Annotated in this window: 54 protein-coding genes (2 of these 54 cut by a window edge); 26 read left to right on the forward strand and 28 right to left on the reverse strand. The window is 71.8% G+C overall.

What is annotated here, in order from left to right; all coding sequences use genetic code 11:
- The 3 genes from HJC40_RS01135 to lipA form a co-directional block, all read right to left on the reverse strand.
- On the reverse strand, positions 1–63 hold the 5' end (the start) of the coding sequence (locus HJC40_RS01135) for a class I SAM-dependent methyltransferase (RefSeq protein ID WP_249997708.1). It extends 597 nt beyond the left edge of the window; 63 of the gene's 660 nt are visible here — the first part of the coding sequence; it begins with the start codon at positions 61–63; the stop codon falls past the left edge of the window.
- A gap of 304 nt (positions 64–367) precedes the next feature.
- The gene (locus HJC40_RS01140; protein ID WP_249997709.1) at positions 368–1,372 is read right to left on the reverse strand and encodes a hypothetical protein; all 1,005 of its coding nucleotides are present in this window, start codon (positions 1,370–1,372) and stop codon (positions 368–370) included.
- A 138-nt stretch (positions 1,373–1,510) separates the two neighbouring features.
- Positions 1,511–2,407, reverse strand: a complete 897-nt coding sequence (gene lipA, locus HJC40_RS01145) for a lipoyl synthase (protein ID WP_249997710.1) — start codon at positions 2,405–2,407, stop codon at positions 1,511–1,513.
- 393 nt (positions 2,408–2,800) lie between these two features.
- Between lipA and aspS the strand changes: the two genes are divergently transcribed.
- From aspS to HJC40_RS01160, 3 genes are read left to right on the forward strand one after another with little or no spacing between them, the layout of a single operon-like run.
- Entirely contained in the window at positions 2,801–4,066 is a 1,266-nt protein-coding gene (gene aspS, locus HJC40_RS01150; RefSeq protein ID WP_249997711.1) for an aspartate--tRNA(Asn) ligase, read from the forward strand.
- Between the two features lie 2 nt (positions 4,067–4,068).
- Positions 4,069–5,274, forward strand: a complete 1,206-nt coding sequence (locus HJC40_RS01155) for a PQQ-binding-like beta-propeller repeat protein (protein WP_249997712.1) — start codon at positions 4,069–4,071, stop codon at positions 5,272–5,274.
- Between the two features lie 41 nt (positions 5,275–5,315).
- Entirely contained in the window at positions 5,316–6,440 is a 1,125-nt protein-coding gene (locus HJC40_RS01160; RefSeq protein WP_249997713.1) for a PQQ-binding-like beta-propeller repeat protein, read from the forward strand.
- A gap of 10 nt (positions 6,441–6,450) precedes the next feature.
- Here HJC40_RS01160 and HJC40_RS01165 read toward each other — a convergent pair whose 3' ends face one another.
- From HJC40_RS01165 to lpdA, 6 genes are all read right to left on the reverse strand, one after another.
- Positions 6,451–6,615 (reverse strand): DUF5808 domain-containing protein, encoded by a 165-nt coding sequence (locus HJC40_RS01165; protein ID WP_249997714.1) that lies wholly within the window; start codon positions 6,613–6,615, stop codon positions 6,451–6,453.
- Positions 6,615–7,250: a lipoyl(octanoyl) transferase LipB gene (gene lipB, locus HJC40_RS01170; RefSeq protein ID WP_249997715.1), complete on the reverse strand. Its 636-nt coding sequence runs from the start codon at positions 7,248–7,250 to the stop codon at positions 6,615–6,617. Before lipB ends, HJC40_RS01165 begins: the two co-directional genes overlap by 1 nt.
- A 22-nt stretch (positions 7,251–7,272) precedes the next feature.
- The gene (locus HJC40_RS01175; RefSeq protein WP_249997716.1) at positions 7,273–9,123 is read right to left on the reverse strand and encodes a DUF2079 domain-containing protein; all 1,851 of its coding nucleotides are present in this window, start codon (positions 9,121–9,123) and stop codon (positions 7,273–7,275) included.
- 30 nt (positions 9,124–9,153) lie between these two features.
- On the reverse strand, positions 9,154–10,062 hold the full coding sequence (locus HJC40_RS01180) for a TIGR01777 family oxidoreductase (RefSeq protein ID WP_249997717.1): 909 nt from the start codon (positions 10,060–10,062) through the stop codon (positions 9,154–9,156).
- A 98-nt stretch (positions 10,063–10,160) separates the two neighbouring features.
- On the reverse strand, positions 10,161–12,077 hold the full coding sequence (gene sucB / locus HJC40_RS01185; protein WP_249997718.1) for a 2-oxoglutarate dehydrogenase, E2 component, dihydrolipoamide succinyltransferase: 1,917 nt from the start codon (positions 12,075–12,077) through the stop codon (positions 10,161–10,163).
- A 56-nt stretch (positions 12,078–12,133) separates the two neighbouring features.
- Entirely contained in the window at positions 12,134–13,522 is a 1,389-nt protein-coding gene (gene lpdA / locus HJC40_RS01190) for a dihydrolipoyl dehydrogenase (RefSeq protein WP_249997719.1), read from the reverse strand.
- 165 nt (positions 13,523–13,687) lie between these two features.
- Here lpdA and HJC40_RS01195 point away from each other — a divergent pair, with 165 nt between their 5' ends.
- A complete protein-coding gene (locus HJC40_RS01195; RefSeq protein WP_249997720.1) occupies positions 13,688–14,017 on the forward strand; it encodes a hypothetical protein in 330 nt (109 codons plus the stop codon).
- A gap of 38 nt (positions 14,018–14,055) precedes the next feature.
- Here HJC40_RS01195 and HJC40_RS01200 read toward each other — a convergent pair whose 3' ends face one another.
- On the reverse strand, positions 14,056–15,591 hold the full coding sequence (locus HJC40_RS01200; RefSeq protein ID WP_249997721.1) for a leucyl aminopeptidase: 1,536 nt from the start codon (positions 15,589–15,591) through the stop codon (positions 14,056–14,058).
- A gap of 139 nt (positions 15,592–15,730) precedes the next feature.
- Between HJC40_RS01200 and gcvT the strand changes: the two genes are divergently transcribed.
- The gene (gcvT, locus tag HJC40_RS01205) at positions 15,731–16,891 is read left to right on the forward strand and encodes a glycine cleavage system aminomethyltransferase GcvT (RefSeq protein WP_249997722.1); all 1,161 of its coding nucleotides are present in this window, start codon (positions 15,731–15,733) and stop codon (positions 16,889–16,891) included.
- A 178-nt stretch (positions 16,892–17,069) separates the two neighbouring features.
- Here gcvT and HJC40_RS01210 read toward each other — a convergent pair whose 3' ends face one another.
- Together HJC40_RS01210 and HJC40_RS01215 are read right to left on the reverse strand one after the other, a co-directional pair.
- Positions 17,070–17,810, reverse strand: coding sequence for an adenosylcobinamide-GDP ribazoletransferase (locus HJC40_RS01210; RefSeq protein WP_249997723.1), 741 nt, complete (start codon positions 17,808–17,810; stop codon positions 17,070–17,072).
- Positions 17,807–19,756 carry a bifunctional adenosylcobinamide kinase/adenosylcobinamide-phosphate guanylyltransferase gene (locus HJC40_RS01215; RefSeq protein ID WP_249997724.1) on the reverse strand — a complete coding sequence of 650 codons (1,950 nt, stop codon included), beginning with the start codon at positions 19,754–19,756 and terminating at the stop codon, positions 17,807–17,809. The genes HJC40_RS01210 and HJC40_RS01215 overlap by 4 nt, the downstream gene beginning before the upstream one ends.
- Positions 19,757–19,836: 80 nt before the next feature.
- On the opposite strand from HJC40_RS01215, the gene HJC40_RS01220 reads away from it, so the two are divergent.
- Together HJC40_RS01220 and HJC40_RS01225 are read left to right on the forward strand one after the other, a co-directional pair.
- The gene (locus HJC40_RS01220) at positions 19,837–20,034 is read left to right on the forward strand and encodes a hypothetical protein (RefSeq protein ID WP_221376221.1); all 198 of its coding nucleotides are present in this window, start codon (positions 19,837–19,839) and stop codon (positions 20,032–20,034) included.
- A gap of 1 nt (position 20,035) precedes the next feature.
- Entirely contained in the window at positions 20,036–20,860 is an 825-nt protein-coding gene (locus HJC40_RS01225; protein ID WP_249997725.1) for a site-2 protease family protein, read from the forward strand.
- Positions 20,861–20,903: 43 nt separating this feature from the next.
- Here the strand turns inward: HJC40_RS01225 and HJC40_RS01230 are convergent, their stop codons facing one another.
- A complete protein-coding gene (locus HJC40_RS01230) occupies positions 20,904–21,902 on the reverse strand; it encodes an aldo/keto reductase family protein (RefSeq protein ID WP_249997726.1) in 999 nt (332 codons plus the stop codon).
- A 32-nt stretch (positions 21,903–21,934) separates the two neighbouring features.
- Positions 21,935–26,368, reverse strand: coding sequence for a WG repeat-containing protein (locus HJC40_RS45985; RefSeq protein WP_249997727.1), 4,434 nt, complete (start codon positions 26,366–26,368; stop codon positions 21,935–21,937).
- A 745-nt stretch (positions 26,369–27,113) separates the two neighbouring features.
- On the opposite strand from HJC40_RS45985, the gene HJC40_RS01240 reads away from it, so the two are divergent.
- The 4 genes from HJC40_RS01240 (at position 27,114) to HJC40_RS01255 (ending at position 31,170) form a co-directional block, all read left to right on the forward strand.
- Positions 27,114–27,341: a hypothetical protein gene (locus tag HJC40_RS01240; protein ID WP_249997728.1), complete on the forward strand. Its 228-nt coding sequence runs from the start codon at positions 27,114–27,116 to the stop codon at positions 27,339–27,341.
- A gap of 1,279 nt (positions 27,342–28,620) precedes the next feature.
- The gene (locus HJC40_RS01245; RefSeq protein ID WP_249997729.1) at positions 28,621–29,400 is read left to right on the forward strand and encodes an ABC-2 family transporter protein; all 780 of its coding nucleotides are present in this window, start codon (positions 28,621–28,623) and stop codon (positions 29,398–29,400) included.
- On the forward strand, positions 29,393–30,193 hold the full coding sequence (locus HJC40_RS01250) for an ABC transporter permease (protein ID WP_249997730.1): 801 nt from the start codon (positions 29,393–29,395) through the stop codon (positions 30,191–30,193). The genes HJC40_RS01245 and HJC40_RS01250 overlap by 8 nt, the downstream gene beginning before the upstream one ends.
- Positions 30,190–31,170 carry an ATP-binding cassette domain-containing protein gene (locus tag HJC40_RS01255; RefSeq protein WP_249997731.1) on the forward strand — a complete coding sequence of 327 codons (981 nt, stop codon included), beginning with the start codon at positions 30,190–30,192 and terminating at the stop codon, positions 31,168–31,170. The genes HJC40_RS01250 and HJC40_RS01255 overlap by 4 nt, the downstream gene beginning before the upstream one ends.
- 61 nt (positions 31,171–31,231) lie before the next feature.
- Here the strand turns inward: HJC40_RS01255 and HJC40_RS01260 are convergent, their stop codons facing one another.
- The gene (locus HJC40_RS01260) at positions 31,232–31,786 is read right to left on the reverse strand and encodes a helix-turn-helix domain-containing protein (RefSeq protein WP_249997732.1); all 555 of its coding nucleotides are present in this window, start codon (positions 31,784–31,786) and stop codon (positions 31,232–31,234) included.
- Between the two features lie 66 nt (positions 31,787–31,852).
- Here HJC40_RS01260 and HJC40_RS01265 point away from each other — a divergent pair, with 66 nt between their 5' ends.
- Positions 31,853–32,539 carry an AzlC family ABC transporter permease gene (locus HJC40_RS01265; RefSeq protein ID WP_249997733.1) on the forward strand — a complete coding sequence of 229 codons (687 nt, stop codon included), beginning with the start codon at positions 31,853–31,855 and terminating at the stop codon, positions 32,537–32,539.
- Positions 32,539–32,847 (forward strand): AzlD domain-containing protein, encoded by a 309-nt coding sequence (locus HJC40_RS01270; protein WP_249997734.1) that lies wholly within the window; start codon positions 32,539–32,541, stop codon positions 32,845–32,847. Before HJC40_RS01265 ends, HJC40_RS01270 begins: the two co-directional genes overlap by 1 nt.
- Before the next feature lie 404 nt (positions 32,848–33,251).
- Here the strand turns inward: HJC40_RS01270 and HJC40_RS01275 are convergent, their stop codons facing one another.
- Together HJC40_RS01275 and HJC40_RS01280 are read right to left on the reverse strand one after the other, a co-directional pair.
- Positions 33,252–34,004 (reverse strand): hypothetical protein, encoded by a 753-nt coding sequence (locus HJC40_RS01275; protein WP_249997735.1) that lies wholly within the window; start codon positions 34,002–34,004, stop codon positions 33,252–33,254.
- Positions 34,005–34,241: 237 nt separating this feature from the next.
- Complete coding sequence (locus HJC40_RS01280) at positions 34,242–35,024, reverse strand: trans-aconitate 2-methyltransferase (protein ID WP_249997736.1); 783 nt, start codon at positions 35,022–35,024, stop codon at positions 34,242–34,244.
- A gap of 47 nt (positions 35,025–35,071) precedes the next feature.
- Here HJC40_RS01280 and HJC40_RS01285 point away from each other — a divergent pair, with 47 nt between their 5' ends.
- Entirely contained in the window at positions 35,072–35,635 is a 564-nt protein-coding gene (locus HJC40_RS01285) for a helix-turn-helix domain-containing protein (protein ID WP_249997737.1), read from the forward strand.
- A gap of 22 nt (positions 35,636–35,657) precedes the next feature.
- On the opposite strand, the gene HJC40_RS01290 is transcribed toward HJC40_RS01285, so the two are convergent.
- The 3 genes from HJC40_RS01290 to nadA form a co-directional block, all read right to left on the reverse strand.
- Positions 35,658–36,278, reverse strand: a complete 621-nt coding sequence (locus HJC40_RS01290; RefSeq protein ID WP_249997738.1) for a DUF3043 domain-containing protein — start codon at positions 36,276–36,278, stop codon at positions 35,658–35,660.
- A gap of 78 nt (positions 36,279–36,356) precedes the next feature.
- Positions 36,357–37,712, reverse strand: coding sequence for a UDP-N-acetylglucosamine 1-carboxyvinyltransferase (gene murA / locus HJC40_RS01295; RefSeq protein WP_308200816.1), 1,356 nt, complete (start codon positions 37,710–37,712; stop codon positions 36,357–36,359).
- 204 nt (positions 37,713–37,916) lie between these two features.
- Positions 37,917–39,095, reverse strand: a complete 1,179-nt coding sequence (gene nadA, locus HJC40_RS01300) for a quinolinate synthase NadA (protein ID WP_249997739.1) — start codon at positions 39,093–39,095, stop codon at positions 37,917–37,919.
- Between the two features lie 102 nt (positions 39,096–39,197).
- Between nadA and HJC40_RS01305 the strand changes: the two genes are divergently transcribed.
- The 4 genes from HJC40_RS01305 to HJC40_RS01320 all read left to right on the forward strand — a co-directional run bounded on the left by HJC40_RS01305 (position 39,198) and on the right by HJC40_RS01320 (position 42,459).
- Entirely contained in the window at positions 39,198–40,304 is a 1,107-nt protein-coding gene (locus tag HJC40_RS01305; protein ID WP_249997740.1) for a glycerate kinase, read from the forward strand.
- Positions 40,305–40,436: 132 nt separating this feature from the next.
- Positions 40,437–40,805: an iron-sulfur cluster assembly accessory protein gene (locus HJC40_RS01310; protein ID WP_249997741.1), complete on the forward strand. Its 369-nt coding sequence runs from the start codon at positions 40,437–40,439 to the stop codon at positions 40,803–40,805.
- Positions 40,806–40,942: 137 nt separating this feature from the next.
- On the forward strand, positions 40,943–41,920 hold the full coding sequence (locus HJC40_RS01315; RefSeq protein WP_249997742.1) for a carbohydrate kinase family protein: 978 nt from the start codon (positions 40,943–40,945) through the stop codon (positions 41,918–41,920).
- Positions 41,921–41,955: 35 nt separating this feature from the next.
- Positions 41,956–42,459 carry an AAA family ATPase gene (locus tag HJC40_RS01320; RefSeq protein WP_249997743.1) on the forward strand — a complete coding sequence of 168 codons (504 nt, stop codon included), beginning with the start codon at positions 41,956–41,958 and terminating at the stop codon, positions 42,457–42,459.
- Between the two features lies 1 nt (position 42,460).
- On the opposite strand, the gene HJC40_RS01325 is transcribed toward HJC40_RS01320, so the two are convergent.
- Together HJC40_RS01325 and HJC40_RS01330 are read right to left on the reverse strand one after the other, a co-directional pair.
- Positions 42,461–42,673 (reverse strand): sulfurtransferase TusA family protein, encoded by a 213-nt coding sequence (locus HJC40_RS01325; protein ID WP_249997744.1) that lies wholly within the window; start codon positions 42,671–42,673, stop codon positions 42,461–42,463.
- On the reverse strand, positions 42,670–43,812 hold the full coding sequence (locus tag HJC40_RS01330; protein ID WP_249997745.1) for an aminotransferase class V-fold PLP-dependent enzyme: 1,143 nt from the start codon (positions 43,810–43,812) through the stop codon (positions 42,670–42,672). Before HJC40_RS01330 ends, HJC40_RS01325 begins: the two co-directional genes overlap by 4 nt.
- Before the next feature lie 169 nt (positions 43,813–43,981).
- On the opposite strand from HJC40_RS01330, the gene coxB reads away from it, so the two are divergent.
- Positions 43,982–44,941: a cytochrome c oxidase subunit II gene (gene coxB / locus HJC40_RS01335; RefSeq protein ID WP_249997746.1), complete on the forward strand. Its 960-nt coding sequence runs from the start codon at positions 43,982–43,984 to the stop codon at positions 44,939–44,941.
- Between the two features lie 7 nt (positions 44,942–44,948).
- Positions 44,949–45,374, forward strand: coding sequence for a cytochrome c oxidase subunit 4 (locus tag HJC40_RS01340; protein ID WP_249997747.1), 426 nt, complete (start codon positions 44,949–44,951; stop codon positions 45,372–45,374).
- Between the two features lie 1,059 nt (positions 45,375–46,433).
- Here HJC40_RS01340 and HJC40_RS01345 read toward each other — a convergent pair.
- The 4 genes from HJC40_RS01345 to HJC40_RS01360 all read right to left on the reverse strand — a co-directional run bounded on the left by HJC40_RS01345 (position 46,434) and on the right by HJC40_RS01360 (position 49,333).
- Positions 46,434–46,637, reverse strand: coding sequence for a hypothetical protein (locus tag HJC40_RS01345; protein WP_249997748.1), 204 nt, complete (start codon positions 46,635–46,637; stop codon positions 46,434–46,436).
- A 112-nt stretch (positions 46,638–46,749) separates the two neighbouring features.
- Entirely contained in the window at positions 46,750–47,808 is a 1,059-nt protein-coding gene (gene trpD, locus HJC40_RS01350; RefSeq protein ID WP_249997749.1) for an anthranilate phosphoribosyltransferase, read from the reverse strand.
- A gap of 58 nt (positions 47,809–47,866) precedes the next feature.
- Positions 47,867–48,304 carry a hypothetical protein gene (locus tag HJC40_RS01355; RefSeq protein WP_249997750.1) on the reverse strand — a complete coding sequence of 146 codons (438 nt, stop codon included), beginning with the start codon at positions 48,302–48,304 and terminating at the stop codon, positions 47,867–47,869.
- A 51-nt stretch (positions 48,305–48,355) separates the two neighbouring features.
- On the reverse strand, positions 48,356–49,333 hold the full coding sequence (locus HJC40_RS01360) for a cytochrome c oxidase assembly protein (protein ID WP_249998202.1): 978 nt from the start codon (positions 49,331–49,333) through the stop codon (positions 48,356–48,358).
- A gap of 126 nt (positions 49,334–49,459) precedes the next feature.
- On the opposite strand from HJC40_RS01360, the gene HJC40_RS01365 reads away from it, so the two are divergent.
- The 5 genes from HJC40_RS01365 (at position 49,460) to HJC40_RS01385 (ending at position 54,081) form a co-directional block, all read left to right on the forward strand.
- Positions 49,460–50,059: a heme-copper oxidase subunit III gene (locus HJC40_RS01365; protein WP_249997751.1), complete on the forward strand. Its 600-nt coding sequence runs from the start codon at positions 49,460–49,462 to the stop codon at positions 50,057–50,059.
- Between the two features lie 51 nt (positions 50,060–50,110).
- A complete protein-coding gene (locus HJC40_RS01370; protein ID WP_249997752.1) occupies positions 50,111–50,956 on the forward strand; it encodes a cytochrome c in 846 nt (281 codons plus the stop codon).
- Entirely contained in the window at positions 50,953–52,059 is a 1,107-nt protein-coding gene (locus tag HJC40_RS01375; protein ID WP_249997753.1) for a ubiquinol-cytochrome c reductase iron-sulfur subunit, read from the forward strand. The genes HJC40_RS01370 and HJC40_RS01375 overlap by 4 nt, the downstream gene beginning before the upstream one ends.
- Entirely contained in the window at positions 52,056–53,666 is a 1,611-nt protein-coding gene (locus HJC40_RS01380; protein WP_249997754.1) for a cytochrome bc complex cytochrome b subunit, read from the forward strand. Before HJC40_RS01375 ends, HJC40_RS01380 begins: the two co-directional genes overlap by 4 nt.
- A 127-nt stretch (positions 53,667–53,793) precedes the next feature.
- The gene (locus HJC40_RS01385) at positions 53,794–54,081 is read left to right on the forward strand and encodes an Lrp/AsnC family transcriptional regulator (RefSeq protein WP_203731288.1); all 288 of its coding nucleotides are present in this window, start codon (positions 53,794–53,796) and stop codon (positions 54,079–54,081) included.
- Between the two features lie 15 nt (positions 54,082–54,096).
- Here HJC40_RS01385 and HJC40_RS01390 read toward each other — a convergent pair whose 3' ends face one another.
- On the reverse strand, positions 54,097–54,594 hold the full coding sequence (locus HJC40_RS01390; RefSeq protein WP_249997755.1) for a helix-turn-helix domain-containing protein: 498 nt from the start codon (positions 54,592–54,594) through the stop codon (positions 54,097–54,099).
- Positions 54,595–54,669: 75 nt separating this feature from the next.
- Here HJC40_RS01390 and HJC40_RS01395 point away from each other — a divergent pair, with 75 nt between their 5' ends.
- Positions 54,670–55,506, forward strand: coding sequence for an MBL fold metallo-hydrolase (locus tag HJC40_RS01395; protein ID WP_249997756.1), 837 nt, complete (start codon positions 54,670–54,672; stop codon positions 55,504–55,506).
- 112 nt (positions 55,507–55,618) lie between these two features.
- Here HJC40_RS01395 and HJC40_RS01400 read toward each other — a convergent pair whose 3' ends face one another.
- Positions 55,619–56,203: the 3' portion of a sugar phosphate nucleotidyltransferase gene (locus tag HJC40_RS01400; protein WP_249997757.1), read on the reverse strand. 249 nt of this gene lie beyond the right edge of the window; 585 of the gene's 834 nt are visible here — the last part of the coding sequence; its start codon lies off the right edge, out of view; it ends in the stop codon at positions 55,619–55,621.

The raw sequence follows: 56,203 nt of genomic DNA on the forward strand, positions 1-56,203 counted from the left end.
CCACTCGTCGTATTCGGCGGCTCGGGCCTGGTAGTAGGCGCGCTGTTCCTCGAGGAGGTCCATGGGTCGGACCGTAAGGCGGCTGCGGCCCGACGCGAAACCAATTTTCGTCCGGCCGCGGCGGCGGCCGGCTAGGCCGGGTCGCGCGGGGGACGGTACAGGGGGTAGTCGTGGCCACGGATGAGTTGCAGGCCGAAGGCTGCGGCGGGCTAGGACGGGTCGCGCGGCACGGGAGGTCGTCGCGGCCACGGATGTGCGGCAGGTCGAAGGCTGCGGCGGGTTAGGCCGGGTCGTGCAGGGTGCGCGGGGCGCGGTACGGGAGGTAGTCGCGACCACGGATGTGCGGCAGGCCGAAGGCTGCGGCGGGCTAGGACGGGTCGCGCAGGGTGCGTAGGACGCGGTACAGGAAGTAGCCGCCGCCGCCGATGAGTAGCAGGCCGAAGGCTACGGCGAGCATGCTGCCGGTGCTCATGCCTGCGGGGGCGGCCTGGGGCTCCGCCGTGGCTGTGGCGGGCGGGGTGAAGTAAAAGGCGGGGGCGTTGGCGGCGTCGGTGGTGGGGGTGGTCGTCGCGGTGGGGGCGGGCGTTGCTCCGGGGGAGGGGGCCTTGTCCGTGGACGGCCGGGTGGTGGGCGCGGCCGGGGCGGAGGGCGGCGGGGCGGGGGCGGCGGTGCAGCCTGAGGCGGGTGGGCGCCAGCTTCCTACGTACGTGGTGAAGGTGTTGTCCCTGATCGTCAGCGAACCGCCGGTGGGGCCGGGGACGGTGGTGGAGCGGCCGGGGGCGAGGCGGGTCAGGCGGCCGTTGATGAGGAAGGCGGCGCTGACGGTGGCCTCGGGGGCGTTGGTGAGGGTGGCGCGGTACGAGCCGTCGCAGGCGCTGGCGAAGGTGACCTGCGGGGCGGTCGTGCACTCGGCCGAGCCGCCGCGGTAGTGGGCCCGGGGGCCGGTGGAGCGACTGCCGGGGGCGCCGAGCGTCTTCGCGCCGTACGGGTTGTCGCCGTTGGAGACCTCGTCTTGCAGGGCGGTGCCGGTGATCGCGGTGACCTGGGTGTAACAGGGCGGGACGACGGCGTCTAGGTCGACGCTGCGGGACGTCGACGTGATCGTCGCGCGGTCGGTGGCGTACCGGAACTGGCCGGCGTTGCCGGTGGCTGCGCCGGCCGTGTAGGAGACGAGGCCGAACGACTGGGTCTGGCCGGGGCAGAGCCGGCGTACGGCGGTGATCGTCGCCTTGCCGGAGGCGCCGTCGAACGTGTGGCGGTAGGTGGCCGACGAGGCGGCGACGCAGGACTCGGCGGCCGAGGCGGTCGCGGGCGCCGCGAAGGTGGCGGCCAGCGTTGCCGCGGCGGCGAGCAGGAACATGGACCGGCGCACTGTCTGACCTCCCCGTCGCTGTGATCGGCTCTCGTCTCACAGCATCGGCCGACAGGCCGGGGTAGCTGAGCCGGAGCCGTCCGGGGGGAGAAACACCGATGCCCCGGCCTCAGGGCCGGGGCATCGGGAACGACAGTGTCAGCCGCGGGCCTCGAGGGCCTGCTTGTAGAGGCGGCCGGCCCGGTAGGAGGACCGGACCAGCGGGCCGCTCATCACGCCGGCGAAGCCGATCTGCTCGGCCTCCTGGCTCAGCTCGACGAACTCCTCGGGCTTGACCCAGCGCTCGACGGGGTGGTGCCGCGGGGTGGGGCGCAGGTACTGCGTGATGGTGATCAGCTCGCAACCGGCGTCGTGCAGGTCGCGCAGCGCCTGGGAGATCTCGGCGCGCTCCTCGCCCATGCCCAGGATCAGGTTGCTCTTGGTCACCAGGCCGGCCGCGCGGGCCTGGGTGATGACGTCGAGCGAGCGCTCGTAGCGGAAGCCGGGGCGGATGCGCTTGAAGATGCGCGGCACGGTCTCGACGTTGTGCGCCAGCACCTCGGGCTCGGCGCCGAAGACCTCGGCGAGCTGGTCGGGCTCGGCGTTGAAGTCGGGGATCAGCAGCTCGACGCCGCAGCCGGGCTGCAGCTTGTGGATCTGGCGGACGGTCTCGGCGTAGAGCCACGCGCCGCCGTCGGGCAGGTCGTCGCGGGCCACGCCGGTGACGGTGGCGTACTTCAGGCCCATCGTCGCGACGGACTCGCCGACGCGGCGGGGCTCGTCGGCGTCGAACTCGGCCGGCTTGCCGGTGTCGATCTGGCAGAAGTCACAGCGCCGGGTGCACTGGTCGCCGCCGATGAGGAAGGTGGCCTCGCGGTCTTCCCAGCACTCGTAGATGTTGGGACACCCGGCCTCCTGGCAGACCGTGTGCAGGCCCTCTTTCTGCACCAGGCCGCGCATCTGGGTGTACTCCGGGCCCATCTTGGCCTTGACCTTGATCCACGGAGGCTTTCGCTCGATGGGAGTTTCGGCGTTGCGCGCTTCGATCCGAAGCATGCGCCGGCCTTCGGGAGCAATAGTCACAACCCCGAGATTACGCCTGCGGGGCCTCCTGCCTAGAGAGGGGCGACGAGGCTCACGTGACAGCAGGTGTGACCGCGGTCATATGAACCGGTTAAATTGCCTTTCGCGGTCCGGACGCCTGCTGTTAACGTCCGGGCACGGCTGTGAAGGAACCGAGTAACGCCCCGTCACGCCGGCCGAGAGAGCCACCGATCGCTGGGAAGGTGGCCCGTTCGCCGGGGCGTGAAGACACTCCCGAGCCGCAGCACGACAAGAGGCGCCCGAGGCGACAGTCCGAGGGCGTGAAGGTGTGGTGGCACCGCGAGGATCCCGCTCGCCCACACCTCCCTGGGGCCGCGTTGCAGCTTTCCGAGGAGGTCACCCGCCATGCAACGCATCCTCTCCACCCAGCTTCGGGCGCACGTCGACGAGACCGTGACGATCGCCGGCTGGGTTCACCGCCGCCGCCTGCTCAAGTCGGTGGCCTTCCTGATCGTCCGCGACGCCGAGGGGCTCGCCCAGGTGGTCGTGGCCGAGCCGGCGACCCGGGCCGAGCTCGAGGAGCTCTCCGAGGAGAGCGTCGTCGAGGTGACCGCCACGGTCACCCCCAACGAGCAGGCGCCCGGCGGCGTGGAGCTCACCGGGCCGAAGATCCGGGTGCTCTCGGCCGTCACCGGGCCGCTGCCCTTCGAACTGCATCGCCCGGCGATCGGCGCGAGCCTGCCGACCCAGCTCGACCACGCGGCCCTGGCGCTGCGGCACCCGGCACGCCGGTCGGCCCTGCGGGTCGCGGCGGCGGCGACCGCCGGGTTCCGGGCGGCGCTGAGCGAGCAGCGGTTCGTCGAGATCCAGACGCCCAAGATCGTCGCGTCGGCCACCGAGTCCGGGGCGAACGTGTTCGCGCTGGACTACTTCGGCCGACCGGCCTACCTCGCGCAGTCGCCGCAGTTCTACAAGCAGCTCATGGTCGGCGTCCTCGAGCGCGTCTACGAGGTCGGCCCGGTCTTCCGCGCCGAGCCCAGCGACACCGTGCGGCACCTGGCCCAGTACACGTCGCTCGACGCCGAGATGGGCTTCATCGCCGACCATCGCGACGTGATGGCCGCCCTCACCCGGACGCTGACCGTGATGATGGCGACCGTCTCGGCCCGGGCCCGGTTCACCACCCCGCGGGTGCCGTCCGAGATCCCCGCCGTGCCCTTCGGCGAGGCGCTGCGGATCGCCGGGGCGCCGGACGACGAGCCCGACCTGGCGCCGGCCCACGAGCGGGCCCTGGGGGAGTGGGCGCTGCGCGAGCACGGCTCGGAGTTCCTCTATGTGACCGGCTATCCGATGCGGAAACGGCCGTTCTACACCCACCCCGACCCGGCCGACCCCGCCTACTCGAACGGCTTCGACCTGCTCTTCCGCGGCCTCGAGATCGTCACCGGCGGGCAGCGCCTGCACCGGTACGAGGACTATGTGGACGCGCTCGGGCGCGCCGGTGAGCCGCTGGAGCCGTACGCTGGTTATCTCGACGGCTTCCGGTACGGCATGCCACCGCACGGCGGCTGGGCGATCGGCCTGGAACGCTTCGTGGCCCGGCTGACCGGCACGGCCAACGTGCGCGAGGTGACCGCCTTTCCCCGCGACCTCAACCGGGTGAGCCCCTGACGATGACGATCGACCTCGACGTCGCTCCCGCCATCCCGACCCGGGACGGCCGGCGGCGTACGCGGTGGGACGTCCTCGCCGTCGCGGTGCTGGTGCTCGTGCTGGCCACGGCATCAGCACCGCCCCCGCCCAGGAGCGACCTGTCCGCCGTCCTCGAGGGCGACGGCCGCGGCATCACCGCCAGCCTGCTGACCCGGACGGCTCTCTTCACCCAGCACGAGCCCGCGGCCGGCAGCACGTCGGACATCTGGGCCCGCCCGGTGCGGCCGGGCGGACCGGAATGGATCACCCAGGTGCCCGCGGCCGGAAGCGGCCTGTGGCTCGACGAGACCGGAACGGTGCTGGTCAACGAGACCGGGGACGCGGGCCAGGCCACCTTCCTGGACGTCCGCACCGGCCGGATCCGCTGGCGCACGACCGACTACGCGACCGTCCGCAGTCTCGGCGCCCGGGTCACCGACTGGCGGCCCGCACCGCCCAGCCCGGTCGGGACGTTGCGGATCCGCGACGTCGCCACCGGACGGCTGGTCTGGTCGCGTCCGGCGGCGGGCTTCGTCGTCGACGACGCGCACCGCTACGTGGTGACGCTCGACGGCCGGCGGCGCGCGACGGTCCTCGCCGCCGCCGACGGCCGGGTGCTGGCCGGCCCCCGCGACCTGGACGTCGCCTGGGGCGTCGAGTTCGCGCCGCCGTCGGTGGCGGCCCAGGTGATCGCCGATCGGCTCGTCGTGTTCGGCACGGCGTTCGTGGCCGCGTTCCGGATCGCCGACCTGGCGCCGCTGTGGCGGACGACGACCGCGCAGCCGTTCGCCGTCGCGGGGTGCGGCGAGCAGATCTGCGCGCTGTCCTCCGGTGGCCTGGCCGTTCTCGACCCCGGTACGGGAACCGTGCGCTGGACCAGCTCGCGGTGGCGCGGCCTGGCCGACGACGGGACGACGCTGCTCGACCAGACCGGCCGGTCCGCGCGGGTCGACCTGGCCACCGGGCGGATCGAGGACGACCTGGGCGGCGGCAGCGTGGTCGCCGGCCTGCAGGTGGTCGACGACGGGGACGCCCGCACCCTGATCCGCCGGATCGCCGACGGGCGCGTGCTCGGCGTGATCCCGCGGGTGCCGCCGGGGTCCTGCACCGCGGCGGCGGACCTCCTCGCCTGCCGTACGCTCGACGCCCGGTTCCGGGTGTGGCGCCTGCCGCCCGGCGCGGACTGAGATCGACACTCGTCGGCATCGGCCGGGCATAGAGTCCAGCTGTGCTGATCGATCTCGACGTCACACCGGTGACCGAGCCTTCTTCGCGGAGCCGGCGGCCGCTTCCGTACGTCGTCGCCACCGTGGCGGTGCTGCTGCTGGCGCTGCTCGGCGGGTCGGTCGCGCCGCCTCGGCCGGGCGGGTTGGCCGAAGTGATCACCGTGCCGGGGCAGGGCGCCCTGGCCACGCTGCTGACCGCGCAGGCGCTCTACATCGTCAAGTTCGACGGCACCGTGGAGGCGCACCCCCTGTGTCCCGGCTGCCCCCGGTGGACCTCGCGGGCACCGGCCGGGCAGCGGCTCACCGAGGCCGGCGACACGCTCGTCATCGACGGCGCCGACGCGGCTGTGGTGACCGTCCTCGACGCGCGCACGGGCGCCCTGCGATGGCGGCTGCCCGGCGTGCTGTCCGTCGACGTCATCGGCGGCCGGGTGGCGGCGTGGAACCCCGAGGACCGGCGCTTGCGGGTGCACGAGCTGAGTACCGGCCGGGTTCTCTGGTCGCGGCCCGCCTCGGCCTACACGGGCGACGAGGCGTACGTCGCGATCGTCGACGAACGGGGCGGCGCCACGCTTGTGAGCGCGGCTGACGGGCGCGAGGTCACTCCCCGCCGCGCCCTCGGCCTGCCCGGAGCCGCCGCCCGCCTCGCCGGCGATCAGCTGATCGTCTTCGGTGGCGACTACCTGGCCGGCTATCGGCGGGACGGGCTGACCCGTCAATGGCTCACCCGGGGCGTCGCGCCCTACCAGGTGAGCGCGTGCGACGACCGCCTGCTGTGCGCCTTCGGGCCCGGCGGGCTCACCGTGCTCGACCGGGCCGACGGCTCGGTGCGCTGGGGCGGGGCCAACTGGCAGTACGTCCAGCCGGGCGGAGTGCTCAGCGAGGAGAGGGGCCGATCGGCGGTGGTCGACCTGCAGACGGGCCGGGTCGTGCGCGAGCTGGGGCCGTCGGCGCCGGTCGGGGGCCTCCGGCTGTACCCGGCGGCCGGCGGCACGACGGTGCTCGGTCTCGACGGCCGCGCCCGTGGAACGCTGCCCCTGGTGTTGCCGGGCGCGTGCGCCGCCGCCGGGCCGTACCTGTCCTGCGAGACGCCGAACGTCACGTACACGGTGTGGCGGGTGCGCTGAGCCGGGCTGCCTAGGCGAGCACGGCGATCGTCATGCCGATCACGATCGCCAGCGGGATGATCGTCGTGCAGACGAGGATCACCCAGGCGATGGGGTGGCCGAAGTTCAGGGCCACCCCGCCACCACGCTTGGGGACGAAGACACGCTTGTCGTTCGGGTCCCGATACAGAGCCATCAGAGCAGGGTAGTGAGGTGCTTCTCGACCACCGGCAGCACCTCGGCCACCGTCACGTCGCGGCCCAGCTCGGCCGACAGCGACGTCACGCCGGCGTCGCGGATGCCGCACGGGGTGAAGCGGTCGAAGTTGGTCAGGTCGCAGTCGCAGTTGATGGCGAAGCCGTGCTGCGTGACGCCACGCGCGACCCGGATGCCGATGGCGGCGATCTTGCGGTCGGGGCCGCGTTCGTCGGCCAGGACCCAGGCGCCGCTGCGGCCCTTGATGTCGCTGCGGGCCGCCGTGACGCCGAACTCGGCGCAGACGTCGATCAGCAGCTGCTCGGTGCGGCGGACGTAGGCGACCACGTCGATCGGGTCGGCCAGGCGCAGGATCGGGTAGCCGACGAGCTGACCGGGGCCGTGCCAGGTGATCTTGCCACCGCGGTCGACCTCGACCACGGGGGTGCCGTCGATCGGCAGGTCGGCCGGCTCGGTGCGCTTGCCGGCCGTGAGGACGCTGGGGTGCTCGAGCAGCAGCACGGTGTCGGGCCGGGTGCCGTCGGCCACGGCGTCGTGCAGGCGCCGCTGCTCGTCCCAGGCCTCGCGGTAGTCGACCAGACCGGGCCGCAGAACGGTGAGCGTGGAGGTTGTCACGCGCTCCACGGTAGTCCTCCGGTCAGCGGTCGACCGGATCCACTCCGGGACGGATGCGCCACACCAGCACGTCGTCGACCCGCTCGGGCGGCCCGAGCAGATCGGTCGCGGTGGCCTCGACCGCCGAGTGGTACAGCGGCCCCTGCGGACCGGTGATCTCGTCGGGCAGGAACAGCGTCTCGACACCCCAGTGCTGGAAGTCGGCGCGGGCCGTGGCCCGGTCGGCGTTGTCGATCCTGGCCAGATAGCCGTAGAGCGCCGCGCGCAGGAACATCCAGTCGGTGGCCCGGGGCCGTACGCCGATGCGGCCCCGGCCCTCGCTGTCGTCGACGTCGGGGCCGAGGAAGTAGCCGTCGGGGATGCGGAACTCCCGGCCGGCCCGGGCCATGGTGTACGCCTGCCAGCGCTGCCCGTCGGCGGCCACGTTGATCGCGAACGGCAGCGCGCTGATCACCCCACCGTTGGGCACGTACTTCTCCCAGGTGCCGTCCGCGATGAAGCGTGGCTCGGGCGCGCGCTGCCGATACTCCAGGGGCAGCGGGAAGATCGGCACGAGCGCGACGACGAGGCCCATGGCGAACAGCGGCCGAGCAGCGCCGCTGCCCAGCGCGCGGTCGGTGGCCATCGCCAGGATCACCCCGAAGACGCCCACCAGCACGAGCGCGTACCGGGCGGGCAGCGCCGAGTCGAACAGCGGCACGTGCTGCAGCAAGGCGTACAGCAGGGGAATGTCGGTCTCGTTGTCGGCCACCCGCAGCCGGGGGCCGAGCGAGATCAGGAAGAACAGGCCACCGACGATCAGCAGAGCTCGCAGGGTCGCCCGTTGCCGTTCGCCGGCGCGGCGCCACAGCATGATCAGCGACGCGGCCAGGAGCACCAGCAGGGGCAGGCCGAAGAAGCTCGTCTCCTCGGTCTTGTTGGCCGCGAAGTCGTTGTCGAGCCCCGCCCAGCTGGCCAGCGTACGGTCGCTGAACGAGAAGAAGGAGAACAGGTCCTCGGAGTAGTGCCGCTGGTTGAACCCGGTGCCCTTGAAGGTCTGCGGCCCGGCGAAGTGCATGTAGAGCGGGTACGCCAGCAGCGCGCCGGCCACCACGGCGGTGACTCCCAGACCGGCGGCGAACCGGGGCAGCGCCGCCCGCGCCTCGGCCCGGTTGACGCGCGCCAGGGCCCACACGATGACGAAGACCCCGCCGGCCAGCGCTGTGAAGAACAGCCCCTCGGCCGCGATCGAGAAGCCGACGGCGAGCGTCACGCCCAGGATCAGCCCGTTGCGCAACCAGTGGTCGGTGTCGCGCATCTTGAGCAGCCGCCACAGCACCAGCGGCGCGATCCACCCTGAGGTCCAGTTGAGGTGGCCGTTGGCGTGGGCGACGAAACCCGGCGCGAAACCGCAGAACAGCCCGGCCAGCGCGGCCGCCGCCCGGTTGCGGGTGACGAAGTGGCCGAGGAACAGATACCAGCCGAAGGCCGAGCCCGCGAGGTTGAGCGTGAGGATCGTCAGGAACGTGACCTGCGGGCCGGCCAGCATGGTGAGCGGGGCGAACAGGATCGCGTACACCGTGATCGAGGTGTTGGCGGCCAGGTTCACGCCGTTCGGCACGTTGAGCAGGTCGGTGAAGAACGGGTCGCCGCCGTGGTGCAGCAGATGGACGCCGTACGCCAGCACCCATTCGAAGAACGCCTGGTCGCCCACGTTCTCGGCGACGGCGTGCTGGAACGGGTCACGCCACAGCCGACTGACGACGTAGCCGCCCAGCGCGAGGGCCATGGCGGCGACGAACAGATGCGACCGCCACCGCCGAGTCGCTCTCGGGGCGTCGGGGGGTTCCGGCTTGTCCGGCGAGGACGTGGGAGTGTTCACGGCGAGGGACATCGACCGCAGGTTAGCAAGCCGCCCCGCAGGTCAGCGGGACGCCGCCGGTTCGTGACCCACGGTGGCCCGCATCGCGCCGTCGATCGTCGGGTAGGCCCACCGGAAACCGGTCCGTTCCAGCACCGCCGGCACGACCCGCGCACTGCGCAGCGACTCGCCGGCGAGCTCGCCCATCACCAGGTGCAGAGCCGGGCTCGGCACGCTCAGCAGGGCCGGCCGATGGACGGCGGCGGCCAGCGCCTTGGTGAACTGGGCGTTGGTGATCTGCTCGCGGCCGACGATGTTGACCGGCCCGGAGATGTCCTCGCGCTCGAGCAGGAAGTCGGCCGCGCCGAGCCAGTCGGGCAGGCTGATCCACGGCATCCACTGCCGGCCCCCGCCCAGCTTGGCCCCGCCGCCCAGCTTGAACAGCGGCAGCAGCGGCTTGAGCAGGCTGTCGAGGGTCAGGCCGGTGCGCAGCAGCACCACCCGGGTGCCGGCGTCCTCGGCGGGCCGGGCGGCGGCCTCCCACACCCGGCACAAATCGGCCAGGAACGTGGTGCCGGCCGGCGCCTCCTCGGTGGCGGGGGTGTCGCCGGTCTCGCCGTACCAGCCCACCGCGGAGGACTGCAGCAGGGTCCGCGGACGGTCGGCCGCGGGCAGTTTGTGGATGGCCCGGGCGATCGTGCCGGTGGTGTCGACACGGCTCGACCGCAGCTCGCTCTTGTAGCGGGCCGTCCAGCGCTTGTCGCCGACGTTGGCGCCGGAAAGGTTGATCACCGTGTCGGCGGCGGCGATCACGTGCGGGTCGAGCTGACCCTGCGCGGGCTGCCAGGTGGCCTCGTCGGCGCCCCGGGCGGGCCGGCGCACCAGCTTGGTCACCTCGTGGCCGTTGCCGCGCAGCCGCTCGACGAGATGTGCGCCGAGGAAACCGGACGCGCCGGAGATCAGGATCCGCATGACTTCATCATGCCCTGAATCGAACCTGTTCAAAACGAAGGGAGCACACCGGCGAACCGGTGTGCTCCCTTTCCTGCTTACCGCTTGTCGCGGAACTGTCAGGCCAGGCCGAGGTCACCCTCGAAGTGCCCGCCCTCGAGACGGTCCTTGAGCGAGACCAGGAAGCGGGCGGCGTCGGCGCCGTCGACGATCCGGTGGTCGTAGCTCAGGGCCAGGTAGACCATCGAGCGGGGCACGATGATCTCGCCCAGCTCGGGGTCGTCGATCACGACGGCCCGCTTGACCACCGAGCCGGTGCCGAGGATGCCGACCTGCGGCTGGTTGATGATCGGCGTGTCGAAGAGCGCGCCCCGGCTGCCCGTGTTGGTCAGCGTGAACGTGCCGCCCGAGATCTCGTCCGGGCCGATCCGGTTGTTCCGGGTGCGGTCGGCGACGTCGGCGATCCGCTTGGCCAGGCCGGCCAGGTTGAGGTCGCCGGCGTCCTTGATCACCGGAACGATCAGGCCCTTGGGGGTGTCGACCGCGATGCCCAGGTGCTCGGAGTCGTGGTAGGTCACCGTGCCGGCCTCGACGTCGACCGACGAGTTGACCACCGGGTGCTGCTGCAGCGCCTCGACCGTCGCCAGCGCGAAGAACGGCAGGAAGCTGAGCTTGACGCCGTGCTTGGCCTGGAAGTCGGCCTTGGCCCGGTTGCGCAGCTGGGCGACGCGGGTGACGTCGACCTCGACGACCGTGGTGAGCTGCGCCGAGACCTGCAGCGACTCGACCATGCGGCGGGCGATCGTCGCCCGGGTGCGGGTCAGCTTCTCGGTGCGGCCCCGCAGCGGGCTCGGGGCCGGCTTGGCCGCCGCGGCCGGCTTGGCCGCCGCCGGAGCGGCCGGCTGCTGCTGCGGCGCGGGCGCGGCCTTGGCCGCCGCGGCCTTCTCGGCGGCGTCGATGACGTCCTGCTTGCGGATGCGGCCACCGACGCCGGTGCCGCTCAGCGCGGACAGGTCGACGCCCTTCTCGGTGGCCAGCTTGCGCACCAGCGGGGTGACGTAGCCGGCGTCGCCGGCACCGTTCGGGCTGGCCGTCTCGACCCGTGGCTTCGACGGGGCGGGCGGCTCGGCGGCCCGCTCGGCGGCCACCGGGTCCTTGGCCACCTCGGCCTCGGGAGCCGGGCTGGCGTAGGACTCGCCGGCCGGCGCGAAGTCGGGCGCGGGAGCCGACTCGATCTTCGGCGCCGGGGCCGGCTCGGGCGCCGGGGTGGGCTCGGGGGCCGGGGCGGGCTCGGGGGCCGGCGCCTGCTCCTGCTTGGGGGCGGGTGCCTGCTGCGGCGCGGGAGCGGCGGCCGGGGCCGCGCCCTCGGCGCCGATGATGGCCAGGTCGGCGCCGACGTCGGCCGTCTCGTCCTCCTGCACCTTGATCTCGAGCACGGTGCCCGCGACCGGCGAGGGGATCTCGGTGTCGACCTTGTCGGTGGAGACCTCGAGCAGCGGCTCGTCGACCTCGACGGACTCGCCGACCTGCTTGAGCCAGCGGGTGACGGTGCCCTCGGTGACGCTCTCGCCGAGGGCCGGCATCTTCACCGCGGTGCCCTGGCCCTGGCTCGCCGGGGCGGCGGCCTGCGGGGCCGGAGCCTCCTCCTCGACCGGCTTCTCGGTCGACGGGGTGGTGGGCGCGGGCGGCTCGGGCTCAGCCTGGGCCTCCTGCTGCGGGGCCTCCTGCTGCGGGGCCTCCTGCTGCGGGGCCTCCTGCTGCTGGGCGGGCGCCGGGGACGCGGAGCCCGCGTCCTCGCCGTCGCCCGCGATGATCGCGAGCTCGCTGCCCACGTCGGCCGTCTCGTCCTCGCCGACCACGATCCGGGTGAGCACGCCCGCGGCCGGCGACGGGATCTCCGTGTCGACCTTGTCGGTGGAGACCTCGAGCAGCGGCTCGTCGGCCTCCACCCGCTCGCCCTCCTGCTTCAGCCAGCGAGTGACGGTGCCCTCGGTGACACTCTCACCCAGCCGCGGCATGGTGACCGATGTCGGCATGTCTCAGAACTCCTTAACCACGGATTTAGATCAAGCTCGGGGGCGAACGACGGGGATCAGCTGTGCGCGTGCAGGGGCTTGCCGGACAGGGCCAGGAACGCCTCGCCGAGCGCCTCGTTCTGCGTCGGGTGAGCGTGGACCAGCTGGGCGACCTCCTCGGGGAACGCCTCCCAGTTGTAGATCAACTGCGCCTCGCCGACCAGTTCGCCCATGCGCGCGCCCACCATGTGAACGCCCAGGACCGGGCCGTCGTTGAGCCGGACGAGCTTGACGAAACCGGCGGTCTTGAGGATCTGGCTCTTGCCGTTGCCACCGAGGTTGTAGTTGTACGTCGTGACCTTGTCGCCGCCGTACTGCTCCTTGGCCTTGGCCTCGGTCAGGCCGACCGACGCGATCTCGGGGTCGGAGTAGGTGACGCGGGGGATGCCCGCCTCGTCGATCGGGGCCGGCTTGAGGCCCGCGATCTCCTCGGCCACGAAGATGCCCTGCTGGAAGCCGCGGTGGGCCAGCTGGAGGCCGGGAACGATGTCGCCGACGGCGTAGATGTTGCCCACGCCGGTGTGCAGCCGCTCGTTGGTGATCACGAAGCCGCGGTCGAGCGTGACGCCCTGCTCCTCGTACCCGAGGTCGGCCGTGGTCGGGCCGCGGCCGACCGCGACCAGCAGGACCTCGGCCTCGACGGTGTCGCCGCCGGCGATGGTCGCGCGGACGCCGTTGTCGGTGTGCTCGACCTTCTCGAACGGCTTGCCGACCTTGAAGTTGATCTTGCGCTTGCGGAAGGCGCGCTCGACCGTCTTCGAGATCTCCTCGTCCTCGGCGGCGACCAGCCGGGGCAGGGCCTCGATGATGGTGACGTCGGCGCCGAACGACTTCCAGACGCTGGCGAACTCGACGCCGATGACGCCGCCGCCCAGCACGATCGCGGAGGAGGGCACGCGATCGAGCTTCAGAGCGTGCTCGCTGGTGATGACCCGCGTGCCGTCGACCTCGAGGCCCGGGATGGTCCGCGAGTAGGAGCCGGTGGCCAGGATGACGTTGCGACCGGTGTAACGCTGACCGTCGACCTCGACGGTGTCCTTGGCGACGAGCCTGCCGGCGCCGTTGACGACCGTGATCTTGTCCTGCTTGAGCAGGCCCTGCAGGCCCTTGTAGAGGCGTGCGACCACGCCGTCCTTGTACGCGTTGACGCCGGCCATGTCGATGCCGACGAGGTCGGCCTTGACGCCGAACTGCTCGCTCTCGCGGGTCTGGTCGGCGACCTCGGCCGCGTGCAGCAGCGCCTTGGTCGGGATGCAACCGCGGTGCAGGCAGGTGCCGCCCAGCTCGGCCTTGTCGATCAGCGCGACGGAGAGGTTGAGCTCGGCCGCACGCAGGGCGGCCGCGTAGCCGCCGCTGCCGGCGCCGAGGATGACGATGTCGAAGGTTCCGCCGTTCGGCTGGCTCACGTTGACTCCAGTGTTCGCGTCGTTGCCATGCGGGTCACACAATGGAAACGGTCACAGTATGTCCCGGCCATCTTGTCACTTGTGGAACCCATCGATGTAGTCAGGTTCCCCACGTGCTGGCCCGCTCGACGTACTCTTGCCGCAATTGAGCGTGAGGAGCGGGTAGTGGCCTGGTTTCGTCGCCGCCGAGAGCCGCAGCGGGCGGCCGGACGACCGCTGGACCGTGCCGATCTTGAGTATCTCGCGGAGTTCGTCCGCACGCGGCGCGGGGTCGAGGCGTTCATCGAGCCCCGTACGTCGGTGACCGAGACCACCGTGCTGCTCGTGGCCCACGACGGCGAGTGGACGCGGCGGCGCACCGAGACGCCCGAGATCGCCCGGCGGTGGGCTCATCAGCTCAGTGTTCCCATCTATGACGTGCGGTTGCTCGGCTATCCGCAACGGATGCGCGACTACAACGAGCGCCAGAAGCGCCGTCCCGCCCAGGAAAACTGACACGGTTCCGGGCGTCGTGCGCCCGGAACCGGAAACAATCAGCCCAACTGGTCAATAACCGACAACAGGGTACGAATCGGGACGCCCGTGCCGCCCTTGCTCCAGTAACCGCTCGGCTCACCCGTGTGGTAGCTCGGGCCGGCGATGTCGATGTGCGCCCACTCGACGCCGTCGGCCACGAACTCGCGCAGGAAGATGCCGCCCTGCAGCATGTGCCCGGCGCGGTCGAGGTTGGAGTTGGTCTGCGAGATGTCGGCGATGTCGGACTCCATGCCCTTGCGCACCTCGTCCGGCAGCGGCATCGGCCAGGCCGGCTCGCCGACCTCGGCGCCCGCCGCGCGTACCCGCTCGACGGCGTCGTCCGAGCCCATCAGGCCGGCGATGCGCTTGCCCAGCGCGATGACCTGGCCGCCGGTCAGCGTGGAGGTCTCGAAGACGTAGTCGGTGCCGTCGGCGCAGGCGCGGGCGATCGCGTCGGCCAGCACCATGCGGCCCTCGGCGTCGGTGTTGTAGACCTCGGCCCGCTTGCCGTTGAACATCGTGATGACGTCGCCCGGCCGGTACGCCGTACCGGACGGCATGTTCTCGGCCATCGCCAGATAGGCGCTCACGGCGACGCCGGGCTTGAGGGCGGCGACGGCCAGCATGGTGGCGCCGACCGCGGCCGCGCCGGCCATGTCGGACTTCATCTCCCACATGCCGGCGGCCGGCTTGATGCTGATGCCGCCGGTGTCGAACGTGATGCCCTTGCCGACCAGCGCGACCCGCTTGGGCGACTCGACGCCCTCGGGCACGTAGCTCAGCTTGACCAGCCGCGGCGGCGCCTCGGAGCCCTGGCCCACGGCCACGATGCCGCCGTAGCCACCGGCCTTGAGCTGGTCGAAGTCGAGCACCTCGACGGTGAGGCCGGTGCCCTCGGCCGCGGCCACCACAGCGTCGGCGAACTGCGGCGGGCGCAGCAGGTTGGGCGGGGTGTTGACCCAGTCGCGGGTCAGGCGGACCGCGCGGGCGACGACCTCGGCCCGGGTCACCTCGGCCGCGGCCGCCGCGTCGCCGGCGTCGGGCACGTGCACCTGCAGGGCCGCGACCGGGTCGCGGCGGTTGGGCTGCGGCTTGGTCTTGTAACCGGCGAACTTGTACGACCCCAGGAGCGCGCCCTCGAGGATGGCGCGCAGCACCGCCGGCGCGTCCTCGTCGTCGGGCAGCGGCAGGGCCAGCGCGACCGTCCCGCTGCCGGCCAGCGCGCGGACCGCCGCGCCGGTGCCCCGGCGCAGCGTCTCGGGGTCGGGCGCCGACCCGGACGGCTCGTCGCCGAGGCCGACCGCGATCACCAGCGGCGCCGCGATCGTGCCGAGGGTGGCCAGCTTGGTCACCTCGCCCGGCGCGCCGCTCGCGCCGAGCAGCGCCAGCGTCGAGGTCAGCTTGCCATCGAACGCGGCGGTGATGCTCTCGGCGCCGGCCGCCGGCAGCAGGGCGCCGCCCTCGTCGGGCTGGCTGTGCAGGCCGATGACGATGGCGTCGACGGCCAATTCGGCCGGGTCGGTGTCGACCAGGCTGAGGCTGGGCTGGGTCACTCGGGCACTCCGCGGACGTGAAGAGCCAGCCGCCTCATGGGCCGCGCCGGCTGGTCTGTGGTCCCCGGCGCGGTGACGCCGGGGGTGGGGGTTCCCCGCGACTCTAACCAAGGCCGAGGTCACGGGTAAGTTGACTGCCATGTCTGCCGAGCACCACGATGCCCTCTTCCGATCGCCGTTGCACGAACGCCACGTCGCGCTGGGGGCGAAGTTCGCCGCCTTCAGCGGGTGGGAGATGCCCCTGGAGTACGCCCGGGGCGGCGTCGTGAAGGAGCACACGGCAGTCCGTGAGGCGTCGGGCGTGTTCGACGTGTCGCATCTGGGCAAGGCCCGCGTACGGGGGACCGGCGCAGCCGCGTTCGTGAACGCCTGCCTGACCAACGACCTCGGACGCATCGGCCCCGGCCAGGCCCAGTACACGCTCTGCTGCGACGACAGCGGCGGCGTGGTCGACGACCTGATCGCCTACCTGATCTCCGACGACGAGGTCTTCCTCATCCCCAACGCCGCGAACACGGCTGAGGTCGTCCGCCGGCTGGCCGCCGCCGCCCCCGAGGGCGTCACCGTCACCGGCGAGCACCGCGACTGGGCCGTGCTGGCGGTGCAGGGCCCGCAGTCGGCCGAGGCGCTGGCCAAGCTCGGCTTGGCGCCCGCGCACGACTACATGTCGTTCGAGCCGGCCCGCCTCGGCGACGCCGAGCTGATCGTCTGCCGCACCGGCTACACCGGGGAGCACGGGTACGAGCTGGTCGTGCCCTGGGACGCGGCCGGCGAGGTGTGGGACAAGCTGATCGACGCTAGGGTGCGGCCCTGCGGGCTGGGCGCGCGCGACACGCTGCGTACCGAGATGGGGTATCCGCTGCACGGCCAGGAGCTGACGCTGGAGATCTCGCCGGTGCAGGCGCGCTCGGGGTGGGCAGTGGGGTGGGGCAAGCCGGCCTTCTGGGGCCGGGACGCGTTGCTCGCCGAGAAGGCCGCGGGGCCGCGGCGGACCTTGCGCGGGCTCGAACTGACGGGGCGCGGGATTCCGCGGGGTCACATGCGGGTGTACGCCGGTGCCCCCGGTGGGGAGGCCGCGGGCGTGTCCGGTGGGGAGGCCGCGGGCGTGTCCGGTGGGGAGGCCATCGGCGAGACGACGAGCGGCACGTTCTCGCCTACCCGCAAGGTCGGCATCGCCCTGGCCCTGATCGACACCGCGGCCGGCATCAGCGACGGCGACCTGGTCGAGATCGACATCCGGGGTCGGCGCGCGGAGGCTCGCGTCGTGAAGCCGCCGTTCGTCCGGACGTCCGTGCGCTGAAGCGCGTCTGAGGTCTGTCGCCAGCATCGATCTGTCGCCGGCATCACGAAACCGGCCCTGTGGACAACCCATTTGGGCGTCGCGAGCGGCGTAGTTTGGGCCCGCCCCCTGGTCGGGCGGGGTAGGCCGGTTGGTCGGGTGGGCTCGTTGGGCCGTCGGGCGGTGGTGGGCCGGCTGGTCAGCGGAAAGACAGGCCGACCAGCGTGATCGTGGTGGCTACCTCCACGGCTGCGCCCAGCACGTCGCCGGTGATGCCGCCGAAACGCCGTACGGCGTGCCGCACCAGCCCCAGGACCGCCAGGAGCGACACCACGACGGCGACCGGCCCCTGCCACGGGCGGTCCGGTGTCGCGGCCGCCGCCGCACCCACGACGAGCGCCGCGGCTGCAACGGCCACCGGCATCGGCACGGTCCCGGCGACGAGCGCCCCCAGGCCCTCGGGTCGCGCCGCGGGAACGCCCCGGCGGCAGGCCAGTGGGATCGCCACCCGGCTGGCCGCGAACGCGACGACGACCGCGGCCAGCGGCAGGGTGGTCAGCGTGGCCGCCTGCAGCAGCAGCGTGAGCGCGATCGCCGCGACGCCGAAGGGCCCGATGTCGGACTTCTTCATGATCTGCAGGGCGGCGTCGCCCCGGCGGTAGGAGCCCAGCGCGTCGATCGTGTCGGCCAGTCCGTCCAGGTGCATGCCCCGGGTCAGCAGGGCGGCCGCGGTCACCGTCACCGCGGCCGCGACCAGCTCCGGGGCGTGCGCCTCGCGCAGCAGCCCCAGGAGCGCGGCCAGGATCAGGCCGAGCACGGCCCCCACGGCCGGCGCCACGCTCATCGCCACCGCGGCCGCCGGGCGGTCGACCCGCCCGGCCCGGACCGGCAGGACCGTCAGCGTCGTGATCGAGAGCCGGACGCCCGCCCCGAGGCTCACTCCGGCGTGGTGGTCGCCGGCCCAGGACCGTCCGGCTCCGGCTCGATGAAGGCGTCGTCGTCGTCCTCCGGCCGCAGCCCCGGGTGCGGGCCCACCGAGGACGCCAGCCCGATCGCCGTGCGCAGCAACGGCAGCGCGGCCAAAGCGTTCGCTCCCTCGCCGAGACCCAGGCCCAGATCGAGTACGGGACTCAGGCCGAGCACGTCGCCGCCCTGGCGCACCAGCTCGAGGTCGCCCGCGTCGGCCAGCAGCGTCCAGTGCCGGATCTGGCCGCCCAGATCACGGGCGATCAGACCGGCCGCGATGCCCACCGGCCCGTCGAGCACGACCGGCAGGCGCCGGGCCGCCGCGCCGAGCAGCGCGCCGGTGGCCACGGCCAGGTCCTGACCGCCGAGCTCGCGCAGGATGTCCTTGGCGCCCCGCGGCTCCCGGCGGATCCGGTGCAGCGCGTCCCGTACGGCGGCGGCCCGTTCCATCCAGGACTCGTCGTCGTAGACGCCGCCCGGCAGCAGGACGCGGGGCAGCACGGCGACTGCCTCGGCGCCGGTCGTGGCGGCCGAGACGGCGGCCGCGACCGCGTCGGTGCCGACGCCGATCGACGCGATGACGAGCAGGTCCTTGCCGGCCTCGGCGGCCGCGTCGGCCAGCAGCCAGCCCTGCTGAAGGGCCCGGTCGACGTCGTCGCCGCTCGCCGCGGCCATGTCCTCCATCGGGGTGGCCTCGCCGGTGCGCAGCACAGCGATGTCGGCCCCGGCCGTGCCGGCGAGGCGGCTCAGCACGCCCTCCCCGGCTTCGACCTGGGCGATCCGGCGCTCGACGTCCGCGATGTCGTCGCCGGCGGCGGCGCCGCCGGAGTGGCGGCCCGAGATCAGCAGCACCCGTGGGGCCGACCACGGCTTGGGGGTGACGGTGCCCTGGGTGGCGGCGGCGAACACCACCGCCTCGGCCAGACGGCCGAGGCCGGCGCCGGGGAAGTCCACGGTGACGAGGCGGTCGCGGGCGTCCGGGCCGGCGTCGCCGTCGGGCATGGGCAGGTCCATGCCGGGCTCGAAGACGACCGTCGACGCCACCAGCGGCAGGATCATCGTCGGCTCGTCGATCACGCCGGGGGCGCGGGGTGCGGGCCGCTCCTCGTCGGGGGTGACCGGGCTGACCAGCGGCGCGGACTGTTCCGCGGGCGGGCCCGACGGTTCCCCGGGCTGGATCAGCTCCGCGCCGGCGTCGGCGCCGGCTGCGCCGGCACTGGTCGCCGCGGTCGCCCCGGCACTGCTCGCCGCGGTCGCCCCGGCGGCCCCCGCCGCGGTGTCGCCGACCGTCGAGGCCTCGACCGGCGTCTCCGCGGTCAGCGGGCCGGTCGCGGTCCGGACGTTTGCCGGGACGCTTGCCGGTACGTCGCTAGCAGTGGGCGTCTTGAGCCAGACCGGGCGGCCGGCGACCACGAGCACCACCCGGTCGCACGCGTCGGCAAGCGCCTGGTTGGTCGTGCCCAGCGCGTCGGCGAACGCCCGCCCCACCGGCGTGACCGGCACCAGCGACAACCCGACCTCGGGGCTCACCAGCACCAGCCGCGCCGTGCACGAGCGCACCGCGGCGGCCAGGGCGGCCACGTCGGCCTCGTCGTTGTTGGGCTGGCGGGCCGGGTCGAGCAGCCCGGCCACCCACCCGCCCAGGTCGTCGACGATGAGCGTGTCGTCGGGCTTGGCCTCGGTCAGCAGCTCGGTCAACCGGGCCGGGTCGGCGCCGGTCTCCTCGGTCGACCACGACTGCGGGCGGCGCCGTTGATGCTCCTCGATACGCGCCAGCCACTCCGGGTCGTCCTCGCCGCCGGCCGCGGTCGCCACATAGCGCACCGCCGGGGCGTCGGCCACCAGCGACTCGGCGAACGCGGACTTGCCGGACCGGATCCCGCCGAGCACCAGGACCGTGTGCCACCGATCATCGGACATGCCCCGTACCTTAAGGCCGGGCCGCACAGAGCGACGCCGTAGGGTGGAGGACACCGACCGAGAACGTGAGGGGGCGGCGCATGCCGTGGAGTTGGCGGTACGAGAACGTCGACGGTCAGCCGGTGGCCGGGCCGGCGGAGACGTTCAGCAGCCAGGCTGACGCCGAGTCGTGGATCGGCCAGGAGTGGCGCGGGCTGGCCGAGGCCGGCGTGGCCAAGGTCGTGCTGGTCGAGGACGACCGGGTCGAATACCCGATGAGCCTGCTGCCGGCGGAGTGACGTGACCTACGACGAGCCCGTCCATACCACCACGCCGCGCCATGCGTTCGTGCCCAGTCCCGTCTTCGTGGGCATCGTCGCGGTCTTCGTGGTCAGCGGCTGGATGGCGTGGACGGGCTTCGGCAACGTACGGGTCGACGTCTTCCTGTTCATCGTCGCGGGCTGGCTGGTCTCGCTGTGCCTGCACGAGTACGCGCACGCGCTGATCGGCTACTTCTCCGGCGACCGCTCCGTGGCCGAGCGGGGCTATCTGAAACTCAACCCGCTCAAGTACACGAGCCCGCTGCTGTCGATCGTGCTGCCGGTGGTGGTCGTCATCCTGGGCGGCATCGGCCTGCCCGGCGGCGCCGTCTGGATCGACCACCGCTACATCCGCAGCCGGGTCAAGGACTCGCTGATCAGCGCGGCGGGCCCGCTCACCAACGTGATCCTGGCGCTGGTGCTGGCGATCCCGTTCCTGATCGGGGTCGGGCCGACGCTCGACGTGGTCGGCGGCCAGCTCGTCGCCGGCGGATCGAGCGACCATCTGGAGTTCTGGGCCGCGCTCGGGGCGCTGGCCTTCCTGCAGGTGACGGCGACGATCTTGAACCTGCTGCCGATCCCGGGCCTGGACGGCGGCAGCATTCTGGCGCCGTGGATGAGCCCGGCCTATCAGCGCGCGTGGAACCTGTTCGCCCCGTACGGCTTCATCCTGCTCTTCCTGCTGCTGTGGCAGACCCGGGTCGGCGATTACTTCTACGACCTCGTCTTCTGGATCACCGACAAGCTGGGGCTCTCCCAGGTCCTGATCCAGGTCGGTCTCGAACTGATGCGCTTCTGGAACTGACCGTCCGTACCCGGTGCTGGCCGGGTACGGACGCTCAGCGTGACTACGGGCGGTTGGCCGGCGACTGGGTCTTGGCCGGGTCGCGCTCGGTGACCGCGTCCAGGGCCGCGTCGATCGCCTTCATCAGGTCGGCGTCGAGCTTCTTGCCCGAGGCCGCGGCGTTGTCACGCACCTGCTCGGGACGCGACGCGCCGACGATGGCGGCCGAGACGTTCTGGTTCTGCAGCACCCAGGCCACCGCCAGCTGGGCCAGGGACAGCCCGGCCTGCTCGGCGAGCGGCTTGAGCTGGGCCACCGCCTCCAGCACCTCGTCGCGCATGAGCCGCGAGATGAAGGTGGCGCCCGACTTCTCGTCCGTGGCCCGCGAGCCGGCCGGCGGCTGCTTGCCCACCTCGTACTTGCCGGTCAGCACGCCCTGCGCGATCGGTGAGAAGACCACCTGGCCGATGCCCAGCTCGATCGAGGTGGGCACCACCTCGGCCTCGATGACCCGCCACAGGGCCGAGTACTGCGGCTGGTTGGAGACGAACGGGATCTTGAGGTCCTGGGCCATCTCCCAACCGGCCCGGATCTCGGTGGCGGTCCACTCCGAGACGCCGATGTAGAGGGCCTTGCCCGAGCGCACCACGTCGGCGAACGCCTGCATGGTCTCCTCGAGCGGGGTCGAGTAGTCGTAGCGGTGGGCCTGGTAGAGGTCGACGTAGTCGGTCTGCAACCGGCTCAGCGAGCCGTCGATCGACTCCATGATGTGCTTGCGGGACAGGCTGCGGTCGTTCGGACCGGGCCCGGTCGCCCAGAACACCTTGGTGAAGATTTCGAGGCCGGCGCGGCGCTCGCCCTTCAGGGCGCGGCCCAGCACCTCTTCGGCCCGGCCGCCGGCGTACACATCGGCGGTGTCGAAGGTGGTGATGCCCACGTCGAGGGCGGCCCGCACGCACGCGACGGCGGCCTCCTCCTCGACCTGGGAGCCGTGGGTGATCCAGTTGCCGTAGGCGATCTCGCTGATGAGCAGGCCGGAACGGCCTAGGTGACGGAACTCCATGCCCCCGACACTATGCCCGCCCCGCGCAGCTTTCAGAGGACGGGTCGGGTCGCCTCGATCAACTTGTCGATCTCGTCGAGCACGTCCGCCCGTTCCCGGTACTTCAGCTCGACCAGCGGCGCGCCCTGGCGGTCCAGCGCCCCCCACAGCCCGAACCGGTCGGCCACCAGGAAAGCGGCCGGGTGGATCAACAGGGCGGCGTGGACCGGCTGCACCAGCAGCTGACCGGTGCGGTCGACCACCCCGTACACCTCGCCCGCGTCCACGACGGCGAGGCCCTCCTCGGTGAAACCGTCCACCGGCTCGCCCGAGGCCAGCATCGTCGCGAACGCCTGGTAGTGCGGCTGCACGACGATCCGGGTGTGCTGGTCGACCGCGCCCCAGCCGCCCCGCCGCACCAGCGCCAGCCCGTTGTGGAACGGCCGCGCGTCCTCGAACGCGCCCGGCACGATCACCCGGTTCTGCTTGTCGATCGCGTGCCAGCCACCCGCGTCGTCGCGCGAGACCCAGGCCAGCCCGTCGGCGAACCGCCCGGCCGCCCGATACCCGGAGGACGCGTCGATCAGCAGCGCGCCGGACTCGTCGATCAGCTCCCAGGCGGGCGCTTCGGGCCGGCGCACCCAGGCCACACCGTCCGCGAACGGCTGCGCCTGGGCGAACCGTGCGGGCAGCAGGCCGGGATAGCCGAACAGCCCGGACTCCTCGTCCCGCACCGGCCGCGCCGGCGTCGTCTCACCGAGGATCTCGGCCCGGGTGCGCGGATAGGGCCCCCACCCGTCCACCGCCCGCCCGGTGATCGTGTCCAGCGCCAGCTCGATCCGCTGCACCAGATCCGGGTCGGCGCCGTTGCGCAGGTCCAGGGCGCCCTCGAGGTGGTTGACGGCCTCCAGGTAGCGCCCCTGCTCGAACGCCGACCGCCCGGCCAGCTCGTGCATCTCGGCGCGCAACCGGGCGGGCAGCTCGGCGGTGTTGGTCTTCGCGTAGATCCGGTCGGCCTCGGCGTAGTCGCCCCGCCACTGCAGGACGTGCGCGAGCCGGGCCCGGACGGTCGCCGTACGCACCAGCTCGCCGGCCGCCTCGGCATGCGCCAGAGCCGCCCGGGCGTCGTCCAGCGCCGGGTCGAGATCCTCGAGCAGCCGGGACGCCACCGCCCGGAGGCTGAGCAGACGGGCCCGGTCGGCGTCCCGCTCGGCGTACTCCAGCTTGTCGGTGAGCCGGTCGATGACGACCCACATCGGCTCGTCGTCCTCGATCTGCTCGCGCAGCGTCTGCGGATCGTAGGTGACCGGGTAGGCGGCCAGGATCTGCTCCGGGTCGGTGCGCCGGTTGCGCGGGTCGGCCCGCTGCTCCCGGCGCTGCCGGATCGGTTCCACGTCCTTCCCGTACGCCGGGGAGCCGACGGCCGGGGAGCCGGTGCTCGCCGCATCGGCGTGGTCCTCGTCGTCGGCGACCGTGCTTTCGGGCCGGGTCTCCGCGGAGGGCGTGACGGTGTGGGCTTCCGCGGTGTCGGTGTCCGTTCGGGGCTCGCTCGAACCGTCCGGGTCGTCGACCGGCTCGGCCACGGATGCGGCTGCGCCGGCGTGGTTGCCCGTCTCGGCGGCGTGCGGTTCCGGATCGGACGGGGCAGTCGGCTCGGCGGAAGCGGGTTTCTCCCGGTCGCCCGGCTCGGTCCGCTCGTGAGCCGTCTCGGTGTCGTCGGCCCGGGGTGTCTCGGCGTTGTCAGAGCGGACGGTGGCGGTGTCGTCGGGCCGGGCTGCTGTCTCGGCGTTGGCTTCTCGGAGCGTGTCGGGCTCGGCCTCGGGGGAAGTGGCGTGGGGCTTGGCCGTGAGCGCGGGTGGCGCGGTCGGGGCTTCGAGTTCGGCGGCTCCGTGCTCGGGGTCCTCGATGAGCTCCGCGTCGACGATGTCGTCGTCGTCGGCCGCACCGGCGGCGTGCACGACTACGGGCTTCCGGGCGTCCCGGTCGAATTCGATGAGCTCGACCTCGATCGGCTCGTCCTCGTCGTAGACGTCGGTCGCCTCGGTCGAGAACCGTGCGGCCGGCTCGTCCTCGTCAGCTCGGTGGCCGGCGTGGTGCTCCGAGATCTCGACGAAGTCAGGGTCTGCCGGGGGCGAGGTTGCCGCCAGGGGCTCGTTCGGGTTCCGAGGGGAATGGGCCGAATTGTCATCCGAGGCTGTGCGGTCTTGAGCGTTCGCGGCAGTCGCCGAGTGGGCACCGAAGAGGGGTGTCGGCTGTGCCGTCTCGAACTCTGCCGGGCCGGGCTGCGCCGAGACGGGCTGCGCTGACGTGGGCTGGGCCGAGACGGGCTGCGCTGACATGGGCTGCGCCGAGACGGGCTGCGCTGACGTGGGCTGGGCCGAGACGGGCTGCGCTGACATGGGCTGGGCCGAGATGGGCTGCGCTGACATGGGCTGCGCTGAGGTGGGCTCTGGGGGAACCGGACGGGGGCCGACGGGCTCCGGCGCGAGGGGCTCGGGGGCGAATGGCGTTGGTGGGGACCGGTGCGCTGACGTGTGCTGGGCCTGGGCGGGCTGCGCCGCGGCCGGCTCGTCGAATGCAGGCTGCACAGGGTGGGAGCCGGCGGGGGGCGCGGGGGCTGCGACGCGCTGGGTGACGATCGCCTGGACGGCGATCGGCTCGTCGTAGTCGGCGTAGGGCAGGTCGGCGTAGGGCGTCTCTGCTCCGGTGCCGGTCGCTTCCGGGGTCCTAGATGCCGCTGGGCGGTCGATGTCGCCGGTCGGATCGTCCAGGTCGGACGGGGGAGTGCCGGGACGGCGCGGGACGATGATGGGCAGCGCGCCGGACGGGACAAACCAGTCCTGCTTCTCGGGCACGGCGCTGGTCGGGCGGACCTCGTCGATGAGAGGTGCGGCTGACGTCTGCGCTGCGGTGGGCTGGTCCGAGGTGAGCTGGGCTGCAAGCGGAGGCCCAGCGGACGTGGACGCGCTGTCTGTGCCGGCCGCAACGTGGTCGGCCGACACCGGCTGCGAGACGACTGGCTCGGAGGCCGGCGGCTGGATGCTGCCGGCATCCGCGGGCGTCGGCTGGAAGTCGACGGGCTGCGCGGATGTCGGTTGAGGGCCGGCGGTCTCCGCGGACGTCGGCTGGGAGCTGGCGGTCTGTGCGGCGACCGGCTGTGCGCTGACGGGCTGCGCGGATGTCGGCTGGGAGCTGACGGGCTCGATAGCGGCCGGCCAGGCGCTGACCGGCTGCGCGGAGATCGGCTGCGCGGAGATCGGCTGCGCGGACACCGGCTGCGCGGACACCGGCTGCGCGGACACTGGCTGCGCCGAGATCGGGTGCGCAGAGACTGGCTGCGCGGACACTGGCTGCGCCGAGATCGGGTGCGCAGAGACTGGGTGCGTAGGGACGGGCTCGTTGGCGCTCGGCCGGGGGTCGACCGATTCAATGGCGGCGGGCCAGCCGCTCACGGGCTGCGCGGCGGATGGTTGGGCGCTGACGGGTTCGCTGGTGAAGGGGTGCGCACCCGCGGGTTCGACGGGAGGTCTGGGGCCGGCGGGCGAGAACCCGGGCTGGGCTTGGACGTGCTCCGACCTGGACCGGTCGGCGACCGGGGCGGTGTCGGGCGGGGTACTCACCGAGCCTGCCGCTGCGGGCGGCCAGGAGCTGACCGGCTGAGCGTCCGGAGCCGCGCTGATCGGCTGGCCGGGGCCGGCCTGCTGCGTCTGGGCGGGCGTCGTGGTGACCGGCTGCGTGGGGGCGGGCTGGGCACTGACCGGCTGGGCACTGACCGGCCATGCACTGACGGGCTGGGCACTGACAGGTCGGGCACTGACGGGCTGGGAGCTGACGGGTGCTGGGGAGCTGGGCTCCACGATGGGTTCGATGACGACCGGGTGGGCGACCGGCGACCCGGTGATCGGCTGGGGGATGGGCGGCGGCAGGGGAGTCACCGCGCCGAGGCCGCTCTGCGAGAGCAACCAGCCCAGGCCGTGCGGCTCGTCGTCCTCTTCGGCGGGGGGCGGCGGAGGCCCGGCCGACGAGATCGGCACCGCCGAGGCGGGCCGCGGGTCGTGGGCGGCGGCGTCGCGATTCTTCGCGGTGTCCCAGATGGACCCGCTTCGGCCGGCTTCCGGCTCTTCGGCGGTGTCGGGGCGCGGCTCGGTCATGGCGCTACCCGCCGAGGACTGCGGCACGGACCCGGCCGGCGACCCGGAAACGGAACGCGGCAGGTCGTCGGCGTTGTCCCACCCAGCCGTCGCGGTCCGGCTCTCCGGCACCGGATAGGGCGGCGCGGTGACCGGATCGACGGCGTCGTCACCGGAGTGGGCGGTCGGCGCGGACGGGTAGCTGGTCGCCTGCTCGCCGGCCTCGCCCCGGCGGGGGCTCGCGTCGGGCTGGTGATGGTGCATGGCGCCGGGCCGGCCGGAGTCGTCGCCCGCGGCGGGCGGGGCGGAATCCGGCTGAGCCTGCGGCCGCTCGGCCGAGGCCGGCCCGGCCGACACGGGGTGGGCCTGCTCCGAGTGCCGGCTCGGATCCCGCTGACCGGGCGCTGGGTGCGGCGTCGAAGGCTGAACGGCCGTCGGTTCCCGATGTGCGGGCTGACCCGACGTCGGCTCCCGATAGCCAGGCTGGGCCGACGGGGGCTGTGCGTATCCGGGCTGCGCTGACGTCGGCCTTGGATATCCGGATCGGTCCGAAGGCGGCTGAGCGTGTGCGGGCTGGCCCGAGGTTGGTTGTGGATATCCGGGCCGGTCCGAAGGCGGCTGGCCGTATCCAGGCTGGCCCGAGGTCGGCTTGATGTATCCGGGCTGGCCTGAGGTCTGCTGCGGGTAGGTAGGCCGCGTTGACGACGGCTGTGGGTGTGCGGGTTGGCCTGACGTCGGCTGCGAGTATCCGGACCGATCCCACGATGGCTGTGTTTGCCCGGACCGGTCCGACGGTGGCTGTGTTTGCCCGGACCGGTCCGACGGTGGCTGTGTTTGCCCGGACCGGTCCGACGGTGGCTGTGTTTGCCCGGACCGGTCCGACGGTGGCTGTGCTTGCCCGGACCGGTGCGACGGTGGCTGGGCGTACCCGGAGCGCGGCGGGGTCGGCTCGGGGCGGTCCTGCTGGTTCGACGCGGGCTGCCCGTAGGTGGGCTGTGTCGGCTCGGGCCGGCCGTCGGCCGGCCGGCTGTGGCCGGGCTGGACCGGCACACTCGCGGGGCGCGCGGCGGGCTGGGGCGTGTGCTGGGAAGACGAGTGCTGGGTGAAGCCCGAGGATGGCGCCGCCGCCGTGCTGGATGCCGGAGCCGACACCGGTCGCGCCGGCGTGGGGATCGGCCGGCCGGGGGAGTCCGGATACGTCGCGGGCGGCGCCGGGCGGGAAGGCGTGACCCGGGTGGGCTGCGGCGCCGGGCGGGCCTCGGCCGGCGTGCCCCGCGTCGGCGGCGCCGGGCGCAGCTCGAACGGGGTGTCCTCGCGCCCGTCACGCTGACCGGGCGCCGGTCGCGGGTCCGGGCGCGACGGGAAGGCGTCGGCCGGGGCGGGCCGGGCGCTGCCGTAGACACCGGTGGCCGGTGAGACCGGTCGGTGGTCGTCCCGCTGGTCGTCGGACGCCTGCCGGCGCCCGTAGTAGGGGCCGGGCGCCTGCTGCCGGGCGGCGCCGTAGACACCCGGCGAGGCCGGACCGCCCGGCGAGGACGGCGCGTTCGGCGATGGTGTCGCACGAGGCCCGGACGAGTCCGACGGCGTCTCCGGGCGGCCCGGTGACACGGGCGCCGCGCTGCCCCGGCCCGCCGGCGGGTAGGAGCCGGCCGCAGACTCGTGGTCGGGACGATGCTGAGGTGATCGCGGCGTGGAGTCGCGCTTCTGGGCCTCGCGGAACTGCACGGCGTCGCGGTAGGAGCTGCCGGACTGAGTCTCGGACTGACGACCGTAGACCGGCGCCGACCCCCGGCGCTGCTCGGGAGCTGTGCCCCGCGAGCGCTGGTCGTCGCCCCGCTGCTCGGGAGCTGTGCCCCGCGAGCGCTGGTCGTCGCCCCGCTGCTCGGGAGCTGTGCCCCGCGAGCGCTGCTCGTCGCCCCGCTGCTCGGGAGCCGCGCCCCACGAGCGCTGGTGGTCACCCCGTTGCTCGGGGGCAGCACCCCAAGAGTCGCCCCGCTGCTCGGGCCGAGCACCGCCGGGCCGGTTCCACAGCGGCTCCTCGCGGCGCGACTCGGCGCCGGATCGGCCCTGCGGCTCGCCCGGCCGTGCCGCGGGCGGGTAGCCGTCGCGCCCACCGTGGGCCGGGTCGTGTCGCGAGCGCGGATCGGCGTACGGGGAACGGGTCTGATCGTCCGGCCCGGGATCGTCGGCCCGGTCCGGGGACGCCTCGTAGACCGGCGTGTGCACGGCCTTGCGCCGCCCGGGACCGCCGGGATAGCGCTGGCCGGGCTGCGGCTCCCACTCCCAGGTGATCTCGTAGACCCAGGCCGGCTCGTCGCCCCAGCCGTCGCCGCCCAGAGAGCTCCAGCCGTTCATCGGGCACCCAAGGCCTGGCCCGGCGTCTGGCGGCGCTCCGTCACGGCGAACTTCCACTTCTGGTCGAGAACTGCGTGTCGAAAGAGGCGCGGTGGTCGTCTGGCGACTTGAGTAGAATCGCCCGGCTCCACCGCAGGGTCTGGCACTGAGAATCAGAGAAGGAGATTAACGGCGTGGACGCGCTTGACGCCAGCGTGCCGACGATCTCTCCCGGTCGTCCGTTCCGCGCCTCCGTCACTACTTTCCGTGCGTTGATGGGGTCGGGTTTCCGCCGCTACGCGACCTATCGGCAGGCCACCGTCGCCGGAACGTTCACCAACATAGTCTTCGGCTTTCTTCGCTGCTACGTGCTGTTGGCCGTCGCGGCCGGAACCGTGGGGGCGACGGCCGGCGGATACGACGCGCGGCAGCTCGCCACCTTCGTCTGGGTGGGCCAGGGGTTACTCAACGTGGTCGGCCTGTGGGGCTGGGTCGACCTGTCGGAGCGCATCCGGACCGGGGACATCGTGGCCGACCTGGTCCGCCCGGTCTCGCCGGTGATCGCCTACCTCGCGGCTGACCTGGGGCGCGGTGGCCACGCGCTGCTCACCCGGGTGGGGCCGCCGGTGCTCGTCGGCGCCCTGTTCTTTCCGCTGGCCACGCCGTCGCGATGGCTCACCGCGCCGCTTTTCGCAGTTTCTGTGCTCCTGGCCGTCGTCGGCTCCTTCGGCTGCCGCTATCTGGTGAACGCGACCGCCTACTGGCTCGGCGACGCCCGTGGCCCGCTCGTGTTCTGGACGCTCGGCTCGGGGGTGCTCGCCGGCCTCTACTTCCCGTTGCGGCTGCTGCCGGACTGGCTCGCGGTCACCCTGTGGGTGGCGACCCCGCTGCCGGGCCTGCTGCAGACGCCGCTCGACGTGCTGGTCGAGCGGGACCCGCCGGCCCTGCAGGTGGGGCTGGTGGCGCTGCAGGCGGTCTGGGCTGTGATCATGCTCGCGCTGGCCGGGTGGGTGCAGCGCCGGGCCGAGCGGCGGCTGGTGGTGCAGGGTGGGTGAGCTCCGGGCGTACGCGGCGCTGTTCGGCGGACGGCTGCGCTCGGCCACGGCGTACCGGGCGTCGTTCGCCGTCGAACTGGTCACCAACGCGGCCGGCACGGCGATCGACGTGGCCACCGTCTTCGTGTTCTATCGCACGGCGGCGGTGGTGGGCGGTTTCACGCTGGACGAGGCGCTCCTGATGACCGGGATCACCGCGTTCGCCTTCGTGCTGGCCGACCTGACCGTGGGCAACATCGACCAGCTCGAGACGTACGTGCGGACGGGGCGGCTGGACGCCGTGCTGGTGCGCCCGCTGGCCGTGTTGCCCCAGCTGGTGCTGGCCGACCTGCCGCTGCGCAAGCTGATGCGGCTGGCCGTGGGGCTCAGCGTGCTGGGAGTGGCCCTCGCCCGCAACGACATCGACTGGACCGCGGGACGGGTGCTGCTGCTGGTCACCGCTCCGATCAGCGGCGCGGTCCTCTTCGGGGCGATCTTCGTGCTGAGCGCGGCCACGGCGTTCTGGTGGGTCGACTCCGGCAAGCTCGGGCACGGCTTCACGTACGGCGGTCGCGACTTCACCTCGTACCCGATCACGGTCTACGGCTCGTGGTTCCGCACGCTCTTCGCGTACGGCCTGGGTTTCGGGTTCGTCAGTTATCAGCCGGCGCTGACCCTGCTCGGGCGGGCCGACCCGCTCGGGCTGCCGGCCTGGGCGGGCTATCTGTCGCCGCTGGTGGCGCTGGCCGCGGTGGGCGTCGCGGCGGTGGTCTGGAGGTCGGGCGTGCGGCACTACCGGAGCACCGGCTCATGATCGAGATGCGTGATCTGAGCAAGACCTTCACCGTACGGGTCAAAGCCGGGCGCCTGCGCCGGGAGAAACGCACGATCGCGGCCGTCGACGGGGTGAGCCTGTCGATCGGGCGGGGCGAGATGGTCGGCTACATCGGCCCGAACGGCGCCGGCAAGTCGACCACGCTCAAGATGCTGACCGGCGTGCTCACCCCGACGAGCGGCGAGGTGTCGGTCTGTGGTCTCCGGCCGGTGCCGCAGCGCACGGCGCTGGCGCTGCGCATCGGCGTCGTCTTCGGGCAGCGCTCCCAGCTGTGGTGGGATCTGCCCCTGCGCGACTCGTTCCGGCTGCTCAGGGCCGTCTATCGGGTGCCGGCGGCCGAGCATGAGGCCCGGCTGCGCCGCTGCTGCGAGCTGCTCGACCTGGACGGCTTTCTCGACATTCCGGTACGGCAGCTGTCGCTGGGCCAGCGGATGCGGGGTGAGCTCACGGCCGCGCTCCTGCACGGGCCCGAGGTGCTGTTCCTCGACGAGCCGACGATCGGGCTGGATGTGGTGAGCAAGCAGGCGGTGCGCTCGTTCCTGGGCGAGCTGGGGCGTACCGGCGACGTCACGCTCGTGCTCACCACCCACGACCTGGCCGACATCGAACGGCTCTGTCACCGCCTCGTGGTGATCGACCACGGCCGCGTCGTCCACGACGGCACGATCGAGCAACTGCACGCCCGCTACGGCTCACGCCGCCGGTTGGTCGCCGACCTGGACTCCCCGCTCCCACCCGGTTTCGTCCTGCCCGGGGCCACGATGACCGGGACCGAGGCCGACGGCCACCGGGTGACCTTCACCCTCGAGTCGATCACCGCCGGGGCCGCCGTCGCGGCACTGGTCACCGCCGCGCAGGTGCGTGACCTCTCCGTCGTCGAACCGGACATCGAAGACGTGGTGGCCCGCCTCTACACCGACGGTCGAAGCGCCGAGGGTCGAAGCGCCGAGGGCTGAGGCGCGGGCGGGCTCAGGCGCGGGCGGGCTCAGGCGCGGGCGGGCTCAGGCGCGGGCGGGCTCAGCGGTGCTCCATGACGAGGACCGCCCAGGCCGGTTCGAGGGCCTCGTAGTGATGCGGGACGTCGCCGGGGAAGGTGATGTAGTCGCCCGGGCCGAGGTCGACGGTGTCGCCGTCCGGTCCGGTGCGCAGGCGACCGGCCCCCACGACGAGGTGCTCGACGCTGCCGGGGATGTGCGCGGCGGCGGCGCGGGCCTGTCCGGGCTGAACCTCCATCACGTAGATGTCACGCCGGGTGTGCTGCGATCCGGCGGCGAGCAGAGTGGCCACGAAGTCGGCCTGATCGGCCCGCAGGCGCGGCCCCTCGCCGGCCCGGACGACCCGCACCTGCGTCTCGGGCGGCTCGACCAGACGGCTGAACGGCACCCCGAGCGCGACGCCGAGCGACCACAGCGTCTCGATGCTGGGGTTGCCGGTGGCCGCCTCCAGCTGGGACAGGGTCGACTTGGCCAGGCCGGCCCGGCGGGCCAGTTCGGCGATCGAGATGCCGGCCCGTTCGCGCTCGCGGCGCAGGGCGGCGGCGATGGTCGCCAACGGGGGCGACGGCTGCTGCATGTTCACTCCGTCGATCGTTCCGTTCGATTTGACGAACGCCAGTGACATCGTTCAGTATTTCAAACCATGCGTACGATACAGCGAACGCATCCGTTCGACCGGAGGCAGATCCGCGACGCCGCGGCCATCGCGGCCGCCATGGTGGCGGTCGGCGCCTCGTTCGGAGCGATCGCGATCGCGTACGGTGTGCCGACCTGGGTGCCGTTCCTCATGTCCACGGTTGTCTTCGCCGGGGGCGCGCAGTTCCTGGCCGTCGGCCTGATCGCGGCCGGCAACCCGATCGCCGCCGTCCTGGCCGGCCTGCTGCTCAACGCCCGCCACCTCCCGTTCGGCCTGGCCATCGGCAGCACGATGGGCACCGGCTGGCGGCGGATCGTCGGCAGCCACCTGATGACGGACGAGGTCGTGGCGTTCACGCTGGCCGAGGACGACCCGGCCCGCCGCCGGCGCACCTACTGGCTGATGGGCCTCACGCTGTTCACCTCGTGGAACGTGGGAACGCTGCTCGGCGTGCTGCTGGGCTCGGCGGTCGGCGACTACGAGGCGCTGGGCCTGGACGCCGCGTTCCCGGCCGGCCTGATCGCGCTGATCCTGCCCTCGTTGCGCGACCGGGCGACCCGCGTCGTCGCCCTCACCGGCACCGCGATCGCCGTGGCCGCGACTCCCGTGCTGCCCGCCGGCCTGCCCGTGCTGTGCGCCCTGCTGGGTCTGCTCACCCTTGTCCGCTTCGGCCGTCGTCATCGGGAGGCCTGATGTTGCTCGCCGCGATCCTCATCCTGGGCGTCGGGACCTACACGATGCGTCTCGGCGGCATCGTGCTGCGCGACCGCCTGACGCTCTCGCCGGCCTGGCAGCGCCTGCTCCCGATGGCGGCCGCCGCGCTGCTGGCCGCCCTGGCCGGCACCGCCGCCCTGATGTCCGGCAGCAGCTTCGCCGGCCTGGCCCGCCCCACGGGTGTGGCGGTGGGCGCGCTGCTCGCCTGGCGTCGGGCCCCCTTCGTCGTGGTGGTCGTCGCAGCCGCCGCCGTGGCCGCCCTGCTCCGCCTGGCTGGCGTCGACTGAATCGCCGCCGGCAACGCGGCAGCCCGGCGTCGGCAAGGCGGCAGCCCGGCTCCGGCCAGGCGGCAACCCGACTCTGGCCCCCGGTCCGACGCCGACGCCGACGCCGACGCCGGCCCCCGGGTCCGGCTCCGGCTCCGGCCCCGGTCCGGCTCCGGCCCCGGTCCGGCTCCGGTTCGGCTCCGGCCTCGGTTCGGCTCCGGCCTCGGTTCGGCTCCGGCCTCGGTTCGGCTCCGGCCTCGGTTCGGCTCCGGCCTCGGTTCGGCTCCGGCCTCGGTTCGGCTCCGGCCTCGGTTCGGCTCCGGCCTCGGTTCGGCTCCGGCCTCGGTTCGGCTCCGGCCTCGGTTCGGCTCCGGCCTCGGTTCGGCTCCGGCCTCGGCCCGGTCCGGCCCCGGCCCGGGCGCGCCCTAGTCGGCCAGCAGCTTCCGGATGCCGTCGGGCACCTCGATGACCTCGGCGGCGCCCGGCCGGGCGATGGTGACGGGCTTGCCGAGATCGGAGAACTCGGCCGTCTCGGCATAGGTCGGCAGCGTGACCGTCAGCGAGGTCAGATAGCCCTGAGCGTCCACCGAAGCCTTGTACGGCACGGACTGTGACAGGCCGCCGTTGCCTCGCAACTGCTCGGCCGTCGCCGGCAGGAGACCCCGGGACACCCTGGCCGGCGCCTCGGTCAGATCGAGCCGACCGGTGTAGGCGCCTTCAGCCGTCCGCGTCGCGGCGGTCATCGTCGCTGACAGACCCTTGAGCCCGGCGGGGTCGAACGGGTCGCCCAGGTGCACCAGGGAGGCCCGGGCAAACTCCGACGCCGGGAACCGGATGAACTTCGCCGGGTCGAGATTCGGCAGGTACGTCTTGCCCAGCGTCATCCACGCGTCGTCCCCGACCACCCGGATCCGGGACTCGGTGGTTTCGCCGTCCGCGCTGGTCGTGGCGGTCAGGGCGAGCCCCTTGCCGGCCGGGTCGGTGTCGCCGGCGACCTCGACGCCCGGAGAAGTCAGCGACACGTGCGCCGGCACTCCGGCGGTCTTGACGGCCGCGGCCCGGACCTGCGCGAGCGGGTCACCGGCGGGCGGCGCGGCGGTTTGACCGCTCGGGTCGCTGCTCGAGTCACAGCCCGCTGCGGCCAAGGCCAGCAGGCTGACGAGTATCGCTCTGAGCACCACGGCCGAACCCCCCGGTTCATCGAAGACCGGGGCAGACTACCGAGGATCGGCGAGGGCCGAGCGCCCCCTGTGGACAACTCTGTCCACAGTCCCAGCGGACGGCGCCGCGCCGATGTCGAGCAGCGCGCGAGCGCGGCCCGCCGACTTCAAGCAGCGCGCGAACGCTGCCCGCCGATGTCGAGCAGCGTGAACGCTGCCGCGCGGGGGAGCGCAGTGCCGAGTCGCCGGATGGGCCTATCGGCGGGCCAGCCAGACCGTGCGCTCGGTGCGGACAGTGAGATCGTCGCGGGCGGGCAGGCCGGTCACCAGCCGGTCGAAGGCGGCCAGATCGGCCGGAGACAGGCGGTCCTCCAATTGGTGGCGCATGCGGGCCAGGGAGACCTCGGCGTAGCGGGCAGTGGTCGCCGCCGGGGGCTTGAGGGCGATGTCGAAATGCCGTTCGGTGACGCCCGTGAAGCCGGCCCGGGTGATCTGCTCGCCCCAGTTCTCGTGAAAGTGAAGCCCGGCCTCGTGTCGGAGCTTGTCTCCTTCGGTCTGGACCAGGTCCTCGAGGGCGGCGTCGGCGGTGCCGGTCAGGAAGCGGGGGAACGAGTTCAGCTCGGCGATCACCAGCAGTCCGCCCGGCCGCAGCGCGGCGTGGGCCGAGGCGAGCGCGCGGGCCGGGTCGGCCATGTGGTGCATCGACGAGGCGGCCCAGATGACGTCGGCCGGGCCGAAGTCGGGCCACGGCTGGTCGAGGTCGGCCTCGACGGTGCCGATGCGATCGCCCAGCCCGGCGGCCTCGGCCCGGGTGCGCAGGTGGGCCAGCATCTCGGGGGAGACGTCGACCGCGGTGACGCGCGAGCCGGGCAGCTCGCGGGCCAGGGACAGCGAACCGGTGCCGCTGCCGGCGCCCAGGTCGATGACGCGCGGCCGATCGGCGGCCTCGCGGCCGACCCAGGTGATCAGGTCGTGGTGGTATTCGTGCAGGACCTCGGCGTCCAGGTCGAGTATTTCGATCATGTGGTTGTGAGCCATGTCCCGACGCTAGCCGCCGCTTGCCGGAAACGCATAGCATCTTGCGTATGAAGCAAGACCGAGACCTCGAGGCGGTGGTCCGGCAGCGGATCCGTGGGTTGCGCGTGGCCCGGGGCTGGTCGCTGGACGAGCTCGCCGGCCGCTCGTTGCTGAGCCCGTCGACCCTGAGCCGGATCGAGACCGGTCACCGGCGCATCGCCCTCGACCAGATGGCCGCGATCGCCCGGGCGCTGGGCGCGACCATCGATCAACTGGTCGAGCCGGAGGGCGACGACGACGTGGTGATCCGGCCGCAGCAGCACCCGGAGCGCGGCATCACGACGTGGGTGCTGTCGCGCGGCAGCGGTCAGACGGTCGCCAAGATGCGCATCACTCGCGCCGTGCCCGCCGACCTCAGAGTGCACCCGGGCCGGGACTGGTTCACCGTGCTCTCGGGCACGATCGAGCTACGGCTGGGCGAGCGGACGATCATGGTCGAGACGAACGAGGCGGCGGAGTTCTCCACGATGGTCCCGCACGCGTTCGGCGCCCACGGCGGCCCGGCCGAGGTGTTGTGCATCCTCGACCACGAGGGCGAACGCAGCCACCTCGACCCCGAGCTGAAGAGCTAGGGCCGGCAGAGAAGCGGGGCCGTCAGACCGCCTGGCCGAGCTCGACCCGCGGCTTGGGGACGCGCATGCGGCGGAAGGTCAGGCCGCGCATCACGCCGTAGATCTGCAGGGACCCCACGCGCTGGCTGGTCTTGGGGAAGCGCTCGTTGACCAGGCGCTTGACCTTGCGGGAGATCAGAACGCTGTCGACGATCACGCCGAGCGCCAGGAGCAGCCAGAGCAGGTTGCTGGCCAGCTGGACGGCCGGGATCTGCACCGTCGAGCCGATCAGCACGATCAGCGCGCCGCCGAAGAACCAGGTGCCCACCGTCCGGCGGCTGTCGATGATGTCGCGTACCAGCGCGCGCTCGGGACCGCGGTCGCGGGCCAGCAGGTAGCGCTCGTCGCCGGCCTTCATGCCGGCGGTGGCCTCGGCCCGCTCCACGCGCTGCCGCTCACGCATCTGCTTGACCTGCTCGCGGCGGTTGGCCGGAGCCGCGGTCTCGGCGCCGACCCGGCGGCCCGGGCTGACCCGCTTGGGCGTGGCCACGCCGAGTTCCTTCTTGCTGGGCGTGTAGCCCTTGGGGCGCGCCGCCGGTGTCACCTCCTCGACCTGTTCGGGAGTGGCGACGTCGGACTGCTTGCGGCGAAAAAGCGAGGGCACGCTAGGAGAGTAGCCAAGCGGCGCGGTGTGTTTCACACCGCGCCGCTGATAGTGATGAAACGGAGTCCGTCCGGCCGGTCAGCGCCGCTCGACGTGCGCGCCGAGCGCGGCCAGCTTCGCTTCGAAGTCCTCGTAGCCCCGGTTGATCAGGTCGACCCCGTACACCCGGGACGTGCCCTCGGCGGCCAGCGCCGCGATCAGGTGGGCGAAGCCGGCCCGCAGGTCGGGGATGACCAGGTCGGCCGCGTGCAGCTTGGACGGGCCGGCGATCACCGCGGAGTGCTTGAAGTTGCGGCGGCCGAACCGGCACGGCGTGCCACCGAGGCAGTCCCGGTAGACCTGGATGGTGGCGCCCATCTGGTTGAGCGCCTCGGTGTAGCCCAGCCGCTGCTCGTACACGGTCTCGTGCATGATCGACAGACCGCGGGCCTGGGTCAGCGCGACGACCAGGGGCTGCTGCCAGTCGGTCATGAAGCCGGGATGCACGTCGGTCTCGAGCGCGACGGCCTGCAGCTCGTGACCGGGGTGCCAGAACTTGATGCCGCCCTCGACCGGGGTGACGCCCGGCCGGGCCACCCGGTCGTCGGTAATCTCGAACTCGCCGCCGATCGACCGGAAGACGTTGAGGAACGTCATCATGTCGGCCTGGCGCGCGCCCAGCACCTCGATCTCGCCCTTGGTCGCGAGAGCGGCGGCGCCCCAGCTCGCGGCCTCGATGCGGTCGGGGATCGGCTTGTGCTTGTAGCCGTGCAGGCGGGGCACGCCCTGGATCTCGATGACCCGGTCGGTGTGCACCGTGATGATCGCGCCCATCTTCTGCAGCACGCAGATGAGATCCATGATCTCGGGCTCGATGGCCGCGTTGCGCAGTTCGGTGACGCCCTCGGCGCGGACGGCGGTGAGCAGGATCTGCTCGGTGGCGCCGACGCTCGGGTAGGGCAGCTCGAGCTTGGCGCCCTTGAGGCCGTGAGGCGCGCTCAGATGCATGCCCTCGGGCGTCTTGTCGACGACCGCGCCGAACTCGCGCAGCGCCTGGATGTGGAAGTCGATCGGGCGCGGGCCGATGTGGCACCCGCCGAGGTCCGGGATGAACGCGTGGCCGAGGCGGTGCAGCAGCGGGCCGCACAGCAGGATCGGGATCCGGCTGGAGCCGGCGTGCACGTTGATCTCGTCGGTGGTGGCGCTCTCGACGTTCGTCGGGTCCATGACGATCTCGCCGTCGTCGAGCCCGTCGCTGACCTTGACACCGTGCAGGCCGAGGAGGCCGCGGACGACCTCGACGTCGCGGATGCGCGGCACGTCGTACAGGTGGCTCGGCGACTCGCCCAGCAGGGCGGCCACCATGGCCTTGGAAACGAGGTTCTTGGCGCCACGGACCCGGATCTGGCCTTGCAACGGCGTACCGCCGTGCACGACCAAGACGTCGTCGGTCAACGTAACCTCCAGCCGGTGGGCGCACAGGAAAGCACCCGCAAATGATCGAGGGGAAGCAGGGGCGGGTGGGGGTACCCCGTTTCTGCAACCGGGTGAGCATAGCGCTGAGTGACAAGGATGCCAGTCGGACAACGCCCAAGAGCCCACGGTTAAGACAGCACAAAGAAAAACGGACCCGAAACGGACCCCACCGACTACATACCGTTACGGCAGGGCGAGCATCTGGTCCAGTCCGACACGCGCGTCGGCCGCGGTTTCCTTGTCGACCGTGATGACGTTGGGCACCCGGCCGGCGACGAGTTCCTCAAGCGTCCAGACCAGGTGGGGCAGGTCGATGCGGTTCATCGTCGAGCAGTAGCAGACCGTCCGGTCGAGGAACATGATCTGCTTGTCCGGGTGGGCCAGGGCCATCCGGCGCACGAGGTTGAGCTCGGTGCCGACCGCCCAGCTCGACCCGGCCGGGGCCGCGTCCAGCGCCCGGATGATGTACTCGGTGGAGCCCACGTGGTCGGCGGCCTGCACGACCTCGTGCCGGCACTCCGGGTGGACCAGCACGTTGACGCCGGGAACCCGCTCGCGCACCTCGTTGACGCTGTCCAGCGTGAAGCGGCCGTGCACCGAGCAGTGGCCCCGCCACAGGATCATCTTCGCGTCGCGCAGCTGCTCGTCGGTCAGACCGCCCTGCGGCTTGTGCGGGTCCCAGAGCACGCAGTCGTCGAGCGAGAAGCCCATCTCGAGCACCGCGGTGTTGCGGCCCAGGTGCTGGTCGGGCAGGAAGAACACCTTGCTGCCCTGCTCGAACGACCAGTCCAGGGCGCGCTTGGCGTTGGACGACGTGCAGACCACGCCCTTGTTGCGGCCCACGAAGCCCTTGATGTCGGCCGACGAGTTCATGTAGGTCACCGGGACGATGTCGCCCGCGATGCCCAGGTCCTCGAAGTGCTCCCACGCGGTCTGCACCTGGCCGAGCACGGCCATGTCGGCCATCGAGCAGCCGGCGGCCAGGTCGGGCAGGATGACCCGCTGCGAGGGCGTGGTGAGGATGTCGGCGCTCTCGGCCATGAAGTGCACGCCGCAGAACACGATGAACTCGGCGTCGGGCCGGGCCGCGGCCTGCTGGGCGAGCTTGAACGAGTCGCCCGTGACGTCGGCGAACTGGATGACCTCGTCGCGCTGGTAGTGATGACCGAGCACGAAGACCCGGTCGCCCAGCGCAGCCTTGGCCGCGGTCGCCCGCGCGACCAGATCGGGGTCGCTCGGGGCGGGCAGGTCGCCGGGGCAGTCCACGCCGCGCTCGGAAGCAGGATCGCTGCCCCGGCCCAGCAGGAGCAGCGCGGTGGCGGTGTTGGAGGGTTCGGTCCAGGTCGACGTCACGTCAGCCATCGTCGCACAGCTCGGGAAGGCGATCGGTGTGACAACCAGCGCAGCCCCGGCCGGTCCCGGACGCGGGCGCGGCGGCCCGGCGGGAGCTGCGACACTCGACGCGTGCGCGTGCTCATCTGTCCTGACAAGTTCGCCGGAACCCTCTCCGCCCCCGAGGTCGCCGAGGCCGTCGTGGCCGGCTGGTCGCGGCCCGACGAGCTGATCCGGCGGCCGCTCTCCGACGGCGGCCCCGGGTTCATCGAGGTGCTGGCCGGAGCGGTCGGCGGCCGGCGCGTACCGGTGGCCACGGTCGACCCCCTCGGCCGGCCCGCCGAGGGCGAGATCCTGCTGGCCGGCGCCACGGCGTACGTGGAGAGCGCGCACGCCTGCGGCCTGCACCTGCTGGCCCCCGAGGAGCGCGACCCCAACGCGGCCAGCTCGTACGGGCTGGGACTGCTGCTGCTGGCCGCGGTCGAGGCGGGCGCGGCCGAGGTCGTGATCGGGCTGGGCGGCTCGGCGGTCAACGACGCGGGAGCGGGCATGCTGGCCGCGCTCGGCGCCCCGCCGGTCGACATCGCCGGCTACGCCCTGCCGTATGGCGGCGCCTATCTGAACGCCGCGGCCGCGCTCGGCGGAGCGCCCAGGTTGAGGCAGGTCAGCCTGATCGCCGCGACGGACGTGGACAACCCGCTGACCGGCCTGCACGGCGCAAGCAACGTCTTCGGCCCGCAGAAGGGCGCCAGCCGCGAGGACGTCTACCGCCTCGACGCCGCGCTCGAGCAGTTCGCCGGCGTGCTGGAGAAGGCCTTCGGGGTCACCGAGCTCCGACAGGCCCCGGGCGGTGGCGCGGCGGGTGGCATCGGCGCGGCGCTGATCGCCCTGGGCGGCCGGGTCGTGTCGGGCATCGGGCTGGTCAGTACGGCCATCGGGCTCGAGAAGGAACTGGACGCGGCCGACCTGGTGATCACCGGAGAGGGATCTTTCGACCATCAGTCGCTGCGGGGCAAGGTGGTGGCCGGCATCGCGAACGCGGCCCGGGACCGCGGACTGCCCTGCGTCGTGCTCGCCGGGCGTAACGAGACGGGTCATCGTGAGGCCGCCGCGGCCGGTGTGACAGAAACTTATTCCCTCACCGAGCACTTCGGCAGCACCGCCACGGCGATGAGCGAGCCCGCCCGCGGGCTGCGTGAGCTGGCCGAACGTCTCAGTGAGCAGTGGAGCCGCCCCTGATTCGGGCGGGACCGCGAAGCCCGAACCCCGGACCGGCGGTGAAGTCAACCACCCCGATTGGGAATCGGCGGGAATAGGGCTAGCGTTGGCCAGTACGGCAGATCATGTCCGCACCTCGCAGGGAGATACACAGTGACCACTGAAGCGCACACCGAGTCGGTCGAGGCCACCGCCCCGTCCGGCATCATCCTCTCCGACGTCGCCGCGGTTAAGGTCAAGGCCCTGATCGAGCAGGAAGGGCGCGACGACCTGCGCCTGCGCATCGCCGTGCAGCCCGGTGGCTGCTCCGGCCTGCGCTACCAGCTCTTCTTCGACGAGCGTTCGCTCGACGGTGACGTCGTGAGCGACTTCGGCGGTGTCGAGGTCGTCGTCGACCGCATGAGCTCGCCCTACCTGGCCGGCGCCACGATCGACTTCGCCGACCGGATCGACGCCCAGGGCTTCACGATCGACAACCCCAACGCGCAGAACTCCTGCGCCTGTGGCGACTCGTTCCACTGATCGCCGCGGCATAGCAGAACCAGGCACAGCAGAACCACCAGCAGGCCGTCCCGTTCACGGGACGGCCTGCTGTGCGTAACTTGCCGGTAGGCTGCGTACGTAAGCCCCCCTGTTCCCGAATGACCCTGAGGGCCCTCATGAAGATCGCCGTCACCGGCTCGATCGCCACCGACCACCTGATGCACTTCCCCGGGCGGTTCGCCGACCAGCTCATCGCGGACCAGCTGCACAAGGTGTCTCTCTCGTTCCTCGTCGACGACCTGGTGGTCCGGCGCGGCGGCGTGGCGCCCAACATCGCGTTCGGGATGGGCAAGCTCGGCCTGCGTCCGATCCTGGTGGGCGCGGTCGGCGCCGACTTCGCCGACTACCGCTCGTGGCTCGAGCGGCACGGCGTCGACTGCGACTCGGTGCACGTCAGCGAGGTCGCGCACACGGCCCGCTTCGTCTGCACGACCGACGACGACCTCAACCAGATCGCCTCGTTCTACGCCGGCGCGATGGCCGAGGCCCGCAACATCGAGCTCACCCCGGTCGACCAGCGGGCCGGCGGCCTCGACCTGGTGCTGATCGCCGCCAACGACCCGGCGGCCATGGTGCGCCACTCCCAGGAGTGCCGGGCCCGGGGCTACAAGTTCGCGGCCGACCCGTCGCAGCAGCTCGCCCGCATGGACGGCAGCGACGTGCTGACCCTGATCAGCGGAGCCGAGTACCTCTTCACCAACGAGTACGAGCGTTCGCTGCTCGAGACCAAGGCCGGGCTCACCTCCGAGCAGGTCCTCGACCAGGTACGGATCCGGGTCACCACGCTCGGCAAGGACGGCGTGGAGATCACCGGGCGCGGCATCGAGCGGATCCACGTGCCGGTCGCGCGCGACGTCATCCCGCAGGACCCGACCGGGGTGGGCGACGGCTTCCGGGGCGGCTTCTTCGCCGCGATCTCCTGGGGCCTCGGTCTCGAGCGGGCCGCACAGGTCGGTTCGCTGCTCGCCGCGCTGGTGCTCGAGTCGGCCGGCGCCCAGGAGTACGAGGTCCGCGGCGAGGACTTCGCCAAGCGCTTCGCCGACTCGTACGGCGACGCCGCGGCGGCCGAGATCAAGCAGTTCCTGCCCGCCTGACTTTCTCACCGAGGGCCGAAAGAACCGGGGGACCCATGGTGCTGGCCGTCTTCGCCGGGCTCCCCGGTGTCGGTAAGAGCACGCTCGCCGCGCGGGTGGCCACCGAGCTGCCCGCGTGCGTGCTCGCCGTCGACACGGTCGACTTCGCGCTCCAGCGCTATGAGGTGGTCGAGCCGAGACCGGGCTTCGCGGCGTACGGGGCGGTGGCCGCGCTCGCCGAGGTCCAGCTCGGCATCGGCCACCACGTGATCATCGACGCGGTCAGCCCGGTGAAGGCAGCCCGGCAGCTGTGGGTCGACGTGGCCGAGCGGGCCGGCGTGCCGTTGCGCGTGGTCGAGGTGGTGGTCGGTGACGACGCCGAGCACCGCCGGCGGGTCGAGAAGCGCTACCAGGCCCGCGACCACGAGGGCGTCCCCGACTGGGTCCGGGTGCTGGAGCGCCAGGCCGAGTACGAGCCGTACCTGGGCCCGCGCCTGGTCGTCGACACCTTTCTGGCCCGCGAGCCGGTCGGCCCGGTCGTCGACTACCTGAGCCCCTGACTCAGCTGAGCCGGCGCACGTCGAACGTGTGCGGCTCGGGGGAGCCCACGAACTCCTGGTGCTTCATCCGGCACCATGCCGGGATGTCGTTGGCCGCGGCCGGATCGTCGGCGAGGACCCGCACCACGTCGCCGACCTCGGACTTCGTGATGGTCTGGGCGAGTTTGATCACGGGCAGCGGGCACTTCTGGCCCCGGCAGTCGAGCTCGATCACATCCCCGCCTCCCGCCGGATGTCGCCGACGAGACCGGGCAGCACGGCCAGGAACCGCTCCACGTCGGCCTCGGTGGTGCCACTGTGCAGCGAGACCCGGACGTTGCCGTGGCTGAGCACGCCCATCGCTTCGAGGACGTGGCTGGGCCGCAAGGTCGACGCCGTGCACGAGGAGCCCGACGACACCGCGAAGCCGGCCCGGTCCAGGGCGTGCAGCAGTGCCTCCCCGTCGACATAGAGGCACGAGAACGTCACCAGGTGCGGTAGCCGTTGCTCGGGGTCGCCGACCACCTCGACGTCCGGCACGGTCGCCGCCACGCGCGCCCGGATGCGCTCCACCAGCGCACTCAGACGTACGGCCTCAGTCGCGGCCTCCTGGCGCACGGCCCGCAGGCTCGCCGCGGCCGCGACCACCGCCGGCAGGTCGGCACTGCCCGGCGTCCCGGGGCGATAAAGATCATCTTGCGGGTACGGTGAGATCCAGCGCACACCCTTGCGGACCACCAGCACCCCCACGCCCGGCGGACCGCCCCACTTGTGCGCGCTGGCACTCAGCAGCGACCAGCCCGGCGGTACGTCGACCCGGCCCACGGACTGGGCGGCATCCACGAAAAGCGGCACACCGGCCTCGTCGCAGTAGGCGGCCGCCGCCGCGACCGGCTGCACCGTGCCCACCTCGTGGCTGGCGCTGATCAGCGAGGCCACGGCCACGCCGGGCGCCGAGACCGCCGCGTCCCACGCGTCGAGGTCGAGCCGGCCCAGACGGTCGACCCCCACCTCGACGGCCTTGCCGCGGGCGGCCGCGTGCAGCACCGCCGAATGCTCGATGGCCGAGTGCACCAGCGTGTCGCCCTGCCGGGCCCGGCCGGCCAGCGCGCCCAGCACGGCCGCCTGCGCGGCCGCGGTGCCCGACGGCCAGAAGGACACCTCGTCGACCCGTACGCCCAGGGCCTCGGCGAACGCGGCCCGGGCCGCGTCGGAAAGCTGCTGCGCCCGCCGGCCCGCGGCATACAGCCGGGCCGGGTCGGCCCAGCCGTCGGTCAGCGCGGCCAGCAGCGCCTCGCGGGCCACCGGATGAAGCGGAACGGCCGTCGCGGCATCGAGGTATGCCGGACCGGCGAGATCGCCCGTGTATTCCACCCCGGGAACGGTATCGTCCGGTTGTCGACGGGTATACGGGCACCGCTGAAGATCGGACCCCGCAAAGGTAGGACAGGGCCTGGTCGAGTAATGTGCGACCGTCGGTAACGCCTGGCCACTCGTGTCCTTTTTCGGGCGGGAGGCGGCGCTGCTAAGGAGGCAAGAGCAGGTGAGCGCAAAAGGTTCGGCCGCACGGCCGCGAGCGGCAGTCCGGGGTGCCGGGCTCGGTCTCGCCGGGTCGGCGCTGCTGCTGGTGCTCTCGGGGTGTTCGCTGCAGGGCGTCGGCGATGCCTTCGGTCACTTCGGGTGGCCGGGCGAAGGCATCACCCTGCAGGCCCACAAGATGTACGACCTGTGGATCGCCTCGGTGATCGCTGCGCTGATCGTCGGCGTCTTCGTGTGGGGCCTGATCTTCTGGTGCATCATCCGGTACCGCAAGCGCGGTGACGAGCTGCCCGTGCAGACGCGGTTCAACATGCCGATGGAGGTGCTCTACACGGTCACCCCGGTGCTGATCGTGGCGGTGCTCTTCTACTACACGGCGATCGTGCAGACCGACGTCGACAAGCTCTCCAAGAACCCCGACCAGGTCGTCGAGGTCGTGGCGTTCAAGTGGAATTGGCAGTTCAACTACCGCGACGGCGTCGGCCCCGAGGCCAACACGGTCGCCTCCACGGTCGGCTCCTCCGACGTGATCCCGATCCTGGTCCTCCCCACCGGTCGCAAGATCCGGTTCGAGGAGACGAGCAAGGACGTCATCCACTCGTTCTGGGTGCCCGAGATCCTCTTCAAGCGGGACGTCTTCCCCGGCAACGTGCGCAACACCTTCGAGATCACTCTCGACAAGGAGGGCCGCTACGTCGGCCGATGCGCCGAGCTGTGCGGCACGTACCACGCCTTCATGAACTTCGAGCTGGTCTCGGTCGCGCCGCAGCGGTTCGACCAGTTCCTCGCGGCCAAGGAGGGTGGCGCCACCACCCAGGAGGCGATGGCGGCGATCGGCTTCACCGGCGACGCGTCCTACGCGACCACCACCGAGCCGTTCAACACGCGGCGCCAGAAGAACAGCTGGAACCAGCAGGACGCGGTCGCCAACGGCGCGGGCGCCAACGCGACGGCCGGGAAGTAGGGACAGCGTGCGCACCGAATACAAGATCTTCGCGGGCGTGGCGGGCTTCCTCTTCGCCGCGGCCATCGTCTACGGCTTCTACACCCGGGGCACCGGCACCCACGTCGAGTGGGTCGGCACGGTCGCGCTGATCCTGTCCGGCCTGCTCTGCTCGATGTGCGGCGGCTTCTTCTGGTTCGTCGCCCGCCGCATCGACCTGCGCCCCGAAGACCGCGAGGACGGCGAGATCGCCGAGGGCGCCGGCGAGATCGGCTTCTTCAGCCCGGGCAGCTACTGGCCGTTCGGGATCGCGCTGTCGGCCACGATCGCCGGCCTGGGCCTGGTCTTCTGGCAGTGGTGGCTCGTCACGCTGGGCATGGTCCTGGTCGTCGTCTCCTCCTCCTCCATGATCTTCGAGTACTACACGGGCACCCGCCACCCGGCCGAGCACTAGGTCGGGTTGTAGCCGAGCTGTGCTTATGGCTCCGCTGCGCTCCGCGTGGGCAGTCGCCTTTTAGGTCAATGAGTTGGGCCCGGTTTTCCAACGCCGCAAAGAGCACGGCGTCGGAAAACCGGGCCCAACTCATTGACGGCGACTGCCCCGGGTAGCTCACTGGGACCGCGCTCACGTCGCCTACGGAGCAAGACCAACCCGCGCACACAGGCCCAACGCGTGAAGACCAACACGCGCGGCGTGGCCCGCGACGTCCAACGCGTTGAGCGCGCTCTGCGTGATCCTCACGGCCACGCGAAGGTGTGCCGCTTGTGAGCCGTGCGCCGGAGTGGCGGCCGTGGGCTGTTGGTCTGGCCCTCCCGGGTGGGGTGCGGTGATCACGGCACCCACTGCGCGGGCATCCCACTTTTCCTCTGTGCGCACGTTCCTCCTGAGCTGCCTGGGCGCTCGCCGTCAATGACTTGGGCTCGGTTTTCCGACGTCGCGGGGTTTGCGACGTTGGAAAACCGAGCCCAAGTCATTGACCTAAAAGGCGAGCGCCCTCGCGGAGCGCAGCGGAGCCATAAGTACAGCCGACCGAGCCACAAAGCCCAGCCACCGACAGTCAGGTCCCCACAAAGCCCAGCCACCGACAGTCAGGTCCCCGCCCAGCCCAGCCACCGACAGTCAGGTCCCCGCCCAGCCCAGCCACCGACAGTCAGGTCCCCGCCCAGCTCAGCCGCCGACAGTCAGGTCCCCGCCCAGCTCAGCCGCCGACAGTCAGGTTCCCGCTCAGCTCAGCCATAGTGGGTGACCAATTCGGCCCGGCTCAGCCACGGCAGTTGCCGGCCCGCTCAGCTCAGCCGCCGACAGTCAGGTTCCCGCTCAGCTCAGCCATAGTGGGTGACCAATTCGGCCCGGCTCAGCCACGGCAGTTGCCGGCCCGCCCAGCTCAGCCGCCGACAGTCAGGTTCCCGCCCAGCTCAGCCATAGCGGGTGACCAATTCGGCCCAGCTCAGCCACAGCAGTCGCCGGCCCGCTCAGCTCGCCACGGCCCGGTACGGGCTCGCGACCCCCAACTCAAGCGGCCTGCCGCTGCTTAGGGGCTATCCGACGGGGTGGGGTGGATGCGCCCAGCCACAGATGGGCGACGATCGGGGTGACGACCTCGGCGGCGCCGCAGCGGGCGCAGACGAGTTCCTCGGTGGGGTCGTCCGTGCTGTTCGGCACCTCGAACATCATGTCGCCGTCGCAGATGACGCAGCGGGGTTCGCGGTCGGACACGGGTGGCTCCTCTCTTCGCCGGAAGGTGGATTGACCCGAAACTGATTCCGACGCTGCCACGTATATCGGGCATTGGGGAGTATTGGCCTCGGCGTGTCCGGTGTGAGGTTCCTTATTCGGCGGCTTTGGCCTTGCGGGCCGCTTCCACCCAGCGAGCCAGCTGAGCCGTCGCGGCCCCGGAGTCGATCGTCTCCTGGGCCCGGGCTATTCCGGCCCGCAGCGTGTCTCTCAGGTCGCCCGGAAAGCCACCCTGCGCCGCCAGCGCGGCCGCCACGTTGAGCACGACGGCGTCCCGCACCGGGCCGGGCTCGCCGGCGAACGTGCGGTGGGCCACGTCGGCGTTGAAGGCCGCGTCGCCGCCGCGCAGGGCGGCCGGTTCGCTGCGGGGGAGCCCGAGCTCGACCGAGTCGATGAGGTGCTCGGTGACGTCGCCGTCCTTGGCCTGCCAGACCCGGGTGGGCGCCGCGGTGGTGAACTCGTCGAGGCCGTCCTCGCCCCGCATGACCAGCACCGAATCGCCGCGGCCGGCGAACACGGCGGCCATCACGGGGGCCATGCGCTGGTCGAAGCAGCCGACCGCGGCCGCCGTGGGACGGGCCGGGTTGGTCAGCGGGCCCAGCACGTTGAAGAAGGTGGGCACGCCCAGCTCGCGGCGGGTGACCGCGGCGTGCCGCATGCCGGGGTGGTATCGGGCGGCGAAGCAGAAGCCGATGCCGGCGGTGGCCACCGTGCTCGCGACACCCTCGGGGCCCAGGTCGAGCGGGATGCCGAAGTGTTCGAGCAGGTCGGCTGTGCCGGTGGTCGACGAGGCCGAGCGGTTGCCGTGTTTGACCACGGTCACACCGGAGGCGGCTGTGATGATCGCCGCCATCGTGGAGATGTTCACAGTGTTGGCGCGGTCGCCGCCGGTGCCGACGACGTCGACGGCCGTCGTCCGTACGCTCTCGGGCAGTTCGACCGGGGCGGCGTTGGCCAGCATGGCCTCGACCAGGCCGGCCAGCTCGCCCGGCGTCTCACCCTTGGCGCGCAGCGCGATGGCGAACCCGGCGATCTGGGCCGGGGTCGCGTTGCCGGCCATGATCTCGCCCATGGCCCAGGCGGTGTCGGCGGTCCCGAGTTCCTCGCCGCGCAGCAGCGCGCTCGTCAGGTTCGGCCAGGTGCGTGCGCCCATGGCGGGAGCCTCCGGGGGATGCGGGTCCGGCCTGGCCGGACCCGGGCGGCGGTGGGAGTCAGCCGAGCGTGCCGAGGGTGCCCAGCGGGATCGCGCCGTTGCGGCGGGCCCGGAGCATCGCGGCGACCGTCTGCCCGGTGGTGACCGGGTCGAGCGGCATGATCAGGGTCTGGTCGACCTGCGCGAACGCCGCGAGCCAGCGGTCGGCGGCCCGGGCGAGGACGACGCACACCGGCGGGGGAGTGGCGTACTCGTCCTTGGTCTGCCGGGCGATGCCGAGGCCACCGGCCGGTGCGGCCTCGCCGTCGAGCACCATCAGATCGATCTCGTACTTGTCGAGGAGATCGCGGCAGTCCTGCCAGTTGGTGGCGTCGGCGAACTCGACCTGGAGGTCGGCGGCGGGTCGCGTGCCGATGGCGAGCCGGATCCGGTCGCGCACAGCGGGGTCGTCGCTGTAGAGCAGGACCGTGTACTGAGTGATCTGCGCGTCGCTCATTTTTGTGCCTCGGCTCACGTCGTAGGTGCCCGCCGATCGTAACGGAACGGACTACGGGGTGTCCGACCCCGGTCCGCGGGTGTCGGCCGGAGCCCCGTTCGTGATCGTGGCGGCCTCTCCACGGGCCTGCTCGGCGGCCTCCTCGGCCTCCTGGCGGTCCAGCGCGCGGTCGATCCGGCGGGCTTCTCGTTCGGACTGGCGGACCCACTGCACCACGAGGATGCCGAGCATCGTGACGCTGACGATCTCGCCGCCGGCCCAGAGGATGCCGCCCGCCATGACCTGGTCGCTCTTCGGGTCGGTCCAGCTCAGACCGAGGCTGGTGTAGTAGGCGCCGGCCAGCAGCGTCGTGCTCTGCATGATCGTCAGGCCGAGCACGGTGTGGAACGGCACCGACAGCACCATCAGCAGCGCGCGGCCGGGATAGGGCCAGCGGTTGGGCAGCGGGTCCAGCCCGAGCAGCGGCCAGAAGAACAGGCAGCCGGTCACGATGAAGTGGATGTGGATGAACTCGTGCAGCCACGAGTGCAGCAGTGTCTGCCGGTAGAGGTCGGTGAAGTACAGGACGAACGGGTTGGCCACGAAGATGCCAAACGCGACCAGCGGAAACGTGATGACGCGGGCGACCCGGCTGTGCAGGACGGCGAGCACCCGGCGACGGGGTGAGGCGGGCAGCGTACGCAGGGCCAGGGTGACCGGCGCGCCGAGCGCGAGGAAGATCGGGCCCACCATGGACAGCACCATGTGTTGCACCATGTGCACGGACAGCAGGGTTGTGTCGTACGCCTCGATGCCCGTGACCGTCACGGCCGCGATCGAGCCGAGTCCACCGGCGACGAACGCCACGGTGCGCCCCACCGGCCACTGGTCACCGCGCTGGCGGAGCCGGTGGACGCCGTAGCCGTAGAGCGCGGCCGCGACCACCAGGAACAGGGCGACCAGGCTGCCCAGGTGGATCTCGGTGAAGATGGCGCCCGGGGTGAACGGTGGGAGAACAGTATCCCCGCTGGAGGCTGCGAGTGCGGGCATTTCGGCGAGGTGCACCACTCGAGGCTAGGCCCATCCGGTGCCGGCCGATAATTCCGGGCTGCAACTCGTGCCTGAATTCGACCCCCCGCAGCACGTTGCACTGATCGCGGGGCAATAATGAGCCTCGTGACAGCGGCCTCAGCCATCGACAAGAGCAGGATCCACTCGCTGACGCGACCCAACATGGTGAGCGTCGGCACGATCGTGTGGCTCTCCAGCGAGCTCATGTTCTTCGCGGCGTTGTTCGCGATGTACTTCTCGATCCGCGCGGCGGCGCCCGAGCAGTGGGAGGAGCACACCCGACATCTCGAGATCCCGTACGCGACGACGTTCACGGTGATCCTGGTGCTCTCCTCGGTGACCTGCCAGCTCGGCGTGTTCGCGGCGGAGAAGGGTGATGTGTTCGCGCTGCGGCGCTGGTTCACGATCACCTTCGTGATGGGCCTGATCTTCGTTCTCGGGCAGGCGAACGAGTACCGCAACCTGGTCCACGAGGGCATCAAGCTCAACGGCGACGGTTACGGCTCGATGTTCTACCTGACCACCGGCTTCCACGGCCTGCACGTCACCGGCGGTCTGATCGCCTTCATCATCTACATGATCCGTACGACCATGGGTAGGTTCACCCCGGCGCAGGCCACCTCGGCGATCGTCGTGTCGTACTACTGGCACTTCGTGGACATCGTGTGGATCGCGCTGTTCGCCATGATCTATTGGCTGCAGTAGCGGCCCCGCCCGTCCATGAGCAACTGGTCAAAACGCAGAGGGACACAACCCATGACTTCTGAGAGCCCCGCCCGGCGGTTCCGGGTGTTCTCCCGGCGGCGCGGCGCGCCCAGCCGGGCGCGCCGGCGTCTCGGTGCGGCGGCGCGCATGCTCGCCGCGCTCGCGCTGGCCGGCGGCGTCTATACCGCTTTCGCCCCGGGGGCGTTCGCCGACGAGCCGCGGCAGTTGTCCGCCACGGCTCTCGAGGGCAAGCAGCTGTACGACAACAGCTGCATCACCTGCCACGGGCGCGACGGCCAGGGCGTCGAGAACCGCGGCCCGAGCCTGATCGGCGTCGGCTCGGCGTCGGTGGAGTTCCAGGTGGGCACCGGCCGCATGCCGATGACCCGCCAGGAGGCCCAGGCCGAGCAGAAGGTGCCGCAGTTCGACAAGAACCAGACCAAGCAGCTGGGTCAGTACATCCAGGAGCTGGGCGGCGGCCCGCAGCTGCCGGCCGGCGAGCTGGTCGAGAACCTGGACGACAACCCCGAGGCGGTCGCCCGCGGCGGTGAGCTGTTCCGGATCAACTGCACCTCGTGCCACAGCTTCGGCGGCGCCGGTGGCGCGCTGTCCTCCGGCAAGTACGCCCCGGCCCTGCACGACGCCACGCCGGAAGAGATCTACGCGGCGATGCTGTCCGGCCCGCAGAACATGCCGGTGTTCGGTGACAACCAGCTCACGCCGGAAGAGAAGCGCGAGATCATCACCTACATCACCCTGCAGCTGCAGGACGACAAGGACCCGGGCGGCCTGTTCAACCTGGGTCGCTACGGTCCGTCGACCGAGGGCGTCGCGATCTTCGTCGTGGGCGTCACCATCCTGGTCTTCACGTCGCTGTGGATTGCGGGGAAGTCATGACCACGCTGCACCACGACGCGCCCGACGCTCCCGAGCCGGTCGACGTCCACGACCCGAGGCTGACCCGCTTCGACATCGTCAAGGAGGGCCTGCGCCGCGACGAGATCGAGCTGGTCACCTACGAGTCGCAGTTCCAAGGAACGAACTCGAAGGCCGAGAAGCGCGTCGTGCGCAACATCTCCTTCCTGTTCATCCTGGCCGGCCTGGCCGCGCTGGCCTTCCTCGGTTTCTACATCTGGTGGCCGTGGCGGTTCCAGCTCGGCCACACGATGGGCGACTACTTCACCCCGCTGCTGGGCATCACGCTCGCCATCTCGCTGTTCGCGGTCGGCTTCGCGATCCTGTCCTGGGCCAAGAAGCTGCTGCCGCACGAGGTGTCGATCCAGGCCCGGCACGACGGCATGCCGCCGACCGACGAGCAGAAGATCACCGGTCAGACGATGGTCTTCGTCGGTGAGGAGCTCGGCCAGGGCGTCCAGCGCCGGCCGCTGCTCAAGGGCGCGATCGGCTTCGGTCTGGCCCCGATCGGCCTGGTCGCCGCGGCGCCGCTGATCGGTGGCCTGATCGAGAACCCGCACAAGGCCGACCAGCCCGACCTGTTCACGACCGGCTTCAGCCCGGTCAAGAACGGCGGCAGCGTCGTGCGGCTGACCCGGGACGACGGCACGCCGATCCGGCCCGAGGACGTCAGCACGGGCGGCCAGATGACGGTCTTCCCGGGCGTGCCGCACGGTGCGACCAACGAGTACGCCGACTCGCCGACCCTGCTGATCCACCTGCGGTCCGACGACGCGGAGGAGACCCGCCGCAACGCCGAGGCGGATCGTCGCAACCGCGGCTCGATGTGGGGCGACTATGTCGCGTACTCCAAGATCTGCACCCACGCCGGTTGCCCGGCTAGTCTTTACGAACAGCAGACCAACCGTCTGCTGTGCCCCTGCCACCAGTCGCAGTTCCTGATCACCCGGAACGCGCAGCCGATTTTCGGACCCGCCACCAGGCGCCTGCCGATGCTGCCGCTCGGGGTCGACGAGGAGGGCTACTTCGTGGCAACGTCCGACTTCAAGGACACCGTCGGACCTGACTTCTGGGAGCGGCCGTGAAGCGCCGGAAAGCAGACCTCCAACAGGCGCCGGTCACCTTCGCCAAGGGCGTAGACGAGCGGTTCCAGGCCTCCACGCCCCTGCGGGCACTGCTCAACAAGGTTTTCCCTGATCACTGGTCGTTCCTGCTGGGTGAGATCGCGCTTTTCTCGTTCATCATCCTGCTGCTGACCGGTGTCTTCCTGACCCTGTTCTACGACCCGTCGATGACGGAGACCGCGTACGAGGGGGCCTACCCGGCCCTGCGCGGCACGGAGATGTCCCAGGCGTACGCGTCGTCGCTCCACCTCTCCTTCGAGGTGCGCGGTGGTCTGTTCATGCGCCAGATGCACCACTGGGCCGCGCTGCTGTTCATGGCGTCGATCGTCGTGCACATGATGCGCGTCTTCTTCACCGGCGCCTACCGCAAGCCGCGTGAGACCAACTGGGTCATCGGCATGGCTCTGTTCCTGCTGGGCTTCCTGGCCGGCTTCACGGGCTACTCGCTTCCCGACGACGGCCTGTCCGGCACGGGTCTGCGCATCGCCTCGGCGATCATGCTGTCGATCCCGGTGGTCGGCACCTGGGTCTCGGCCTCGATCTTCGGCGGCGAGTTCCCCGGCCACCTGATCATGGGCCGGTTCTACATCGCCCACGTGCTGCTCATCCCCGGTGGCCTGCTCGCGCTGATCAGCGTCCACCTGGGTCTGGTCTTCAAGCAGAAGCACACCCAGTGGCCCGGCCCGATGCGCACGAACACCAACGTCGTCGGCGAGCGCATGTTCCCGCGGTACGCGCTCAAGCAGGGCGGCTTCTTCATGGCCGTCTTCGGCACGGTGGCACTGCTGGCCGGTCTGTTCCAGATCAACCCGATCTGGCTGTTCGGCCCGTACCGCGCCTCTGAGGTGTCGTCGGCGTCGCAGCCCGACTGGTACGTCATGTTCATGGACGGCCTGGTCCGGCTCACGCCGAACTGGCAGATCTACATCGGCGACTACAGCATCCCGCCGCTGTTCTGGCCGGCCGTCGTCGGCCTCGGCTTCCTGACCACGGCGCCGATGGCGTGGCCCTGGCTCGAGGCCCGCAAGACCGGCGACAAGCGCATCCACAACCTGCTGGAGCGCCCGCGCGACAACCCGGAGCGCGTCGGCATCGGCTCGATGGCCGTCACGTTCTTCATGGTCGCCACGATCTCCGGCGCCAACGACGTCATCGCCGACAAGTTCCACATCAGCCTGAACGCGATGACCTGGGCCGGCCGCATCGGCCTGATCGTCCTGCCGCCGCTGGCGTACTTCATCGCGGTCCGCGTCTGCCTGGGTCTCCAGCAGCACGACCGCGAGGTGCTGGCGCACGGCGTCGAGACGGGCATCATCCGGCGCCTGCCGAACGGGCAGTTCGTCGAGGTCCACCAGCCGCTCGGCCCGGTCGACGACCACGGCCACCCGATCCCGCTGGAGTACGGCGGCTGGGTCGTTCCGAAGAAGATGAACCGCGTCGGGGCCCTGGCGCCGGCGGTCAAGGGCTTCTTCTACCCGGTCGAGAAGCCGTCCGAGGCTCCGGTCTCGCCCGGCATGCCTCCGATCAGCGGTGACAGCCGCGAGGAGATCACCTCCGGCCGGAAGTAAGACAACGCGATGCAAAGGGGCCCGCTTCGGCGGGCCCCTTTGTTGTTCGCCGCCGCAGCGCTGCGGATAGCATGGTCGCGACCCATCCAGCCCGGTCAGCCCGCCCGTACAGCCGAGGAGCCCGCAGGTGAACACCGCGATCGTGCACATCGACTGCGCCACCGACTCGATTCCCGAGGTGGCGGAGGCCCTGGCGGCTCTCGACGGCGTGAGCGAGGTCTACTCGGTCGCCGGCAACGTCGACCTGATCGCGATCGTCCGGGTCCCGAAGTTCGACGACATCGCCGAGGTCATCGCCGGAAAGATCTCCAAGACTCCGGGCGTCCTCAACACGGAGTCCCACATCGCCTTCCGGGCCTATTCCAAGCACGACCTCGAGGACGCCTTCGCCATCGGCCTCCCCGACGCCGACTGACGGGGACGCCGCCCGCTACGAGGGATCGGTGGCGGCGAGGTAGGCCGCGGTCAGGCGCTCGCGAACGCTGGGTGACCGCGGTGGGTTGCCGGTGCCAAGATGGGTGTGGCGCAGTTCGTCCATGAATTCCTGCCAGAGTGCGGGGCCGCCCTCTTCGAGCAGCTCGGCGCGTACGCGGAGCGCGGCGCTCGTCGGGCGGTGGCGGAGTCCCCAGCTGCCCAGCTGCGCGAAGACGGGAACGAGCTGAATCGCCGGTTCGGTCAGGCTGTAGCGCGCCCGCTGACCGGGGCGTACGTCCTCGCGGGTGAGCAGTCCCGACTCGACGAGACGCTTGAGCCGGTCGGCGAGGATGTTCGAGGCGATCCCCTCGAGCGAGGTGGCCTGCAGCTCCCGGAAATACCGGCGGTCTCCGAAAACGATGTCGCGGAGGATGAGCAGCGTCCAGCGATCGCCGAACACCTCGATGGCGGCGTTGATCGGGCACCCGGAGCGGGGCTCCTGCGGTTCGGCCATAGTGCTTGCACTTTACTATCGCCGCCACTACGGTCCCGACAAGCGGTTGCAGATCACAAGCGGAGGGGGCTGCCCGTGCTGAACCAGGTGGCGGAGGGTGTGCTGGTTCATCAGAGCGAGTTCGTCCTGAGCAACGCCGTTGTCGTGCACGGCCGGGCCGGCGTGTTGCTGATCGATCCCGGCGTACAGGATCACGAACTGGCCTGCCTCGCAGACGATCTGTCCGCCTCGGGCCGGACCGTCGTGGCCGGCTTCTCCACGCATCCGCACTGGGACCACCTGCTGTGGGACGCCCGATTCGGCGGGGCTCCCCGGTACGCCACGGCTGGGTGCGCGGCCACGGTCGAGGTGGAGCTGGCCGACCCGGACGCCAAGTCTCACATCATCGACCACCTGGACGGGACGGGCATCGCCGACAAGGTTCCGCTCGATCTGTACGGCCTCGTCACCGCGCTGCCCGCCGGAGCCACCCGGATCCCGTGGGACGGTCCTGAAGTGCGGATCATCGAGCATCGGGCGCACGCTCCGGGCCATGCGGCGCTGTTTCTCGAGGAGCGGGGAGTTCTCGTCGCCGGCGACATGCTTTCCGATGTGCTGGTCCCGATGCTGGATCTGAACGGCACCGACGATCCGGTCGGGGACTATCTCGCGGCGTTGCGGCTGCTGGAAACCGTGGCCGGCCACGCCCAGGTCGTCGTCCCCGGTCACGGGTCGGTCGGCCGGGCCGATCAGGTACGCGCCCGGATCGAGCGGGACAGGGCGTACGTGCTCGCCCTGCGGGCCGGTTCGGGTCCGGACGACCCACGGATCGGCGCGTCGGCCGAGCCCGGCTGGGAGTGGGTGAGCGACGTGCACGACGGGCAGGCCGAGCGCCTCGCCCGCAAAGCCGAGCGCGACGGGACGCCTGACTAGCGTCCGGTGCAGGCGCGGCGCGAGGATCCGACCGGCGGTGACTACGGCCGCGGCGTTGCTGGTCTTCGCGGCGCACGACCAGTTCGAGACGAGCCTCGTTCCCCGTATGCGGTCAGACGTGCACGGTGAGGTTGCCGGGGGCTCGGATCGAGCTGGTCAGCGACTCGGTGGCGAGGACCTGGGCGTCCGGCCAGACGACGCTCCGGTGGACCGAGCCTTCGACCTGGGCCGCGCGGCCGACCACCGAGTTGGTGACGGTGCCGGTGACGGTGGCTGTGGGGTCGACGAGGGAACCGCCGCGGGTGGCCTGCAGGTTGGCCAGCAGATAGTCGGCGGGAGTTCCCGTGTCGATGTAGACGCCGTCGAAGTCGATCAGCTCCAGTGATCCCTCGGCCTCGGCCGGGCGCCACACCGTACGTACGAGATCGCTCTGCTCCTCGGAGAGGTCACGCACGTAGCGCCAGGGCAGCAGCGAGAAGCCGGTGAAACGGCGACCGCTGAAGCCGCCCGTCGTGCCGGGAAGGGTCGGCTTGGTGAGCATGCGGACCGTCTCGCCGTCCCAGCCGTCGAGCATCGCGGCGATGTCCTTGCCGGGCTCCCGGGTGGGGTCGGCGAGGTAGGCGTCGGCGTTGCCGACCAGGGCGCCGCGGCCGTCGATCCAGGACCGGAGGCGTCCGATACCGCCCGAGGTGCCGAC

Source organism: Actinoplanes sp. M2I2 (assembly GCF_023544445.1).
In the GTDB taxonomy this organism is placed as follows: domain Bacteria; phylum Actinomycetota; class Actinomycetes; order Mycobacteriales; family Micromonosporaceae; genus Actinoplanes.

Excerpts from the sequence above, each read along its gene's own strand:
- HJC40_RS01220 (WP_221376221.1), top strand. The coding sequence starts at position 19,837 with ATGCCGTGGAGTTGGCGGTACGAGAACGTCGACGGTCAGCCGGTGGCC.
- HJC40_RS01355 (WP_249997750.1), bottom strand. The coding sequence starts at position 48,304 with ATGAGCGACGCGCAGATCACTCAGTACACGGTCCTGCTCTACAGCGAC.
- trpD (WP_249997749.1), bottom strand. The coding sequence starts at position 47,808 with ATGGGCGCACGCACCTGGCCGAACCTGACGAGCGCGCTGCTGCGCGGC.
- HJC40_RS01270 (WP_249997734.1), top strand. The coding sequence starts at position 32,539 with ATGTTGCTCGCCGCGATCCTCATCCTGGGCGTCGGGACCTACACGATG.
- HJC40_RS01165 (WP_249997714.1), bottom strand. The coding sequence starts at position 6,615 with ATGGCTCTGTATCGGGACCCGAACGACAAGCGTGTCTTCGTCCCCAAG.
- HJC40_RS01155 (WP_249997712.1), top strand. The coding sequence starts at position 4,069 with ATGACGATCGACCTCGACGTCGCTCCCGCCATCCCGACCCGGGACGGC.
- aspS (WP_249997711.1), top strand. The coding sequence starts at position 2,801 with ATGCAACGCATCCTCTCCACCCAGCTTCGGGCGCACGTCGACGAGACC.
- lipA (WP_249997710.1), bottom strand. The coding sequence starts at position 2,407 with ATGCTTCGGATCGAAGCGCGCAACGCCGAAACTCCCATCGAGCGAAAG.
- sucB (WP_249997718.1), bottom strand. The coding sequence starts at position 12,077 with ATGCCGACATCGGTCACCATGCCGCGGCTGGGTGAGAGTGTCACCGAG.
- HJC40_RS01245 (WP_249997729.1), top strand. The coding sequence starts at position 28,621 with ATGGGGTCGGGTTTCCGCCGCTACGCGACCTATCGGCAGGCCACCGTC.
- HJC40_RS01370 (WP_249997752.1), top strand. The coding sequence starts at position 50,111 with ATGACTTCTGAGAGCCCCGCCCGGCGGTTCCGGGTGTTCTCCCGGCGG.
- HJC40_RS01285 (WP_249997737.1), top strand. The coding sequence starts at position 35,072 with ATGAAGCAAGACCGAGACCTCGAGGCGGTGGTCCGGCAGCGGATCCGT.
- nadA (WP_249997739.1), bottom strand. The coding sequence starts at position 39,095 with ATGGCTGACGTGACGTCGACCTGGACCGAACCCTCCAACACCGCCACC.
- HJC40_RS01375 (WP_249997753.1), top strand. The coding sequence starts at position 50,953 with ATGACCACGCTGCACCACGACGCGCCCGACGCTCCCGAGCCGGTCGAC.
- HJC40_RS01180 (WP_249997717.1), bottom strand. The coding sequence starts at position 10,062 with ATGCGGATCCTGATCTCCGGCGCGTCCGGTTTCCTCGGCGCACATCTC.
- HJC40_RS01230 (WP_249997726.1), bottom strand. The coding sequence starts at position 21,902 with ATGGAGTTCCGTCACCTAGGCCGTTCCGGCCTGCTCATCAGCGAGATC.
- HJC40_RS01260 (WP_249997732.1), bottom strand. The coding sequence starts at position 31,786 with ATGCAGCAGCCGTCGCCCCCGTTGGCGACCATCGCCGCCGCCCTGCGC.
- HJC40_RS01265 (WP_249997733.1), top strand. The coding sequence starts at position 31,853 with ATGCGTACGATACAGCGAACGCATCCGTTCGACCGGAGGCAGATCCGC.
- HJC40_RS01175 (WP_249997716.1), bottom strand. The coding sequence starts at position 9,123 with ATGTCCCTCGCCGTGAACACTCCCACGTCCTCGCCGGACAAGCCGGAA.
- HJC40_RS01315 (WP_249997742.1), top strand. The coding sequence starts at position 40,943 with ATGAAGATCGCCGTCACCGGCTCGATCGCCACCGACCACCTGATGCAC.
- HJC40_RS01320 (WP_249997743.1), top strand. The coding sequence starts at position 41,956 with ATGGTGCTGGCCGTCTTCGCCGGGCTCCCCGGTGTCGGTAAGAGCACG.
- HJC40_RS01280 (WP_249997736.1), bottom strand. The coding sequence starts at position 35,024 with ATGGCTCACAACCACATGATCGAAATACTCGACCTGGACGCCGAGGTC.
- HJC40_RS01390 (WP_249997755.1), bottom strand. The coding sequence starts at position 54,594 with ATGGCCGAACCGCAGGAGCCCCGCTCCGGGTGCCCGATCAACGCCGCC.
- gcvT (WP_249997722.1), top strand. The coding sequence starts at position 15,731 with ATGTCTGCCGAGCACCACGATGCCCTCTTCCGATCGCCGTTGCACGAA.
- HJC40_RS01215 (WP_249997724.1), bottom strand. The coding sequence starts at position 19,756 with ATGTCCGATGATCGGTGGCACACGGTCCTGGTGCTCGGCGGGATCCGG.
- HJC40_RS01360 (WP_249998202.1), bottom strand. The coding sequence starts at position 49,333 with ATGCCCGCACTCGCAGCCTCCAGCGGGGATACTGTTCTCCCACCGTTC.
- HJC40_RS01255 (WP_249997731.1), top strand. The coding sequence starts at position 30,190 with ATGATCGAGATGCGTGATCTGAGCAAGACCTTCACCGTACGGGTCAAA.